Annotated in this window: 54 protein-coding genes (1 of these 54 only partly in view); 29 read left to right on the top strand and 25 right to left on the bottom strand. The window is 68.2% G+C overall.

Annotation, left to right across the window (positions count from 1 at the left end; genetic code table 11):
• Positions 1-379, top strand: the end of a protein-coding gene (locus ACZ5PO_RS14570) for an AraC family transcriptional regulator (RefSeq protein WP_464194615.1). 656 nt of this gene lie to the left of the window's left edge; the window shows 379 of its 1,035 coding nt (coding positions 657-1,035); its start codon lies off the left edge, out of view; the stop codon is at positions 377-379.
• Positions 380-399: 20 nt separating this feature from the next.
• Here ACZ5PO_RS14570 and ACZ5PO_RS14565 read toward each other — a convergent pair whose 3' ends face one another.
• Positions 400-1,647 (bottom strand): aminotransferase class III-fold pyridoxal phosphate-dependent enzyme, encoded by a 1,248-nt coding sequence (locus ACZ5PO_RS14565; protein WP_464194613.1) that lies wholly within the window; start codon positions 1,645-1,647, stop codon positions 400-402.
• A gap of 222 nt (positions 1,648-1,869) precedes the next feature.
• Positions 1,870-2,676, bottom strand: a complete 807-nt coding sequence (locus tag ACZ5PO_RS14560) for a helix-turn-helix transcriptional regulator (RefSeq protein ID WP_464194611.1) — start codon at positions 2,674-2,676, stop codon at positions 1,870-1,872.
• A gap of 334 nt (positions 2,677-3,010) precedes the next feature.
• Here ACZ5PO_RS14560 and ACZ5PO_RS14555 point away from each other — a divergent pair, with 334 nt between their 5' ends.
• The 3 genes from ACZ5PO_RS14555 to ACZ5PO_RS14545 all read left to right on the top strand — a co-directional run bounded on the left by ACZ5PO_RS14555 (position 3,011) and on the right by ACZ5PO_RS14545 (position 6,073).
• The gene (locus tag ACZ5PO_RS14555) at positions 3,011-4,132 is read left to right on the top strand and encodes an alpha/beta hydrolase family protein (RefSeq protein WP_464194609.1); all 1,122 of its coding nucleotides are present in this window, start codon (positions 3,011-3,013) and stop codon (positions 4,130-4,132) included.
• A gap of 121 nt (positions 4,133-4,253) precedes the next feature.
• Positions 4,254-4,808, top strand: coding sequence for a VOC family protein (locus ACZ5PO_RS14550; protein WP_464194607.1), 555 nt, complete (start codon positions 4,254-4,256; stop codon positions 4,806-4,808).
• Positions 4,809-4,873: 65 nt separating this feature from the next.
• The gene (locus tag ACZ5PO_RS14545) at positions 4,874-6,073 is read left to right on the top strand and encodes an ABC transporter substrate-binding protein (protein WP_464194605.1); all 1,200 of its coding nucleotides are present in this window, start codon (positions 4,874-4,876) and stop codon (positions 6,071-6,073) included.
• Between the two features lie 34 nt (positions 6,074-6,107).
• Here ACZ5PO_RS14545 and ACZ5PO_RS14540 read toward each other — a convergent pair whose 3' ends face one another.
• Positions 6,108-6,848 carry an SDR family oxidoreductase gene (locus ACZ5PO_RS14540; RefSeq protein WP_464194603.1) on the bottom strand — a complete coding sequence of 247 codons (741 nt, stop codon included), beginning with the start codon at positions 6,846-6,848 and terminating at the stop codon, positions 6,108-6,110.
• 156 nt (positions 6,849-7,004) lie between these two features.
• Here ACZ5PO_RS14540 and ACZ5PO_RS14535 point away from each other — a divergent pair, with 156 nt between their 5' ends.
• From ACZ5PO_RS14535 to ACZ5PO_RS14500, 8 genes are all read left to right on the top strand, one after another.
• A complete protein-coding gene (locus tag ACZ5PO_RS14535; protein WP_464194601.1) occupies positions 7,005-7,679 on the top strand; it encodes a Crp/Fnr family transcriptional regulator in 675 nt (224 codons plus the stop codon).
• 171 nt (positions 7,680-7,850) lie between these two features.
• Positions 7,851-9,824, top strand: a complete 1,974-nt coding sequence (locus tag ACZ5PO_RS14530; RefSeq protein WP_464194599.1) for an AMP-dependent synthetase/ligase — start codon at positions 7,851-7,853, stop codon at positions 9,822-9,824.
• Between the two features lie 44 nt (positions 9,825-9,868).
• A complete protein-coding gene (locus tag ACZ5PO_RS14525; RefSeq protein WP_464196836.1) occupies positions 9,869-10,669 on the top strand; it encodes an ABC transporter ATP-binding protein in 801 nt (266 codons plus the stop codon).
• 10 nt (positions 10,670-10,679) lie between these two features.
• The gene (locus ACZ5PO_RS14520; protein WP_464194597.1) at positions 10,680-11,636 is read left to right on the top strand and encodes a branched-chain amino acid ABC transporter permease; all 957 of its coding nucleotides are present in this window, start codon (positions 10,680-10,682) and stop codon (positions 11,634-11,636) included.
• 13 nt (positions 11,637-11,649) lie between these two features.
• Entirely contained in the window at positions 11,650-12,723 is a 1,074-nt protein-coding gene (locus ACZ5PO_RS14515) for a branched-chain amino acid ABC transporter permease (RefSeq protein ID WP_464194595.1), read from the top strand.
• A 127-nt stretch (positions 12,724-12,850) separates the two neighbouring features.
• Positions 12,851-14,182: an ABC transporter substrate-binding protein gene (locus ACZ5PO_RS14510; protein ID WP_464194593.1), complete on the top strand. Its 1,332-nt coding sequence runs from the start codon at positions 12,851-12,853 to the stop codon at positions 14,180-14,182.
• A gap of 193 nt (positions 14,183-14,375) precedes the next feature.
• Positions 14,376-15,206, top strand: a complete 831-nt coding sequence (locus ACZ5PO_RS14505; RefSeq protein WP_464194591.1) for an ABC transporter ATP-binding protein — start codon at positions 14,376-14,378, stop codon at positions 15,204-15,206.
• A gap of 249 nt (positions 15,207-15,455) precedes the next feature.
• Entirely contained in the window at positions 15,456-16,691 is a 1,236-nt protein-coding gene (locus ACZ5PO_RS14500; protein ID WP_464194589.1) for a phenylacetate--CoA ligase family protein, read from the top strand.
• Between the two features lie 19 nt (positions 16,692-16,710).
• Here the strand turns inward: ACZ5PO_RS14500 and ACZ5PO_RS14495 are convergent, their stop codons facing one another.
• Genes ACZ5PO_RS14495 through ACZ5PO_RS14485 form a run of 3 tightly spaced genes read right to left on the bottom strand, consistent with a single transcriptional unit; the run spans position 16,711 to position 20,148 of the window.
• The gene (locus ACZ5PO_RS14495; RefSeq protein ID WP_464194587.1) at positions 16,711-17,931 is read right to left on the bottom strand and encodes an ABC transporter substrate-binding protein; all 1,221 of its coding nucleotides are present in this window, start codon (positions 17,929-17,931) and stop codon (positions 16,711-16,713) included.
• Positions 17,928-19,457 (bottom strand): hybrid sensor histidine kinase/response regulator, encoded by a 1,530-nt coding sequence (locus tag ACZ5PO_RS14490; RefSeq protein ID WP_464194585.1) that lies wholly within the window; start codon positions 19,455-19,457, stop codon positions 17,928-17,930. Before ACZ5PO_RS14490 ends, ACZ5PO_RS14495 begins: the two co-directional genes overlap by 4 nt.
• A gap of 19 nt (positions 19,458-19,476) precedes the next feature.
• Positions 19,477-20,148: a response regulator gene (locus tag ACZ5PO_RS14485; RefSeq protein ID WP_464194583.1), complete on the bottom strand. Its 672-nt coding sequence runs from the start codon at positions 20,146-20,148 to the stop codon at positions 19,477-19,479.
• 281 nt (positions 20,149-20,429) lie between these two features.
• Here ACZ5PO_RS14485 and ACZ5PO_RS14480 point away from each other — a divergent pair, with 281 nt between their 5' ends.
• The 6 genes from ACZ5PO_RS14480 to ACZ5PO_RS14455 are packed head-to-tail and all read left to right on the top strand — an operon-like array spanning position 20,430 to position 26,185.
• Positions 20,430-21,698: an ABC transporter substrate-binding protein gene (locus ACZ5PO_RS14480; RefSeq protein ID WP_464194581.1), complete on the top strand. Its 1,269-nt coding sequence runs from the start codon at positions 20,430-20,432 to the stop codon at positions 21,696-21,698.
• Between the two features lie 31 nt (positions 21,699-21,729).
• Positions 21,730-22,623 carry an ABC transporter permease subunit gene (locus ACZ5PO_RS14475; RefSeq protein WP_464194579.1) on the top strand — a complete coding sequence of 298 codons (894 nt, stop codon included), beginning with the start codon at positions 21,730-21,732 and terminating at the stop codon, positions 22,621-22,623.
• 1 nt (position 22,624) lies between these two features.
• A complete protein-coding gene (locus ACZ5PO_RS14470; protein WP_464194577.1) occupies positions 22,625-23,725 on the top strand; it encodes a branched-chain amino acid ABC transporter permease in 1,101 nt (366 codons plus the stop codon).
• Positions 23,725-24,453, top strand: coding sequence for an ATP-binding cassette domain-containing protein (locus tag ACZ5PO_RS14465; protein WP_464194575.1), 729 nt, complete (start codon positions 23,725-23,727; stop codon positions 24,451-24,453). Before ACZ5PO_RS14470 ends, ACZ5PO_RS14465 begins: the two co-directional genes overlap by 1 nt.
• A gap of 43 nt (positions 24,454-24,496) precedes the next feature.
• Positions 24,497-25,483: an acetamidase/formamidase family protein gene (locus ACZ5PO_RS14460; protein WP_464194573.1), complete on the top strand. Its 987-nt coding sequence runs from the start codon at positions 24,497-24,499 to the stop codon at positions 25,481-25,483.
• 9 nt (positions 25,484-25,492) lie between these two features.
• On the top strand, positions 25,493-26,185 hold the full coding sequence (locus ACZ5PO_RS14455; protein ID WP_464194571.1) for an ABC transporter ATP-binding protein: 693 nt from the start codon (positions 25,493-25,495) through the stop codon (positions 26,183-26,185).
• Between the two features lie 36 nt (positions 26,186-26,221).
• Here ACZ5PO_RS14455 and ACZ5PO_RS14450 read toward each other — a convergent pair whose 3' ends face one another.
• The 5 genes from ACZ5PO_RS14450 to ACZ5PO_RS14430 are packed head-to-tail and all read right to left on the bottom strand — an operon-like array spanning position 26,222 to position 32,065.
• Positions 26,222-26,902, bottom strand: coding sequence for a helix-turn-helix domain-containing protein (locus ACZ5PO_RS14450; RefSeq protein WP_464194569.1), 681 nt, complete (start codon positions 26,900-26,902; stop codon positions 26,222-26,224).
• A gap of 14 nt (positions 26,903-26,916) precedes the next feature.
• Positions 26,917-27,600: a hypothetical protein gene (locus ACZ5PO_RS14445; RefSeq protein WP_464194567.1), complete on the bottom strand. Its 684-nt coding sequence runs from the start codon at positions 27,598-27,600 to the stop codon at positions 26,917-26,919.
• A gap of 4 nt (positions 27,601-27,604) precedes the next feature.
• Positions 27,605-30,499, bottom strand: a complete 2,895-nt coding sequence (locus ACZ5PO_RS14440) for a glycine cleavage T C-terminal barrel domain-containing protein (protein WP_464194565.1) — start codon at positions 30,497-30,499, stop codon at positions 27,605-27,607.
• Positions 30,496-30,819, bottom strand: coding sequence for a sarcosine oxidase subunit delta (locus ACZ5PO_RS14435; RefSeq protein ID WP_464194563.1), 324 nt, complete (start codon positions 30,817-30,819; stop codon positions 30,496-30,498). Before ACZ5PO_RS14435 ends, ACZ5PO_RS14440 begins: the two co-directional genes overlap by 4 nt.
• Before the next feature lie 4 nt (positions 30,820-30,823).
• Positions 30,824-32,065: an FAD-dependent oxidoreductase gene (locus ACZ5PO_RS14430; RefSeq protein ID WP_464194561.1), complete on the bottom strand. Its 1,242-nt coding sequence runs from the start codon at positions 32,063-32,065 to the stop codon at positions 30,824-30,826.
• 242 nt (positions 32,066-32,307) lie between these two features.
• Here ACZ5PO_RS14430 and ACZ5PO_RS14425 point away from each other — a divergent pair, with 242 nt between their 5' ends.
• The 5 genes from ACZ5PO_RS14425 (at position 32,308) to purU (ending at position 37,584) form a co-directional block, all read left to right on the top strand.
• A complete protein-coding gene (locus ACZ5PO_RS14425) occupies positions 32,308-33,204 on the top strand; it encodes a class II glutamine amidotransferase (RefSeq protein ID WP_464194559.1) in 897 nt (298 codons plus the stop codon).
• Between the two features lie 3 nt (positions 33,205-33,207).
• Positions 33,208-33,897, top strand: a complete 690-nt coding sequence (locus ACZ5PO_RS14420; protein ID WP_464194557.1) for a protein GlxC — start codon at positions 33,208-33,210, stop codon at positions 33,895-33,897.
• A 54-nt stretch (positions 33,898-33,951) separates the two neighbouring features.
• Complete coding sequence (locus ACZ5PO_RS14415) at positions 33,952-35,280, top strand: FMN-binding glutamate synthase family protein (RefSeq protein WP_464194553.1); 1,329 nt, start codon at positions 33,952-33,954, stop codon at positions 35,278-35,280.
• 50 nt (positions 35,281-35,330) lie between these two features.
• Complete coding sequence (gene glnT / locus ACZ5PO_RS14410; RefSeq protein WP_464194551.1) at positions 35,331-36,638, top strand: type III glutamate--ammonia ligase; 1,308 nt, start codon at positions 35,331-35,333, stop codon at positions 36,636-36,638.
• A gap of 94 nt (positions 36,639-36,732) precedes the next feature.
• The gene (purU, locus tag ACZ5PO_RS14405) at positions 36,733-37,584 is read left to right on the top strand and encodes a formyltetrahydrofolate deformylase (protein WP_464194549.1); all 852 of its coding nucleotides are present in this window, start codon (positions 36,733-36,735) and stop codon (positions 37,582-37,584) included.
• Positions 37,585-37,745: 161 nt separating this feature from the next.
• On the opposite strand, the gene ACZ5PO_RS14400 is transcribed toward purU, so the two are convergent.
• Both ACZ5PO_RS14400 and ACZ5PO_RS14395 read right to left on the bottom strand, forming a co-directional pair.
• Positions 37,746-38,009 carry a hypothetical protein gene (locus ACZ5PO_RS14400; protein ID WP_464194547.1) on the bottom strand — a complete coding sequence of 88 codons (264 nt, stop codon included), beginning with the start codon at positions 38,007-38,009 and terminating at the stop codon, positions 37,746-37,748.
• A 283-nt stretch (positions 38,010-38,292) separates the two neighbouring features.
• Entirely contained in the window at positions 38,293-39,165 is an 873-nt protein-coding gene (locus ACZ5PO_RS14395) for an undecaprenyl-diphosphate phosphatase (RefSeq protein ID WP_464194545.1), read from the bottom strand.
• A gap of 372 nt (positions 39,166-39,537) precedes the next feature.
• On the opposite strand from ACZ5PO_RS14395, the gene ACZ5PO_RS14390 reads away from it, so the two are divergent.
• Positions 39,538-41,049, top strand: coding sequence for a DNA-3-methyladenine glycosylase 2 family protein (locus ACZ5PO_RS14390; protein WP_464194543.1), 1,512 nt, complete (start codon positions 39,538-39,540; stop codon positions 41,047-41,049).
• Between the two features lie 25 nt (positions 41,050-41,074).
• Entirely contained in the window at positions 41,075-41,587 is a 513-nt protein-coding gene (locus tag ACZ5PO_RS14385; protein WP_464196834.1) for a methylated-DNA--[protein]-cysteine S-methyltransferase, read from the top strand.
• Here ACZ5PO_RS14385 and ACZ5PO_RS14380 read toward each other — a convergent pair.
• On the bottom strand, positions 41,577-42,704 hold the full coding sequence (locus tag ACZ5PO_RS14380; protein WP_464194541.1) for a hypothetical protein: 1,128 nt from the start codon (positions 42,702-42,704) through the stop codon (positions 41,577-41,579). The two genes, ACZ5PO_RS14385 and ACZ5PO_RS14380, sit on opposite strands and share 11 nt — an antisense overlap.
• 118 nt (positions 42,705-42,822) lie before the next feature.
• Between ACZ5PO_RS14380 and ACZ5PO_RS14375 the strand changes: the two genes are divergently transcribed.
• Positions 42,823-43,407 carry an NUDIX hydrolase gene (locus ACZ5PO_RS14375; RefSeq protein ID WP_464194539.1) on the top strand — a complete coding sequence of 195 codons (585 nt, stop codon included), beginning with the start codon at positions 42,823-42,825 and terminating at the stop codon, positions 43,405-43,407.
• A 149-nt stretch (positions 43,408-43,556) separates the two neighbouring features.
• On the opposite strand, the gene ACZ5PO_RS14370 is transcribed toward ACZ5PO_RS14375, so the two are convergent.
• The 5 genes from ACZ5PO_RS14370 to ACZ5PO_RS14350 all read right to left on the bottom strand — a co-directional run bounded on the left by ACZ5PO_RS14370 (position 43,557) and on the right by ACZ5PO_RS14350 (position 48,784).
• Positions 43,557-44,324 carry a glucose 1-dehydrogenase gene (locus ACZ5PO_RS14370; protein ID WP_464194537.1) on the bottom strand — a complete coding sequence of 256 codons (768 nt, stop codon included), beginning with the start codon at positions 44,322-44,324 and terminating at the stop codon, positions 43,557-43,559.
• A gap of 16 nt (positions 44,325-44,340) precedes the next feature.
• Positions 44,341-45,171, bottom strand: a complete 831-nt coding sequence (locus ACZ5PO_RS14365) for an SDR family NAD(P)-dependent oxidoreductase (RefSeq protein ID WP_464194535.1) — start codon at positions 45,169-45,171, stop codon at positions 44,341-44,343.
• Positions 45,164-45,514: an NIPSNAP family protein gene (locus ACZ5PO_RS14360; RefSeq protein WP_464194533.1), complete on the bottom strand. Its 351-nt coding sequence runs from the start codon at positions 45,512-45,514 to the stop codon at positions 45,164-45,166. Before ACZ5PO_RS14360 ends, ACZ5PO_RS14365 begins: the two co-directional genes overlap by 8 nt.
• Before the next feature lie 181 nt (positions 45,515-45,695).
• Entirely contained in the window at positions 45,696-46,934 is a 1,239-nt protein-coding gene (locus tag ACZ5PO_RS14355) for an ABC transporter substrate-binding protein (RefSeq protein WP_464194531.1), read from the bottom strand.
• Positions 46,935-47,074: 140 nt separating this feature from the next.
• Complete coding sequence (locus ACZ5PO_RS14350; protein WP_464194529.1) at positions 47,075-48,784, bottom strand: FAD-dependent oxidoreductase; 1,710 nt, start codon at positions 48,782-48,784, stop codon at positions 47,075-47,077.
• A 201-nt stretch (positions 48,785-48,985) separates the two neighbouring features.
• Here ACZ5PO_RS14350 and ACZ5PO_RS14345 point away from each other — a divergent pair, with 201 nt between their 5' ends.
• Entirely contained in the window at positions 48,986-49,894 is a 909-nt protein-coding gene (locus ACZ5PO_RS14345; protein ID WP_464194527.1) for a helix-turn-helix domain-containing protein, read from the top strand.
• A 286-nt stretch (positions 49,895-50,180) separates the two neighbouring features.
• Here the strand turns inward: ACZ5PO_RS14345 and ACZ5PO_RS14340 are convergent, their stop codons facing one another.
• Entirely contained in the window at positions 50,181-50,819 is a 639-nt protein-coding gene (locus ACZ5PO_RS14340) for a TetR/AcrR family transcriptional regulator (protein ID WP_464194525.1), read from the bottom strand.
• Here ACZ5PO_RS14340 and ACZ5PO_RS14335 point away from each other — a divergent pair.
• Positions 50,800-51,804 (top strand): crotonase/enoyl-CoA hydratase family protein, encoded by a 1,005-nt coding sequence (locus tag ACZ5PO_RS14335; RefSeq protein WP_464194523.1) that lies wholly within the window; start codon positions 50,800-50,802, stop codon positions 51,802-51,804. The two genes, ACZ5PO_RS14340 and ACZ5PO_RS14335, sit on opposite strands and share 20 nt — an antisense overlap.
• Before the next feature lie 116 nt (positions 51,805-51,920).
• On the opposite strand, the gene ACZ5PO_RS14330 is transcribed toward ACZ5PO_RS14335, so the two are convergent.
• The 4 genes from ACZ5PO_RS14330 to ACZ5PO_RS14315 all read right to left on the bottom strand — a co-directional run bounded on the left by ACZ5PO_RS14330 (position 51,921) and on the right by ACZ5PO_RS14315 (position 54,374).
• Positions 51,921-52,211 (bottom strand): hypothetical protein, encoded by a 291-nt coding sequence (locus ACZ5PO_RS14330; protein WP_464194521.1) that lies wholly within the window; start codon positions 52,209-52,211, stop codon positions 51,921-51,923.
• Positions 52,212-52,516: 305 nt separating this feature from the next.
• Positions 52,517-52,873 (bottom strand): hypothetical protein, encoded by a 357-nt coding sequence (locus ACZ5PO_RS14325; RefSeq protein WP_464194519.1) that lies wholly within the window; start codon positions 52,871-52,873, stop codon positions 52,517-52,519.
• A gap of 212 nt (positions 52,874-53,085) precedes the next feature.
• The gene (locus tag ACZ5PO_RS14320; protein ID WP_464194517.1) at positions 53,086-53,754 is read right to left on the bottom strand and encodes a nitroreductase; all 669 of its coding nucleotides are present in this window, start codon (positions 53,752-53,754) and stop codon (positions 53,086-53,088) included.
• A gap of 107 nt (positions 53,755-53,861) precedes the next feature.
• The gene (locus ACZ5PO_RS14315) at positions 53,862-54,374 is read right to left on the bottom strand and encodes a DUF2244 domain-containing protein (protein ID WP_464194515.1); all 513 of its coding nucleotides are present in this window, start codon (positions 54,372-54,374) and stop codon (positions 53,862-53,864) included.
• Between the two features lie 45 nt (positions 54,375-54,419).
• On the opposite strand from ACZ5PO_RS14315, the gene nth reads away from it, so the two are divergent.
• Positions 54,420-55,208, top strand: coding sequence for an endonuclease III (gene nth, locus ACZ5PO_RS14310; RefSeq protein WP_464194513.1), 789 nt, complete (start codon positions 54,420-54,422; stop codon positions 55,206-55,208).
• A 46-nt stretch (positions 55,209-55,254) separates the two neighbouring features.
• On the opposite strand, the gene ACZ5PO_RS14305 is transcribed toward nth, so the two are convergent.
• On the bottom strand, positions 55,255-56,058 hold the full coding sequence (locus ACZ5PO_RS14305; protein WP_464194511.1) for an undecaprenyl-diphosphate phosphatase: 804 nt from the start codon (positions 56,056-56,058) through the stop codon (positions 55,255-55,257).
• Between the last annotated feature and the right edge of the window lie 153 nt (positions 56,059-56,211).

The following is a 56,211-nucleotide window of genomic DNA, read 5'->3' as shown; positions in this document are numbered from 1 at the left end:
GGAGGAGACCTACCAGTCCCTGTGCAGCAGGCTGATCGGCGCGTCCGGCGCCGGCGACGCGTTCCTCGGCAGGCTCTATCAGGTGATGGTGCGGTCCGGGCGAGGCTTTCCCTCAGCTGCCGCCGCAGCCGGGCTGCTGTCGATGTCCGAGCGAACCCTGCACCGACGGCTGGCGGATCGTCGGTTGAGCTTCGGCGCGGTGCTCGCCAAGGTCCAAAATCAGCGCGCGACCGAGCTCCTGGAGAAATCCACGCTGTCCATCGAACAGATCGCCGATATGCTCGGCTTCGCCGAGACCGCGAGCTTCTCCCGCGCCTTCAAGCGTTGGACCGGCTGTTCGCCTCTGAAATATCGAAGAAGGGGAGCGAGCGCGTCGTAGCCAGGGCGCAGCGCTCCGGTTCACGATCGGTCGCCGCCCCGCATCTGTTCCGCTACGGCGGCGAGGCCCGCGTCGGCGGCGGCCAGCGCCTCCTCGATCTCCGCCTCGCCGTGGGCGGCGCAGAGGAACATGTTGTGACGCGGGTTGAAGTAGACGCCCTTGGCCAGCGCCGTCCGGCAGAAGAGCTCGCCCTTGCGCACCTCGGGATCATCGTCGAACAGCACCATCGGCATCTGGACCGGGCCGGTCTGACGCACACCGACCCCGTGGCGCCGGGCGAGCCCGTCGATGCCGTCGCGCAGCTTCTGACCCATGGCGGCCATGTGCTCGATCACCCCGTCCCGGCGCAGCACCGTCAGCGTCGCGACCGCAGCCACCATCGGCACGGCGCCGCACCAGAACGAGCCGGTGACGAACACCTGCGCCGCGGCGGCCCGGAGCCAGTCCCGGCCGGTGACCGCGGCAATCGGGTAGCCGTTGGCGAGCGCCTTGCTCCAGGCAGCGAGATCGGGCCGGACGCCAAGGTGCTCCCAGCTGCCGGCGAGGTTCAGGCGGAAGCCGGCGCGCACCTCGTCGATGATCAGCGCCGCGCCCTTCGCGTCGCAGACGGCGCGGGCGGCCTCGGCGAAGGCGCGCGTGGGCAGCTCCTGGTCCCGCGACAGGTCGTGCCGGAAGGCGGAGACGATGACGCCGGCGAGGTCGTCGCCCGCCTCATCGGCCGCTTCGCGCAGGCTGTCGGGATCGTTGAAGTCGTAGAGCAGGATATGCGCCCGGTCCTCGGCGGTGACACCGAGGACGGACGGCGAGCACCACGGCACCGCCCCGTGATAGGCGCCACGCGCCGCGAGCAGCTTGCGCCGCCCGGTGGCGGCGCGCGCGACGGTGACGCAGGTCGTGGTCGCATCCGTGCCGTTCTTCTGGAACTGCGTCCAGTCGGCATGCGCCACCGTGTCAACCACGAGCTCCGCCAGCGTCACCATCGCCTCGGCCGGCCCGTTCATGCAGTCGCCGAGGCGGGCCTGGCGCTCCACCGCCGCCTCCACCTCGGCGTGATGGTGGCCCAGCAGGTTCGGCCCCCAGCTGCACATGAAGTCGAGATAGGAGCGGCCGTCGACGTCCCACAGCCGGCAACCCTCGGCCCGGGCGAAGAACTGCGGATAGCCCTCCGGCAATTTGTTGGCGTGCAGATGCCCCCACATGCCGCCCGGCACGACGCGGCTGGCGCGCTCCCGCAGCATCGCATCGAACGAATTCGCAAGCCCGGCCATCGCGCCCCACTTCGAATATATCATATAACCGTATGAATATATCATATAATGTGGCGGGGTTGGCAAGCGATGAAGTTGCGCCCGCAGGCCGCCGCGGCGGCTCTTCCGAAACCAGGCGCATGTGCGCCGGGACGATCAGCTGGCCGGCAAGCCACCGCCCCGGACAGAACAGGAGGAGGCCGGGCTCGGCCGTGCCGGGAAGCGGCGGTCCCGCCTCGTGTCTCATCTGATCGGGATGCTTCCGGCAGGGAGCTTCGGCAGCGCCCGAAAGCAATGGGCGAACAGTTCGGCCTGCGTCGTGATCCCGAGCTTCGCATAGGCGCGCTTGCGGAAGGTGACGATGCTCGCCGGCTTCAGGCGCAGATCGAGCGCGATGCCTTCAGTCTGCATGCCCATCAGGATGCGAACCAGCACCGCCCGCTCCCGGGGCGTCAGACGCTCGTCGAGGAGGCAGACGATCCGGTGGACGAGATCGCCGACGTCGCCGGAGGCGAGCGCCGTCTCTATTCGTTTGCGGCCGGCATGCATGCGCACCAGACTTGCAAACAAACGGGCCAGCTCGGTCAGCCGAAGTTGCTCCTCTTGACTGTAACGGCCCGACCGCAGCGTTCGGTACAGGTTCACATAGAACGCGGAATCGCCGGTGCGCCACAGGTAGGAGACCTTATCGATGATCCTGACGGTCGTGTAGAAGCGCTGCTGATAGGCCTTCGTGCGCAGCCGGGAAGGATCGTGCCGACGAACGATGATCCGCCGGCTCCGGCTGTTGCGCGTGACATCGGGAAAGTTCGGATCGAACACGTGGTGGTGCGCCACGTATTCGCGCGTCAGGGAGCGCGCCTGCGAGAGGTCGGTCCGGCTCGCGACGCTCAGGGTGCGCAGGCCCTCGTTCGCTTCGTAGGTGAGCACGGTCAGATGGTCGACGAGCGCGACGGCGTTCACGGCGGCCAGCAGGCAGTCGTCGAAGCGCCGGGTTCCAATCGCGCCGACGGCCTCGGCGAAAGCGTCCAGCGCGTCTGACGTGGCCATGGCGCGAGCGCTCCCCATGGGCGTCGGCTGTCCCCTTTCAGGGGGATATATCGGGCGGCGGAAGCAAGTCAATTTGATGCGCACAGAAGGCGCTCGGCGCTCCGCTTCTCGTCTGGCCCAGGAGGAAACCGTTGGAGGATCTCGCCCAGTTCATCGGGGCCGGCCCCGCGCGCCGTATCGGCACCGCACGCGCTTCGGCGGCCGGCGAGCCTGCCGGCCCCGCGGTCAGGAGGCCGGCGGAAACGCCTCCGGCCGATGACTGCCGCGCGGCCGCGACGGGCAGCGCTTCGGACCGTCGCGAGGCCCAGGGCGCCCGTCTCGGATCGGACATCCCATGCCGACGGTAGAGCTCGTCTCGATCGACGTCCGCCCCGGAGCGGCCATGGAGAGCCAATCCGGCCTCGCCATGCTGCGACCACGCATTTGGGGCGCCTTCTCGCGGCCGGCCGGCGCGAAGGTTGCTGCGATCGTCATTCACCCGACCAGCAACTTCATGGGCCATTACCTGATCGGCCCGCTCGCCGAGCGCGGCGTCGCGACGCTCGGTCTCAACACCCGCTATCTCGGCAACGACGCGGTCCTGATCCTGGAGCGGGCGATCCAGGATCTGGGCGCCGGCGTGCAGTGGCTCCGTCGGCAGGGCTTCGAGCGCGTTCTCCTCGTCGGCAACTCGGGCGGCGGGGCGCTGGTGAGCTTCTATCAGGCCCAGGCCGAGAATCTCACGATCCAGGACACGCCGGCGGGCGACCCGATGGATCTCGTGCCCGAGGATCTGCCCCCGGCCGACGCGATCTCGCTCAACGCGGCCCACCTCGGCCGCGCGCGCCTCATGGACACCTGGATCGATCCGGCGGTGATCGACGAGCACGATCCGCTGAGCTCGGATCCGGCCTTCGACATGTTTTCCCCCGACCACGGCCCTCCCTACACGGCCACCTTCATGGCGCGCTACCGTGCGGCACAGAAGGCGCGCAATGCGCGCATCGAGGCGTGGGCCCGGCGCAAGCTGCGCCAGCTCAGGGCCAGGTCCGACGGGCCGCAGGACATGGCCTTCATCGTTCATCGCACGCTGGCCGATCCGCGCTGCCTCGATCCGGCGCTGGACCCGAACGACCGCGTGCCCGGCACGACCGTATGGGGCCCGCCGCGGGCGCAGAACGACGCCGCCAACAGCATGGGTCGATACACGACCTTGACCGGCTACCTGAGCCAATGGTCGCACTCGAGCCGCGGCGACGGCCCGGCCAACCTCGCGCGGACCTCGGTGCCGACGCTCCTGCTCGAGCACACGGCCGATGCCTCCGTGTTCCCGTCCGACAACGAGGCGTGGGCGCTCGCAGCGGCGGGCCGCGTCGAGCGGCACGCCCTACGCGGCGGCAATCACTATCTGGCCGGCCAGCCGGAGCTCGTCCGCGAGGCCGCCGACAGGATCGCAGCCTTTGCCGCGCGCCTCTGATCCGCCTCGCTGGTCAGGGTGAGGCGGAGCCGGACGTGCACAGGCCCCCGTCGCCGCGGTTGCCGACGGCGGCGAAGCGGACATCGACCTTCCCATCGAACATGCGCCGGAGGAAACCCCCATGAGCTTCAAAGTCCAGAAACTCAACCATTTCGCCTATCGCTGCCGGGACGCGGAGGAAACGAGGGCATTCTACGAGGACGTTCTCGGTATGCCGCTGGCCCACATCGTCCGGTCCGACCATGTGCCGAGCACCGGCGAATACAATCCTTACTGCCATCTGTTCTTCCGCATGGGCGACGGTTCCTATGTCGCGTTCTTCGATCTCGGCGATGACGTGAAGCCACAGCCCTCGCCCAACACGCCGGCCTGGGTGAACCATCTCGCGCTCGAAGTATCGTCCCTGGATGAGCTCCTCGCTGCCAAGACGCGGCTGGAGAGCGCGGGCATCCCGGTGCTCGGGGTCACCGATCACCACATCATCAACTCGATCTATTTTTTCGATCCGAACGATCTGCGCGTCGAGCTGACCTGCTGGTCGGTGGACGAGGAGTTCATGGCCGAGGAAAGCAAATCGGCCCACGAACGCCTCGCCGAATGGACCCGCGACAAGCGACGCCGGCTGGCCGCCGGCGCCGCCACGCAGCCCGGCGACGGCACCTTGCACCGGCCGTAGCGCGGTCGGCTCAAGATCGTCGGACGAACGCATTCCGTACAACACAATATAGAGGGGAGGAATACGTGAGGAGCCTTGGTATTTGTCTGTGCGGCGTGCTGATGCACCTGATGCCGCTGCCGGCGCTGGCCCAGATTTCGGACGACGTGGTCCGCATCGGCATACTGAACGATCAGTCCGGCCAGTTCGCCGAAATGGCGGGTCAGGGCTCCGTGGTCGCCGCGCGCATGGCGGTCGCCGATTTCGGCGGCAAGGTCAAGGGCAAGCCGATCGAAATCGTCGCCGCCGATCATCAGAACAAGCCTGACGTCGGGGCTGCGATTGCACGCCAATGGTTCGATACGAAAGGGGTCGACGCGATCGCCGACATACCGGGCTCGGCCATCGCCCTGGCCGTCCAGGAGATCGCCCGCAGCAAGAACCGCACGCTGTTGCTGTCGGGCGCGGCCTCGTCGGACCTCACCGGCAAGGCATGCTCGCCGCTCAGCAGCCAGTGGTCCGACGACAGCTATGCCATGTCGGTCGGCATTGCCAATGCCATCCTGCGCGCCGGTGGTGACAGCTGGTTCTTCATCACCGCGGACTATGCCTTCGGCCGCTCGCTGGAGAAGGACGCAAGCGACGTCATCCTGAAGAACGGCGGCAAGGTCCTGGGCAGCGTCCGCCACCCGTTCGCCGCGCTCGACTTCTCCTCCTTTCTGCTGCAGGCGCAGAGCTCGAAGGCGAAGGTCGTGGCGCTGGCCAACACCGCCGGCGACACCATGAACGCCCTCAAGCAGGCGAGCGAATTCGGGCTGGCGCAGGGCGGCCAGCGCGTCGTCGCCATGGTTCTGTTCGTCACCGATGTTCACAACATCGGCCTCGCGTTGGCGCAAGGCACCTACCTGATGACGTCGTTCTATTGGGACCAGAACGATGCGGCGCGCAGCTTCGGACAGCGCTTTCTCGCGGCGCACGGCACGATGCCGACCAAGGAACACGCGGCGACCTACGCGTCGATCCTGCACTACCTCAAGGCGATCGACAGCGCCGGCACCGACGAAGCCGGCGCCGTCAACAAGCGCATGCGAGAGCTTCCCGTCGATTATTTCGGGCACCCGGGAACCATCCAGCCCAACGGACGCGCGGTTTACGATGTCACGCTCTATCGGGTGAAGGCGCCCGGCGAGTCCAAATATCCCTGGGACTACTTCGAGCCGGTACAGGTCATGCCGCGGGATCTCGTCTATCGCAGTTCCGCCGAGGCCGGCTGCCGAACGGATTGAGGCGCGGGCTGGCGCGGATGCCCGCGCCAGCCCCTCAGCGCACGACGGCTTCCGCCCGCTCGTCCCAGAGGCTCTGGAGCCCCGCGGCGAACTCCTCCGGCGCGAACCGCGTATCGCGCCTGACCTGCTCGGCGCGCTCGTCCGCCAGCACGTGGTCCTGCCCGGTCCGGATGCCCTCAAGGGTGCGCTCGGCGACCTGGCGCGGCGACGTCTTCGGCCGGTCGATGGAGGCGGCCATGTCGGTGTCGATGAAGCCGGCATAGACCCCCACCACCTGCGTGCCCTGCGCCTTGAGCTCCATCCTGACCGCATCGGTCACCGCAAGCGCGGCGTGCTTGGAGGCGCAGTAGGTGGCGTTCAGCGGCGAGGTGAACCAGCTGACGACGGAGAGCATGTTGGCGATGGCGCCGCCGCCGTTGCGGGCCAGGATCGGCGCGAAGGCCCGCACCATGGCGAGCACGCCGTAGACGTTGACCTCCATCTCCTGCCGCATGGCCTGCTCGGAGCGCCTGGCCAGCATCGGGCTCGCCAGCATGATGCCCGCGTTGTTGATCAGGATCGTCGTGTCGCCGCAGATCTCGGCCGCCGCCGCGACCGATTGCGGGCTCGTCACGTCGAGGCTGATCGGGGTGAGGCGAGGGTCGATGATGGCGGCCGGGTCGCGGGCGCCGGCGTAGACTTTCGCCGCCCCGGCTGCGACGAGCGCGTCCGCATAGGCCTTGCCGAGGCCCCGGTTGGCGCCGGTGACCAGCGCGATGCTGCCTTCGATCTTCATGTCGGCCTCCTCGTTCCGGATCGGGCTGCAAGCCGATCTCGCTCAGCCTATTGAGCCCCGGGCGGCTGCGAAAGCCGACAAAGCGGGGATTGGCAGCGGCCTTTCCGCGTATAAGGGTCTGCCGCGCTGGAGCGCTGCGGTGAGGAGCCTCGTGCCTTGATCTCGGCCGAACATCTCAAGGCGATTGCCCCCTGGGCCCGGGAGCTGGAGGCGGCCGAGCTCGAGCGGGCCGCCCGCGGCACGACCGTCCGCGTCTTCGACAAGGGCAGCTATATCGTGCACTCCGGCGACCGGCTCGACGCCTGGATCGGCGTTATCGCCGGGCTGGTGAAGATGAGCGCCGTCTCCGGCAGCGGCAAGGCGGTGAGCTTCACCGGTATCCCGGCGGGCGGCTGGCTGGGCGAAGGCACCTTGCTCAAGAACGAGGCGCGCCAGTACGATCTCGTCGCCATGCGCGACAGCCGGGTCGCCTTCATGGCGGGCACCAGCTTCCGCTGGCTCGCCGACAACAGCTTCGCCTTCAACCGCTTCCTCGTGCGCCAGCTCAACGAGCGCCTCGGCCAGTTCATCGCGCTGGTCGCCTCCGAACGCATGCTCGACGCCACGGCTCGGCTCGCGCGCTGCATCTCGTGGCTGTTCAACCCGGTGCTCTATCCCAACGACAGCGCCCATCTGGAGGTCAGCCAGGAGGAGCTCGGGCTGTTGTCGGGGCTGTCGCGCCAGGCCGCCAACAAGGCGCTGCAGGAGCTGGAGGACCGCAGGCTGCTGCGCATCGAGCGGCAGGGCATCAAGGTGCTCGATCTCGCCGGCCTCGCGCGGATGGGCGAGTAGCGCCTGGGCGAGGAGCGCCCGCGGCGCAAACAAGCCGGCACACTAGTCATAAAGTCATAAGCTTGTCTGTCAATGCCGGCCTTGCGCCGGCCCCTTGTCGCTCTACAAACTGAAACCATCAAGATCCGGCACCTGAGCCGGACGCCCGGTGGGGATGCATGGGAGGACGATGTGACGGCCGAGCCGCCGCCCGGAGACACCTTCGCCAAGCTGCTGCAGCATCATGCGGCCGTCCGCGGTGGGCGGCCGGCGTTCCGCCACAAGGATCGCGGCATCTGGCAGACGTGGACGTGGGCTGAAACCAACGACGCGGTGCGCGCCTACGCCGTCGGGCTGGCGCGGCTGGGCCTCAAGCGCGGCGACCGCATCGCCGTGGTCGGCAGCAACCGGCCGCGGCTCTATTGGGCCTTCCTCGCCGCCCAGTCGCTCGGCGCCGTGCCGGTGCCCGTCTACAGCGATGCCGTCGCCGACGAACTCGCCCACGTGCTCGCCCACGCCGAGGTGCGCTTCGCCGTCGCCCAGGACCAGGAGCAGGTCGACAAGATCCTGGCCGTGCAGGAGCGGCTGCCGCAGCTGGAGCAGCTCCTCTACGACGAGCCGCGCGGCCTGCGTGACTACGACCACAGCCGTCTTCATGCCATCGACGACGTCATCGCCGCCGGGCGGCGCGCGCTGGCCGAGGAGGCCGGGACCGCGGCCTGGCTCGACCGGGAAATCGCCGCCGGATCGGGCAGCGATACCTCCGTCATCCTCTACACCTCGGGCACCACCGGCCGTTCCAAGGGCGTCGTGCTGGCGGCCGGCCGCTGCATCGCCGCCGCCGTCGACACGGTGGCCTTCGACCGGCTGAGCGATCGGGACGAGACGCTGGCCTACCTGCCGCTCGCCTGGGCCGGCGACCACTACCTCAATTTCGCGCAGGCGCTGGTCGCCGGCTTCTGCCTCGCCTGCCCGGAATCGCCGGAGACCGTCGAGCAGGACCTCAAGGAGATCGGCCCCACCTTCTACTTCGCGCCGCCGCGCGTGTTCGAGAACCTGCTGACCCGGGTCATGATCCGCATGGAGGACGCGGGCGCACTCAAGCGGCGCATGTTCCACTACTTCATCGGCGTGGCGAAGCGTTACGGCGAGGCGATCCTCGACGGCCGGCCGGTGCCGGCCGGCGCGCGCCTGCTCTACGGCGCCGGCGCCGTCCTGGTCTACGCCCCGCTCAAGAACATGCTGGGCTTCTCGCGCGTGCGCGCCGCCTATACCGCCGGCGAGGCGGTGGGACCGGACCTGTTCTCGTTCTACCGCTCGCTCGGCCTCAACCTGAAGCAGCTCTACGGCCAGACCGAGGCCTTCCTCTATGTCACGGCGCAGGCGGACGGGCAGGTTCGGGCCGACACCGTCGGACCGCCGGTGCCGAACGTGACCATCCGCATCGCCGACAACGGCGAAGTGCTGTTCAAGTCCCCGGGCATGTTCGTCTCCTATTTCAAGGACGAGGAGAAGACGGCGGAGACGATGACGGCCGACGGCTTCATCCGGACCGGCGACGCCGGCGTCTTCGAGCCGGACGGCCAGCTCAAGATCATCGACCGGGCCAAGGACGTGGGCCGGCTCGCCGGCGGCGGCCTGTTCGCTCCCAAGTATCTTGAGAACAAGCTCAAGTTCTTTCCCAACATCAAGGAGGCCGTGACCTTCGGCGATGGCTGCGATTTCGTCGGCTGCTTCATCAATATCGACCTCACCGCCGTGGGCAACTGGGCCGAGCGCAACAACATCGTCTACGGCTCCTACCAGGAGCTCGCCGGCCACCCGCTGGTCTACGACATGATCGGCGAGCACATCGCCGAGGCCAACCGGGCGCTGGCCCGGGAGCCGACGATGGCGGCCGCGCAGATCCGGCGCTTCCTCATCCTGCACAAGGAGCTCGATGCCGACGACGGCGAGCTGACGCGCACCCAGAAGGTGCGCCGCAACGTCGTCGCCGAGCGCTACCAGCCGCTGATCACGGCCCTGTTCGCCGGCGCCACCGCGGCCGACATCTCGACCGAGGTCACCTTCGAGGACGGGCGCAAGGGCGTGCTCTCGGCGCATCTCGCCATCCGCGACGCAGTGGCCACACCTGCCGCCGCGCCGGTGCTGGAGGCCGCCGCATGAACGGGCCCGGTCCGACCGATACCGCCGTGCGCGCGGCAGGCACCATGACCATGGCGCCGGCCCCGGGCCGCTCCACCGGCGAGGTGCTGCTCGCGGTGGAGAACGTCTCGCTGCGCTTCGGCGGCGTCAAGGCGATCAGCGACGTGTCCTTCGACATCCGCAAGGGCGAGGTGCGCGCCATCATCGGCCCCAACGGCGCCGGCAAGACGTCGATGCTCAACGTCATCAACGGCTTCTATCATCCGCAGGACGGCCGCATCACCTTCAAGGGTGAGACCCGCAGCAAGATGCGCCCCTCCGTGGCGGCGGCCCAGGGCATCGCCCGCACCTTCCAGAATGTGGCGCTGTTCAAGGGCATGAGCACGCTCGACAACATCATGACCGGGCGGGCGCTGAAGATGCGGCGCGGCTTCTTCTGGCAGCTGTGGCGCCACGGCCCGGCCATGGCCGAAGAGGTGGAGCATCGCAAGTTCGTCGAGGAGATCATCGACTTCCTCGAGATCGAGGCGATCCGCAAGGTGCCGGTGGGCAAGCTGCCCTACGGCCTCCAGAAGCGTGTCGAGCTCGGCCGGGCACTCGCGATGGAGCCGGAGCTCCTGCTGCTCGACGAGCCCATGGCCGGCATGAACCTGGAGGAGAAGGAGGACATGTGCCGCTTCATCCTCGACGTGAACAACCAGTTCGGCACCACGGTGGCGCTGATCGAGCACGACATGGGCGTCGTCATGGACCTGTCCGACCGCGTGGTGGTGCTGGAGTACGGCCGCAAGATCGCCGACGGCACGCCGGACGAGGTGAAGCGCGACCAGAAGGTGATCGACGCCTACCTCGGCGTGGCGCATTGAGGGCCGGGCGATGAACATCCTCTACGGCATCTTCGTCGACCCCTTCGTGCAGATGGCCGGGGCGCCGGACCTGCTGGTGCAGGCGCTGTGGGACGGGCTGGTCTCAGGCGTGCTCTACGCGCTCATCGCACTCGGCTTCGTGCTGATCTTCAAGGCCTCGGGCGTGTTCAACTTCGCCCAGGGCATCATGGTGGTGTTCGCGGCGCTGACGCTCGTCGGGCTGCACGAGAAGGGGGTGCCGGCATTCCTGGCGCTGGCGCTCACCATCGCCGTCATGTTCGTGCTCGCCGTCGGCGTCGAGCGGGTGGTGCTGAGGCCGCTGGTCAACCAGCCCGACATCATCCTGTTCATCGCCACCTTCGGCCTCACCTACTTCCTCATCGGCCTGGGCGAGCTGATCTTCGGCGGCAATCCCAAGGCGATGATCACCGATCAGCTGTTCCTGCCGCGCGGCGTCGTCGACGTGCCGATGCTCGGGGGCATGGTGTCATTGCAGAAGATCGACATCGCCGCCGCCGTCATCGCCTCGCTGATGGTGGCGGGGCTCGCCGTCTTCTTCCAGAACACGCGCATCGGCCGGGCGCTCAGGGCAGTGGCCGACAGCCACAAGGCGGCGCTCTCCGTGGGCATCTCGCTGAACCAGATCTGGGTCATCGTCTGGTTCGCCGCGGGCCTCGTGGCGCTCGCCGCCGGCATCATGTGGGGGGCGCGCTCGGAAGTGTCGTTCGCGCTGGAGATCATCGCGCTGAAGGCGCTGCCGGTGCTGGTGCTGGGCGGGCTCACGTCGGTGCCCGGCGCCATCGTCGGCGGGCTCATCATCGGTATCGGCGAGAAGCTCGGCGAGTTCTACTGGGGCCCACTGGTCGGCGGCGGCATCGAGAGCTGGCTCGCCTATTTCATCGCGCTCGCCGTGCTGCTGATCCGGCCCCAGGGGCTGTTCGGCGAAAAGATCATCGAACGAATCTGAGGCTGCCCGCACCATGCTCTACCGCGAGACCGGCCAGTTCAAGACGACCTACGCCGCCGACATGGCGGTGTTCCCGATCCGCCAGGACCGGATCGGGCTGGCCATCATCCTCACAGCGGCGCTGGCGCTGCCGCTCGTTGCCGGCGAGTTCCTGCTGAGCGCGGTGATGATCCCACTGCTCATCTTTGCGCTCGCCACCATCGGCCTCAACCTGCTCACCGGCTACACCGGGCTGCTGTCGCTGGGCACGGCGGGCTTCATGGGCGTCGGCGCCTATGCCTGCTACAAGCTGACGACCTATTTCCCCGGCGTGAACGTCGTCGTCTGGATTCTCGTCTCCGGCTTCTTCTCGGCCGGGGTCGGCGCCCTCTTCGGGCTGCCGTCGCTGCGCATCAAGGGCTTCTACCTGGCGGTGGCGACGCTCGCCGCGCAGTTCTTCCTGCAATGGTGCTTCACCCGCATCCCCTGGCTCTACAACAACAACGTCTCGGGTGCGATCGAAGTGCCGGGGCGGACGTTGTTCGGCCAGTTCGTGACCGGGCCTAACGCCTCGGCGGAGATGCGCTACCTCGTCGTGCTCGCCGTGGTGGCGCTGCTCACCTGGATCGCCTCGAACCTGGTGCACGGCCGCATCGGCCGCAACTGGATGGCGGTGCGCGATATGGACATCGCCGCCGAGCTGATCGGCATCCGGCTGCTGCCCACCAAGCTCCTCGCCTTCGCCGTGTCGTCCTACTACTGCGGCGTCGCCGGCGCGCTGATGGTGTTCCTCTGGTACGGCTCGGCCGAGCCCGACGTGTTCTCCATCAACCAGTCGTTCCTGATCCTGTTCATGGTGATCATCGGCGGGCTGGGCAGCCTCATCGGCTCGTTCTTCGGCGCGGCGCTGATCTACGGCCTGCCCATCGTGCTCAAATCGGTGCCGCCGCTGTTCGGCCTCAACCTGGCTGCCGCCACCGTCGAGCACGTGACGTTCATGATCGTCGGCGCCCTGATCATCGCCTTCCTGATCGCCGAGCCGCACGGGCTCGCCAGGCTCTGGCAGACGGGCAAGCAGAAGCTGAGGACGTGGCCCTTCCCCTATTGAGAGGGCTCAGCAGAAGGTCGGGGATCACCCGGCGGCACGGATCGCCGAAGATTGGACCAACGGTGATCGGCACCAGACCGATCGAGCGAACGAAAGGGCCGCAAGGCCCGCTGAACGGAGGAAGACCATGGGACGCACACGATACCGGTATCTTGCCGCAGCCTTGGCCGGCTGCATCGCCGCGGCCGGTGCGGCGGCGCCGGCCGCGGCCGAGGACAGCAACTTCGTGCCGCTGTTCACCTACCGCACCGGCCCGTTCTCCGGCTCCGGCATCCCGATCGCCAACGGCATGCGCGACTATCTGGAGATGCTGAACCAGCGCGACGGCGGCATCGGCGGCGCCAAGATCGCCTTCGAGGAGTGCGAGACGGGCTACGACACCAAGAAGGGCCTGGAGTGCTACGAGGCGGTGAAGGGCAAGAACCCGGTGATGGTCAACCCGTGGTCGACCGGGATCACGCTGCCGCTGATCCCCAAGGCCAAGGTCGATCAGATCCCGGTGCTGTCCATGGCCTACGGCCTCTCGGCCTCGGCGCTCGGCGATACTTTCCCCTGGGTCTTCAACCCGCCCAACACCTATTGGGACGGCCTGTCGATGATCATCCGCTACATCGGCGAGCAGGAGGGCGGCCTCGACAAGCTCAAGGGCAAGAAGCTCGGCTACATCTACCTGGACGCGGGCTTCGGCAAGGAGCCGATCCCGATGTTCGAGCAGTTCGCCAAGGACCTGGGCTTCGAGCTGAAGCTCTATCCGGTGGCGGCGACCGACATGCAGAACCAGTCGTCGCAATGGCTCGGCGTGCGCCGCGACAAGCCCGATTACATGGTGCTCTACGGCTGGGGGGCGCTCAACCCGACAGCGATCAAGGAAGCGGTGCGCATCAACTACCCGATGTCGAAGCTCATCTCGATCTGGTGGCCGAGCGAGGATGACCCGAAGTCGGCCGGCGAGGGCTCCAAGGGGTTCAAGGAGTTGAACTGGCACGGCGTAGGCACCGACTTCCCGGTCATCAAGGACATCCAGAAGCTCGTCGTCGACAAGGGCTTGAGCCAGGCGCCCAAGGACAAGGTCGGCGAGGTGCTCTACAACCGCGGCGTCTACAACTCCATGCTGATCGCCGAGGCGATCCGCAACGCCCAGAAGCTCACCGGCAAGAAGGCGGTCTCGGGCGAGGACGTGCGGCGCGGGCTGGAGACCATCGATCTGACGCCCGCGCGGCTGAAGGAGCTCGGCATGGAGGGCTTCACCGATCCGCTCAAGCTCACCTGCAGCGACCACAACGGCCACGGCGCCACCTTCATGCAGGAATGGAACGGCGAGAAGTATGTAAAAGTCTCCGGCCCGCTGAAGCCCATGACCGACAAGGTGGAGCCGTTGCTGGAGTCCGCCGCCAAGGACTACGCCGAGAAGAACACCGGCTGGCCCAAGCGCACCGAGGTCTGCGACAAGGCCTCGTAAGCGACTGCGGGAGGCGGCCGGACCCCTTGCGGCCGCTTCCCTCCCAAACGCGTCATGGTCGGGCTTGACCCGACCATTCATCACCAACGCAACTTCAGCCCGACAGGGCTGGCCGCCTGTCGTGTTCTCCAAGTGGATGGATGGCCGGGTCAAGCCCGGCCATGACGCGGCAGAGGTCCGACGACGGACGACCATGGACACCGCTCAGGCCCAGGCCACCTCCGATCCCGTCCTCGCCGTCAACAACATCGAGGTCATCTACGACCACGTGGTGCTGGTGCTGAAGGGCGTCTCGCTCACGGTGTCGCAGGGCGGCATCGTCGCTTTGCTCGGCGCCAACGGCGCCGGCAAGACCACGACGCTGAAAGCCATCTCCAACCTGCTCCACGCCGAGCGCGGCGAGGTGACCAAGGGCTCGATCCTCTTCGACGGCGAGCGGATCGACCGCTCCAGCCCCAACGACCTGGTGCGCCGCGGCTGCATCCAGGTGATGGAAGGCCGGCACTGCTTCGGCCATCTGACGATCGAGGAGAACCTGCTCACCGGCGCCTTCACCCGCCGCGACGGCCGCGCCGCCGTCCGCGCAGACATGGAGAAGGTCTACGCCTATTTCCCGCGGCTGCGCGAGCGGCGCCGATCCATGGCCGGCTACACGTCCGGCGGCGAGCAGCAGATGTGCGCCATCGGCCGCGCGCTGATGTCGCGGCCCAAGATGATCCTGCTCGACGAGCCCTCCATGGGCCTGGCGCCGCAGATCGTCGAAGAAATCTTCGAGATCGTGAAGGATCTCAACGCCAAGGAAGGCGTGTCGTTCCTGCTCGCCGAGCAGAACACCAACATGGCGCTGAAATACGCGACGTACGGCTATATCCTGGAGACCGGACGGGTGGTGATGGACGGTGACGCCGCCATGCTGCGCACCAACGAGGACGTGAAGGAGTTCTACCTCGGGGTCACCGAGGGCGAGCGCAAGTCCTTCCGCGAGGTGAAGAGCTACAAACGCCGCAAGCGCTGGCTGACGTGAGGGCGTCGCACATTTATCTTGAAGTACGGACGGCGCTGCCGCCTCGACGTCATGGCCGGGCTTGACCCGGCCATCCATCCACTCAGGACGCGCCATTCGCGCAAGCCCTGCCGGGCTGACGTTCGTCACGTCGATGGATGGCCGGGTCAAGCCCGGCCATGACGCGAAGAGGCTCGATGGTCTAGCGAGGTACCCCGTGAAAGAGCGAGCGCTCAGCTTGTCGCACGGGGCGGTGAGACGGAGGAGCACGTGAGCGAATTCTTCGACGAACGGGAAACGCGCGATCCACAGGCGCGGGAGGCCGACCTTTTCGCCCGCCTGCCGGCTGCTCTGGCGCGTGCCCTCACCTTCCCGGGCTGGGCCGAGCACCTGGGCGCCATCGATCCCAAAGCGATCACCAGCCGCCAGGCGCTCGCGGCGCTGCCTGTCGTGCGCAAGTCGGAGCTGCCGGCGCTGCATGCGGCCGCCCCGCCCTTCGGCGGCTTCGGCCCGAGCGACCTCACGCACTTCGGCCGCCTGTTCACCTCGCCGGGCCCGATCTTCGAAGGCGAAGGCACCGGCCGTGACCCGTGGCGCTCCGCCCGCGCGCTGTTCGCCGCCGGCTTCCGCAAGAGCGACATCGTCCTCAACACCTTCGCCTACCACCTCACCCCGGGCGGCTTCATGATGGACCATGCGGCGCGCGCCGTCGGCTGCGCCGTCATCCCCGCTGGGCCCGGCAACACCGAGCAGCAGTTCGAGGTGATTCGCGCCTTCCGCCCGACCGCCTATGCCGGCACCCCCGACTTCCTGAAGATCCTGCTCGACCAAGCGGACGCGGCGGGCCGCGACGTCGCGTCGATCACCAAGGCGTCGGTGGGCGGGGCGGCGTTCCCCCGCTCGCTGCAGGAGGCCTTCGCCGCGCGCGGCATCGAGGGCTACCAGTCCTACGGCACCGCCGACGTGGGCACGATCGCCTACGAGACGCCGGCGCGCGAGGGCATGGTGATCAACGAGGACATCATCGTCGAGATCGTGCGGCCCGGCACCGGCGACCCGGTGGACGAGGGCGAGATCGGCGAGGTGGTGGTCACCACCCTCGATCCCGAGCACCCGGTGATCCGCATCGCGCTGGGCGACCTCTCCGCCATCCTGCCGGGGATGAGCCCCTGCGGCCGCACCGGCCACCGGATCAAGGGCTGGCTCGGCCGCGCCGACCAGACCGCCAAGGTCAAGGGCATGTTCGTGCGGCCGGACCAGATCGCCGAGATCGGCAAGCGCCACCCGGAGCTGCGCCGGCTGCGCCTGGTCGTGCGCCGTGCCAACGAGCTCGACGTGATGGAGCTCAAGGCCGAAACCACCATGAGCCACGACGACGGCTTCGTGAAGGCCGTGCTGCAGACGCTGCAAGCGGTGACCAAGCTCAAGGGCACGGTCGAGCTCGTGCCGCTCGGCTCGCTGCCCAACGACGGCAAGGTCATCGCCGACGAGCGCACGTATACCTGAGCAGCCGATTGCGCCGCTCTCACCTGCACCAGGGCGGCAGCCTGAAGCTGTCGGCGTTGTAGGGAGCCGGCGCGATGAGGGCCAGGTCGCGATCCATGGCCTGCACCTGGTAGAACAGGTGGGGCAGGCCGAGCGACGGATCGTGAACCTGGTCGGGATAGGGAATCGCGGCCTGCCATTCCGGGTGATAGCTCACGGCGCCGGCCACGCTGCGGTAGACAGTCTCTCGCAAGGCCTCGGCGATGCGCCGGTTCTTCGCGAAGGCGCCGGGACCGCCCGTTCCCCCCGCAATGGAAGCCGCGATCGCGTAGTGGCGCACCGCGTTGTAGCACTGGCAACCGATCTGCGGCGTCGATCCTGGGCCGAAGCGGGCCTTATAGCGATGGGCGAAGCGGGCGCCCGCGGCATCGCGCAACAGGCCGGTCACCGCGCTGACGATGACGCCGACGGCGGCCTCGCCCGCGAGCTCGACGAAGTGACGATGCATCGCGCCGTATTGCAGGTAGACGATGCTGTTGGAGGGCGTCTCCATGAACTGGCGCTGGAAGTGGGCGAGGTCCACTGCGTAGAAGTGGGTGTTGGCGATCACGGCCGGCTGGCTTGCGGTTGCTCTGGCGATCACCTCGCGCCAGTCGGTGCGCGGGGTCGACACGATTTCGGGACCGAACGTGACGTCCCATCCAAACTGGGCCGCAGCGCCGGCCATCGCGTTGGCGATGACGATGCTGTAGGGCGTCGAGCCCGAGATGACGGCCACGGTGTTGGTGGGAGGCACCCATCGACCCGTGTTCCTGAGCCAGGACAGGAACTTCATGAACCCCTGCCCGTACCAGTATTCTGCTGGATTGGCCATGAAGCAGCCGAAGTATCTGTCGGGGTCGCTGAGCACCGTGTCGTGGTGCTGCAGCAGCGTGTTGTGATGGATATAGATGATTCCGGCATCCGCGATCGGCTCGTACTCGGAGTTCTGCGGGCCTATGTTGTAGCCATTGATGATCGCATGCACGCCGTGCTGATCGATCAGGCGAGCGGCTGCCGCTACGACCTCCTGAGCGCTCTGTCGGCCGGTGTCCATGAACACGGGCTCGATGCGCTTGCCGAGGATGCCGCCGCGGGCGTTGAGATCCTCGCACGCGAACGTCACGCCGTTGCGGAACTCGGCGCCATCGACGGCGGAGGGGCCGGTCAACGGCACGAGGCTGCCCAGCGGAATCAGATCCGGTGGTTGGCGATGGGTCATCGTATGGGGGCCTCCGCGGAGAGCGCCTGCGAGCCAGGTTCGAACAGCAGACTGTGCATCATCACGCGGAGCCGTGGCGGGCTGACGGGCTTGATGAGAAGGGAGAATCCCTCCGCCGCAATGCGGTCAGTCACCGCTGGATCGACGTCGGCCGTCACCACGATCGCCGGGACGTCGCGTGTCAATGCGGCACGCACGGCGCGGATCGCCTCCGTGCCGAACTGGCCCCGCAGGCTATAGTCCGCAATGATCAGTCGCGGCGGCACGCCGCCGGCCTCGACCAGCCCGCAGGCCTCGGCCTCCGACGATGCCGCACTGACCTTCACCCCCCAGCGCGTCAGCAGTTCCTCCGTCGCCCGGCGCAGCACGTCATCGTCCTCGATGAGGAGAATCGGGATCCCGGCGAACTCGCCCCCGATCATCTCGCTGATCTCGGGCTCGCCCAGATCGCTTTGCCAGACGTCGCCGCACGGCAGCTCCAGCTCGAACACCGAACCGCGGCCCGGCACGGAGCGGACCGAGACCGGATGGTGCAGCAGCGCGGCAAGCCGTTTGACGATGTTCAGCCCGAGGCCGAGCCCCTGCCGGCGGGACTGCCGAACATCCGGCGCCTGGTAGAATTCGTCGAAGATGCGGTCGATATGCGCCGCCTCGATGCCGCGGCCGCTGTCCCACACCTGGATCGCGAGCCGGTCGCCGCGACGGCGGCAGCCGACGAGCACGCCGCCGACGCCGGTGTAGCGGATCGCGTTGGCGAGCAGATTGGAGAGGATCCGCTCGAGCAGGGCCTTGTCGGACACCACGGCGTCGCGGCAAGGGGCGAAGCGCAGGCTGAGCCCCTTCTCCGAGGCCTGGTGCCCGAACTGCACCTTCAGCCGCTCGAACAGCTGTGCCAGCTGGAAGGTGGTCACGCGCGCGGCCACCTGGCCCGCGTCGAGCTGGCCGATCTGGAGGAGAGCGCCGAGCAGGTCCTCCATGATGGAGACGGAGAGATCCATCGCATGGAGCAGGTCCTTGCGGTCGTCCGCCGAGGTTTCGTTCATGCAGCTGAAGATGAGGATGCGCAGCGTCGCCAGGGGCTGGCGCAGGTCGTGGTTGGCAGCGCGCAGGAAGCGCGACTTGGCTTCGCCGGAGTCAGCCGCCTCCTGCGCCGCCTGTCGCAAGACGAACTCGACGCGCTTCATGACGGACACGTCGTGCACGGTCGTCGTCATGCCCCCCGCGCCGGAGGGCTTCTGGATCACCTCGAGAGTCCGCCCGTCCGCCATGGCGAGCTCGAAGTGCTGCTCGCGGCCGAAACGCGCCTCCTGCATGGCCATCCACGCCTGCGGATCCTGAGGCAGAACGAGCTCGTTCGAGCCCGCGACGAGCGCGAGAAACCGGCGAAACGTGAGCTCCTCCCGCGCCTGCCCGCCCAACGGAAAGCTGTTGAGGAATGCGCGGGTGACGAAAGCGAGCGCGCCGTCCGCGTTCCAGACGGCAATGCCTGCGGTCGTCTCGTCCAAGGCGTCGGCGGAAAGGCTCACGCGAGTCTCCTCGGCTCGCTCACGCCCCGCCCGGCTGCGGCCGGGCGTTGGCGAAATTGATGGCGAAGTGAATGGCCGCCGATCGGTCGGGCAGCCCCAGCTTGCGCATCAAGTTGGCCAGATGGACGCGCGCCGTGTGGTCGCTCAAGCCGAGCTCCTTGGCAATGCGCTGAACGGAGAAACCGCGCCCCAGAAAACTGAGAACTTCGCGCTCCCGCTCCGTGAGCGATTTCAGGCTCTCGTCATCCACCCCGGCCGCGACCGGTGGAGCGGGCGCGAAGGGGTCGCTCGCCGTCCGCTCGATCAGCCGCCGGGGCAGATACACCTCGCCGGCCAGGACACGGCTGAACGCGACCTCGATCTCAGATCCGCTCGCGGATTTCGGAATATAGCCGATCACCCCGAGATCCAGCGCACGCAGGACGTGCTGACGATCCTCGTGGACCGAAACGACAACCACAGGCACATGCGGGAAGGCGGCGCGCAGCCGCTCGAGCCCTTCGAACTCGTTGAACCCCGGCATCACGAGATCGGCAAGCACCAGGTCCATGGTCCGCTCGGCACGCAGGATGCCGAGGCACTCCTCGAAATCGGACGCTTCGTAGGTCGTAATGGCTTCCGCCATCCTGGCGATCACTTCCTTGAGCGACTTGCGCATCAGCCAGTGATCGTCGGCGATCAATATCTTCATTCCGCAATCTCAATCCGTTCCGTCAACCCCGGGCCGTGCGCCCCTGTCTTCCGCTCGCCCGACTCTAGCCGTCAATCGGACGAAACGTCTAGTGAGGCGGGCAACCGAGATCCACAAGCAATCGGCACGGGCGTTGACCGAATCTGATGCAGGCATGTCCAAACAAGAAGCTTGACGACACGTCCAACGTATCGAAGATTAGTCTAATCATCTCGGCCATAAATGTCCGATGAGATATTGACGTTTTGTCCGATCAACATCAAATGGCGAGGGGGAGAACGATGACAGCCACGCGACGCGGCATTCTCAAAGCATCGGTGGCGCTCGCCACTCTCGGAGCCTCCGCGACCCCCTGGAGGAGCGGCGCACGGGCGGCCGGAGGACCGATCAAGATCGGCATCATCGATGATGCGTCCGGCGACTTCGCGGCGGCCGTGATCCCGAAGACGCAGGGCGCGCGGCTCGCTGCCGACCAGATCAACGCCGCAGGCGGCGTGCTCGGGCGGAAGCTCGAGCTCGTCGTCTACGACGGCCAGTCGGACGTGCGCCGCCATCAGGAGTTCGCCCAGCGCGCCATCCTCGAGGACGAGGTCAACTGCCTCATGGCGGGCTATACGAGCTCAGAGCGCGAGGCCGCCAGGGCCCTAGCGGTCAAGAACAAGACGATTTTCTGGCACAACAATCAGGGCGAAGGCGGCATCGCCGACAAGTACAGCTTCTTCACGGGCCCGATCCCCGAGCAGCAGATCCTGCCCGGCACCGAATACATGGTGAAGACCTACGGCAAGAAGATCTATGTGCTCGCGGCGGACTACGGCTTCGGCCAGGTCAGCGCCCAGTGGGTGAAGGCGAGTGCCGGCATGAACGGCGCAGACATCGTCGGCATGGAGTTCATTCCGCTCGGCAACTCCGAGTTCTCCTCCTCCATCGCCAACATCCAGAAGGCCAAGCCCGACTTCCTGTTCCTGCTGCTGGTCGGCTCGAACCAGTCCCAGTTCTTTCCGCAGGCCCGCGCCGCCGGACTGAACGTGCCGGCGGTCTCGTCCGTGAACCTCCAGCAAGGCTACGAGCACAAGCTGTTCGCTCCTCCGACGCTGGAGAACCTCTATGTCCCCGCGCCTTTCCTGGAGGAGCTCTCGGAGGTCTCGCCCAGCGCCAAGACGTTCGTCAGCGCGATCCGGGCGAAGTACCCGGACATGAAGTACGTCAACGAGTGCGCCCGCTGCGCCTATATCGCCGTCAACCTGATGGCGCTGGCCTGGGCGAAGGCGGGAACCACCGACACCGAACCCGTGCTGAAGGCCCTTCAGTCCGGCCTGACCTTCGAGGCGCCGGAAGGCAAGGTCACCCTCGACCCGGCGACCCACCACCTCGCCATGGCTATCCGGATGGCGCAGGTGCAGGCTGATCACGGCATCAAGTTCGTGGCCGACCTCGGAACTGTCGAGCCATGGTGGCTCAAGAGCCTCGGTGTCGACTTGTCAAAGAAGTCCGAGTCAAGACAGTACCTGCCTAGCGACGATCCAAAGTTCAAGGAATACCTGAAGTAGACAGGCCTTAGAATCGGCGAGGATCGGACCGTTGGCCGTCACCCAGTTTCTCTATCAGTACGCCGACGCCTTCGCCCTGCTGGCCCTGTCGGCGGCCGGGCTGGCGATCATCTTTGGCATGATGGGCGTCATCAACATGGCGCATGGCGAACTGATGATGGCAGGCGCCTTTGGCGCCGCCTATTCCTATCACGCCGGGCTGCCCACCCTGGCTGCGATCGTCGCGGGCGGCATGGCCGCGACCCTGCTCGGCCTCGTTCTGGAGCGGCTGGTCATCCGTTTCCTCTACGGCCGGCTGCTCTACTCGCTCGTCGCGACCTGGGGCCTGAGCCTCATGCTCAGCCAGGGCGCGCTGGTCGTCCTCGGCCCGTCGGCACCGGGCATTCCCGCGCCGTTCGGCGCCGTGACGGTGGGGGACGCCTCGTTCTCGATCTATCGCATCGTTCTGTTCCTTGTCGCCGTATCGGTCATCGTCGCGCTTTGGGCGCTGTTACGCTTCACGCCGTTCGGTCTGCATGCGCGCGCCACCATGGCCGATGCCGAGGTGGCGCAGGCGATGGGCGTGGATACGCGCGGCATGTACATGCTCACCTTCGCGCTGGGCTCGTTCCTGGCGGGCATAGCGGGTGCGCTATTCTCGCTGATGGCGCCCGTGCAGCCGAGTTTCGGTGCCAGCTACACGCCGGTCGCCTTCATCGTCGTGGTCGTCGCCGGCAGTCGCAACGTGGTCGTCGGGCTCACGCTGTCGGTGCTGCTGCTCGCCTTCGTCAAGACCACCTTCACCATGAACTTCAATATTCTGACCGGCTACGTCGGAATGCTGATCGCCGCCTTGCTGGTGATCCGGGCCGCGCCGAACGGGATCGTGGAAGCGATCGGCTGGGCGCAGCGACGGTTCGCGTCGGCGCCAGTGCGGGCCCGCTGACATGCGAGCGGTCTGGTCCCTCCTCAACGGCCGCCTCGAGCCCGGGCGCTCGTGGCCATTCTGGCTCGGCTTCCTCCTGGTCGTCGCGACGGCCGTCGCATTGCCCGGCTTTCTCGGCCGCTATGCGCTCCTCAACGCCAACTCCTTCCTGCTGATGACATTACTGGCGGCCGGGCTGTCGCTGCTGTGGGGCTTCGGCGGCATCCTGAGCCTCGGCCAGTCCGCCTTCTTCGGCATCGGCGCCTACGCCTACGGCATCGTCGCGATCAATCTCGCCGGGCACGGCGCGGCCTCGCTCGTCGGCAGCGCCGGCGCCATCGCAGCCGCGGTCGCCGTCGCCGCGGCGCTCGGCTGGATCGTCTTCTACGGCCGGCTGCGCGGCGTCTATGTCTCGATCATCACCCTGGTCGTCACGCTCGTCATCGAGACCTTTCTCAACCAGACGGCCGGCCCGCAGTGGACCGTCGGCGCCGCCCACCTCGGCGGCAACAACGGCCTCGGCCGCTTCTCCGGCTCCATCCAGGAGCTGCCGAGCCTTTCGCTTCCCATCGGCGACGAGCCGTTCGAATTCGCGGGATCATCGAGCGCCTTCTACTACCTCGTCCTCGGCCTGGTGGTCGCCAGCTATCTCGGGCTGCGGGCGCTGGTGAACTCGCCTTTCGGCGTCGCGCTGACGGCCGTCCGCGAGGATGCGGATCGGACCGAGACACTGGGCTACGATGTCCGCCTGCTCCAGAGCGTCGCCTTCTGCGTCGCCGCGGCCCTCGCCGCGCTGTCCGGCATTCTCTACGTGTCGTGGGGCAACTTCGTCACGCCGTCGGTGTTCGGCGTCGCCCCGAACATCCTGCCGGTGATCTGGGTCGCGGTCGCTGGCCGCAAGAGCATTGCTGCGTCGATCCTCGGCGCCGTCGTCCTCCAATGGGGCTCGCAGATGCTGGCCCTGCAGGGCGAATACGCGCTGGTCGTGCAGGGCGCCCTGCTGGTGCTCGCCGTGCTGCTGGTGCCCGAGGGATTGATCTCGGCAGGGGGCGCGCTCCAGCGGATGCGCAAGCGGGTTGCGGGCTTCAGGGCCATTGCCCCCGAGGTGGAGGGCGCCGGCTGATGCTGCTCGAAGTCCGTGACCTGTCCAAGCGCTTCGGGGGCGTTCGCGCCGTCGACCGCGTGTCGTGGTCGATCGCCGCCGGCGAGACGAGCTGCATCATCGGGCCCAATGGGGCGGGCAAGAGCACCTTCTTCCAGATCCTCGTCGGCCGCATCAGGCCCGACGCGGGCACCATCCGGTTCAACGACCGCGATATCACGCGCTGCCATCCCTTCGAGCGGGCGCGTCTCGGTATCGCGGTGAAGCCGCAATCGCTCGGCGTGTTCGCGGAGCTCACGGTGGAACACAATCTGCGGCTCTGCCTGCAGCGCGCCTCGAGCGGCGCCTCGCTCGATGCGCGCCTCGACGACTCGCTGGCCACCCTCGACCTTCGTGGCAAGCGCGACTTCCCGACGCGCGCCCTGTCGCACGGCGAGAAGCAGTGGCTCGGGCTCGGCATGGCCCTGGCTTCAGCGCCCCGGCTGCTGCTGCTGGACGAGCCGACCGCCGGCATGTCCCCCGCCGAGACGGAGAAGACCGTCGCGATCATCCGCGCCGCAGCCGCGGAAGGCGTCTCCGTGCTGGTCATCGAGCACGACATGGCCTTCGTGCGCGCGCTCTCGGCCGAGACCACCGTGTTCGATGCCGGCCGCGTCTTCGTCACCGGCGCCATCGCCGACATCGAGAGCAACGAGGACGTCCAGCAACTGTATCTGGGGCGGCGCGGCGCGCAGCGCCTCCGTCACTAGAGGACATGCTCGAACATCTTGAAGCACCCAAGGAGACTGTACGATGCAGACGATCAAGATCGACGAGGTGCAGAAGTACCTGTTCGATGCCCGTGACGAGCCGGTCCTCAGGGTCAAGCCGGGAGAGAGCTTTCGCATCGAGACCGACGATGCGCTGACCGGCCTGGTGCAGGATCTGAGCGACACTCCCAAGATTCGCGACATGATCAACGACCCCGTCAGCCAGAGGATCCTGGGCCGCACGCCGCCCACCCTCAACCCGGTGGTCGGACCGATCTACGTCGAAGGCGTCGAGCGGGGCGACGTGGTGGCGATCGAGATCGAGACCATCGAGCCGTGGCGCTGGGGCTATGTGGGCATCGTCCCCGGCAACGGGGCGCTACGCGACTCGTTCAAATGGGGCGCCGCGTGCCGCGAGGCGCACATCCAGCTCATCGAGCACATCACCGGCCCGAGCGGCACCACGGCCGACGGCACGGCGAAGTACGGTGCCATCGAGTGGAAGCTCGATCCCTTCCTGGGCACCCTCGCGGTGGCGCCCGACCGCGAGGTGCACAGCTCGCTCACCGGCCAGGGCGAGTTCTGCGGCAACATCGACTGTCGCGACATCCGCGCCGGCCATACCATCCTGATCAACAGCTATCACGACGGGGGGCTGATCTATCTGGGCGACGCCCACGGCAGCCAGGGCGACACCGAGTTCACGGTGCTGGCCGACGAGACGCGCGCCACCGTGCAGCTCAAGGTCAACGTCATCAAGAACAAGCGGATCCCCGGCGTGCGCATCATCAAGCCGGAGACGATCGTCGCCGTCGGGATGGATCTGCCCCTCGATCAGGCCGTCTACAACGCGGCCGACAACCTCATGCAGTGGATGCAGGAGGACTATGACATCAAGCCGCAAGACAGCTACATGCGCTTTTCGGCCGACCCCGACTTCCGCGTGCGCGTCTACCAGATGGTCCGCGCCAACATCAACCATGTGGTCGGCGCCGAATACCCGAAGAGCCGCCTCAAGCCCGCCTTCTGAGGACGCGCCATGCTGAGCCTGGCCCAGGTCTCGGCGGGCTACGACGGCGCGCTGGTCAACCGCGCCGTCACCTTCGATGTAGCCGACCGGGAAATCGTCGCCCTCATCGGCCGCAACGGCGTCGGCAAGACGACGCTCGCCCGCACCATCATGGGCCTCCAGCGCGCCTCCGGCGGGTCGATCGGCTTTGCCGGCCGGGACGTCACACGCCTCGACGCCCGCGACCGCGCTCGGCTCGGGATCGGTTATGTGCCGCAGGGACGTGGGATCTTCGCCGCCATGACGGTGGAGGAGAACCTCCGCATGGGCCGGGGAATCGGCGGCGGCAACCGGTCCATCGACTACGCCTACGACCTCTTCCCGATCCTCCGGGAACGCCGCCGCCAGCTCGGCGGCACGTTGAGCGGCGGCCAGCAGCAGATGCTCGCGATCGGTCGCGTGCTGAGCGGTGCGCCACGCCTGCTGCTGCTCGACGAGCCCTCCGACGGCATCCAGCCCAACATCGTCGAGCAGATCGGCGAGCTCTGTGTGCGCCTCAATGCCGAGCAGGGGCTGCCCATCCTGCTCATCGAGCAGAACCTCGACCTCATCACCGCCTGCGCCGGGCGCTGCCTGGTGATGGAGAAAGGCTCGGTCACAGGCACCATCGCCCCGGCCGAACTCGACGATCCCGCCGTCGCCAGGCGGGTGCTCGCCATCTGACAGCCAGCGCCCGCGCTCGGCAGCGTGCCGGGCCCCCTACTCGTCCGTGCGCGGATAGGAGATCACCGACAGGAAGCGGATCGGCAGCTTGCGCATCTCCTCCGGGCCGTGGGGCGCGTCGGCGTCGAAGAACAGGCTGTCGCCGGGCTGCATGGTGTAGAGCTTGTCGGCGTGGCGGTACACCACCTCCCCTTCCAGCATGTAGAGGAACTCGAGGCCCGAGTGCTGGAACAGCGGGAAGACGTCGGATTCTTCCGTCAGCGTGATCATGTAGGGCTCCACCACCACGCGGGAGGTGCGGTCGCCGGTATGGCCGAGCAGATGGTACTGGTGGCCGTTGCGCGTGCCGCGCCGCTCGATCGACAGCCCCGTCCCGGCCTTGACGAATACGGCGCCACGCCGCTCCTCGTAGCGGCGGAAGAAGGCGGTGACCGGCACGCCGAGCGCCCGCGACAGTGCCTGCAGCGTGGTCAGAGAGGGCGAGGTGCCGCCGTTCTCGATCTTGGAGAGCATGCCGAGCGACAGCCCGGTGGCGGCGGCGAGATCGGCCACCGTGAGCCCTAGCTTGGTGCGGAAGGCGCGGACCTCGCGGCCGATGGCCACCTCCAGCAGATTGTCGCGGGCGCCCGCGAGCGCGTGCGGATCCTGGTCGGGGCCCACCGACACGCTCGACGGCTCGCCTCTCACCTCATCCGTAAGCCGTGCGGATTTTCTCATCGATGACCCCCGGTTCAACTCGTGCGGAGCACCTCGCGACCGGCGACTCGGCCGCCGAACTCCTGGGCCGCATCGACGAGGCAGTCTAGCAGGTAGACCGCCGACGCGCTGTCGGCGAGCAGGTGGAACACCGGCGCGCCCCCTTCGTCGGCCCGTACCACGACGGCGTTGAGCCGCGCCACCGAGGTTTGCGCAATCGTGAGATCGGGACAATGCGTGAGCCTGAGGTCGACGCCGCACAGCTTGGCGAACAGGGCCGACGTGGCCGATCCCGCGACGGCGAACCAGGCATGGCTGTCGCGCCGCGGCACGGGATAGCTGCGCACGCCCGCATCGATGCGCCACTCGGCCTCGAGTGTCGCGAGCCGTGTCCCATCGCCCGACAGTGGCCCGAGCAGCATCACCTCGGTCGACGCCAGCACCAGGCAGAGCCCGCCGTCCGGCTGCCGGAAGGCACGGTTGGGCCGGTTCTCGACGGCGATTCCCTGCGCCTGCATCGCGGCAATCGTCTCCCGGCCCTTGAAGCCCAGGCGCGGCAGCGGCGACAGGTCGACGATGGCGAGCGCGCCGGCGCCGGCCGCGCCGATGCGCTCGGCCACGGCACCGCCGGCGAGCTCCGCCCAGGCGACGGGGCCGTGCGCGGGCAGCGCGCGGTAGACCGGCGACCGTTGCAGCGCATTCTGGGGTTCGACGGTCACGGGATCACAGCTCCTGGCGCGTGTTGTCCGGGTCGTAGAACGGCGTCGGCACCACCTCCGCCTCGACCATGGCGCCCTTGTCGACGCGGATGGAGAACCGCGTGCCGACAGCGCTCTTCGACGGCGGCACGTAGGCGAGCCCGATGACGCGGCCGACGGCGGCCGAGCGCACGGCCGAGGTGACGCGCCCGACGATGGTGCCGTCCTCGATCACCAGATGGCATTCCAGCGGGCACGGGGCCGCCGGATCGCGCACGGTGAAGCCGACGAGCTGGCGGGCGAGGCCCTTGGCGAGCTGCATGTCGACGGCACGCTTGCCGACATAGAACGGCTTGGTCTTGGCCAGCGCCCAGCCCATCCCGGCTTCCACCGGGTGGGTGAGGCCGTCAGTGTCCTGGCCGATGATGATGTGCCCCTTCTCCAGCCGCAGCACCCGCTGCGCCTCGACGCCGAAGGGCCGGATGCCCGCGGCCTGGCCCGCCGCGAAGAGCGCGTCCCAGAGGGCCTCGCCATAGCTCGACGGGCAGTGGATCTCGAAGCCGAGCTCGCCGACGAAGCCGACGCGCAGCATCCGCACGGGGATGCCGGCGAGGCGGCCCGTGCGCACGCCCATGTAGGGGAACGCCTCGGCGGACAGGTCGATGTCGCAGGCAAGCGTCGCCAGCGCCTCGCGCGAGCGCGGGCCGGCGATGTTTACGGCCGCGTAGGTGGCGGTGACGTTGGCCACGTCCACGTCCATCCGCCACTGCTGGTTCCACCAGGTCATCTGCCGGTAGACCGCATCGACGCCGCTGGTCGTCGCGGTGACGTAGAAGTGCTGCTCGTGCAGGCGGCAGGCGACGCCGTCGTCGATCACCACGCCGGTCTGGTCGGTCATCAGCGCATAGCGCGCCCGGCCGACCGGTTGCTTGGCGTAGGCCCAGGTGTACATGCGGTCGACGAACGCCGCCGCATCGAGCCCACGGATGTCGAGGCCGCCCAGCGTCGACACGTCGATCAGGCCGACGCCCTCGCGCACCGCCCTGACCTCGGCTGCAATCGCCTCGGCAGCCCGGGCCTTGGCGCCGTAGTAGGCCGGCCGCATCCACAGCCCGGCCGGCATCATCTGGGCGCCAAGCTCCACGTGACGGCCATGCATGGCGGTGAGCCGCCGCGGCTCGAAGCTGCGGCCGGCGAGATGGCCGAACTTTTCCGGCACCAATGGCGGCCGGAACGTCGTCGTGCCGACCCGCTCGAGGCTGCGCCCGGTCTCGCGGGCGACGATGCGGATGGTGTTGACGTTGGCGTGCCGGCCCTGGCTGGGCCCGAGCCCTGCGGTCGAATAGCGCTTCACCAGCTGGATATCGTCGTAGCCGTCGCCCACCGACTGGACGATGTCGTGGCTGACCAGATCCTCGTCGAAATCGATGAAATCCTTGCCGCCGGCGGCCGGCGCCATCGGCCAGGGGTGGGTGATACGCGCAGCGGTGGGATCGCGCGGCCGCGCCGGGCCATCGGCGGGCGCGCCGGCCGCGGCCTGCGCTGCCTGGCGACCGACGCTCGCGGCGTCGTCGGCGACCACATCGTCCGACCACAGCCCGCCGGCCGAACCGGCGAGCACCAGCCACGGCGGCAAATCGCTCGCCCGGTGCATGGCGACGGCATCGTCATAGGTGACCTTGGCACCGACATAGCTCGCCAGGTTGAGCGCCGGCGTGTAGCCGACGGCCATGGCGACGAGGTCGCATTCGATCCATTCGGGCGCTGCACCGCCGGACGTGGGCGCCACCGCGACCGCCGAGACGCGGTCGCGCCCGCGGGCATCGACCAGCGTCGCGGCCGGGATGACGCGGATGCCGCGGGCTCGCACCGGCTCGGCCGCAGTGGGCTCCGGCGCCGCCGTCAGGTCCACCACGGCGGCGACCTCGACGCCGGCGTCGGCCAGATCGAGCGCGGTGTCGTAGCCGAAGCGGTTGGCGGTGGCGATCACCGCCCGACGCCCGGGCTTCACCGCATAGAGGCGCAGCAGACGCTGCACGGCATCACTGAACAGGATGCCGGGGCGATCGTTGTTGGCGAACACCAGCGCCTGATCATAGGCGCCGGTGGCGAGCACCGTCTGCTTGGCGCGGATCTTGAGCAGGCGATTGACGGTGAGCGCCGCCAGCCAGTTGTCGGCGAACAAGCCGCTGACCGCCGTGTTGCTCAGGATGCGCAGGTTGGGCAGCGTCCGGGTGCGGGCGACGAGCGCGGCGCGGGCCTCCTCGGCCGCCGTCCGGCTGCCGCCGAGCCGGCCGAACAGCAGCGAGCCGCCGAGCTCGGGCCATTCGTCGATCAGCAGCGTGTCGGCCCCGCTTTCGGCTGCGGCGATGGCGGCCGACAGGCCGGCCGGGCCGCCGCCGACGACGGCAACGTCGCAGAACAGATAGGCCTTGTCGAAGTACCCGTGGTGCGCCTTGGCATCGAGGGTGCCCAGCCCGGCGAGCCGGCGGATCGGCTTCTCGAAGAAGGCCCAGGCGCCGCGCGGCCGGAAGAAGCTCTTGTAGTAGAAGCCGACCGGCAGGAAGCGCGAGAACAGGCCAATCGCCGCGAGCGCATCGCGCTCGAGCGGGCCCAGCCGGTTGACCGAGGTGACGGCGAGGCCGGCGGCAATCGGGTAGCGGTCGCCGCGCACGTTGGGCTCGGCGCCGACCTGGACCAGGCTGTTGACGTCGTGGCCGGCCATGGTGAGCGGGCCGCGCGGCCGGTGGTACTTGAACGATCGCGACAGGATCGACTGGCCGCCGGCCAGCATGGCGCTGGCGATGACGTCGCCGGCGAGCCCCCGCTGCGGGCGGCCGTCGAAGCTGAAGTCGACGGGCTTCGACCGGTCGATCAGCAGGCCCCAGGCGGGCCCGTCGAGACGCGCGGCGACGCTCATGCCCGGCCTCCGGCGCTGCCGGCGGCCCGAGGCGCCGAGGTGTCGGCGCCGGACGGCTTGCCGTCGAAATAGTCGGCGACCGTCATGGTGGCCAGGATTTCGTCGGTCAGCGTGTTGCGCCGGGCGATGAACCAGCTGTTGCTCGGCGTATGAAGCCACCATTCGTCGACCACGCCGGCGACGTTGTCCTCGATGAAGAGGTAGTCGGTCCACGCGGCGTCGCTGCAGGTAGCCGGATCGGGCATGCTCCGGACGTCTCCGCCGCAGGCGAACTCGGTGATGTTGCGCGGCCCGTTGAGCGGGCAGATCATGATCTTCATTGCCTCAATGTCCGACGGACGCCGCGCCCTTCTCCCCCACCAGATCGAAGGTGCGGAAGCGGTCGAGCGTGAAGGGCTTCAACAGGTCGGGCTGGCGGCCGGTGGCGACGCACTCGGCCATGCGGAAGCCGCACACCGGGGTGGCCTTGAAGCCCCAGGTGCCCCAGCCGGAATCGATGAAGTAGTTGTCGATGGGCGTGAGGCCCATCACCGGCGAGAAGTCCGGCGTCATGTCGGCGGTGCCGGCCCACTGCCTGAGCACGCGCAGGTCGGCCATGAAGGGGAACAGCTCGAGCATGTGCGCCATCAGCCCCTCCTTGAAGTCGAGGGTGGAGCGCGTCTGGTAGAGGCCGTAGGGATCGGTGACGCCGCCCATGACCATCTCGCCGCGGGCCGATTGCGAGATGTAGACGTGCAGCGAGCCGGACACGACAATCTGGTCGAGGATGGGCTTCACCGGCTCCGAGACGCACGCCTGCAAAGGGATGCTCTTGATCGGCAGGCGCAGGCCGGCGAGCTTCGCCACGCGACTGGAGGAGCCGGCGACGGCCTGCACCACCTTGTCGGCGTAGATCGTGCCACGGCTGGTCTCGACGCCCTTCGCCCGTCCGCCCTCGACGAGAATACCGGTGACCTCGGTGGCCGGATGCACCTCGACGCCGCGCCGCATCGCCTCCTTGGCGTAGCCCCAGGCGACCGCGTCGTGGCGGGCGATGGCGCCGGGCGGGTGGTAGAGCGCTCCCAGGATCGGATAGCGCACATCCTCCGACGTGTTCAGCACCGGGCATATGCGCGCCACCTCGGCCGCGTCGATGAGCTCGGAATCGACGCCCATGTGCTTGTTGACCTCGGCGCGCCAGCGCGCCGTGCGGATCGCCGCATCGGTGTGGGCGAGGGTGAAGTGCCCGCGCTCGGAGTACATGATGTTGATGTCGAGCTCGGTCGACAGGCCGCGGAACAGCTCCACCGATTCCTTGTAGAAGGCCACGCCGTCGGGGGTGAGGTAGTTGGCGCGCACGATCGTGGTGTTGCGGGCGGTGTTGCCGCCGGCGAGCCAGGCGCGGTCGAGCACGGCGATGTTGCTGATGCCGTGGCGCGCCGCCAGGTAATAGGCCGTGGCGAGGCCGTGGCCGCCGGCGCCGATGACGACGACGTCATAGCTGCGCTTGAGGTCGGGCTGCCAGCGGAAATGCGGCGGCTCCACGCGGCCGGACGACAGACCATGTTTCAGCAGAGCAAGCGGCACGACGGGTCTCCCGCGAACGGTGGCGATTCATAAGGGCGCCACCCCCTATAGGCAAGTTTTTTTCCTCGAGTTAAAGAGAGCGAGGTGCCCTCGGACAGCGCGCCCGCGTCGGCGTCCCCGGCAGGGTCCGACGCCGCCCTCCACGCCATCTGCCGATTTTCTTTGCATGAAAATTTAATTCTTGCCAGTTGATTTCACGGAAACGCGCTGCTAGCGTCCGGTCACTCATCGAGGTCGATGCCATGTGCGGAATTGTTGGGCTATTTCTGAAGGATAAGGCGCTCGAGCCACAGCTCGGCGCGCTGCTCGCGCAGATGCTGGGCACCATGTGCGATCGCGGCCCCGACAGCGCGGGCTTCGCCGTCTACGGTGCCCCGCGCGCGGGCTTCGCCAAGGTCACGGTGCAGTCGCCGACACCGGACGAGGCCTTCACTGGCCTCGCCGCCTCCGTCGGCCAGGCTATCGGCGCCGAGGTGGCGTTGGACCAGCGTGGCTCGCACGCCGTGCTCACGCTTCCCGCCGACCGGCTCGAGGCGGCTCGCGGCCATATCCGCGACCACCATGGCGCGGTGCGCATCATGGGCGCCGGCGACGCCATCGAGATCTACAAGGAGGTGGGCTACCCGACCGATGTGGCCGAGGCGTTCGGCCTGGCGCAGATGGCCGGCACCCATGCCATCGGCCACACCCGCATGGCGACGGAATCGGCAGTGACGACGCTCGGCGCCCACCCCTTCTCCACCGGTCCCGACCAGTGCCTGGTGCATAACGGCTCGCTGTCCAATCACAACAACCTGCGCCGGATGCTGCGGCGCGATGGCATCCGCTTCGAGACCGAGAACGACTCGGAGGTCGCCGCCGCCTACCTCACCGCGCAAATGGGCCAGGGCCACAGCCTGGGCGAGGCCCTGGAGAAGGGCCTCGATGATCTCGACGGCTTCTTCACCTTCGTCGTCGGCACCAAGAACGGCTTCGGCGTGCTGCGCGATCCGATCGCCTGCAAGCCGGCGGTGCTGGCCGAGACGGAGCAGTACGTGGCCTTCGGCTCCGAGTACCGGGCGCTGGCCGCCCTGCCGGGCATCGCGACGGCAAAGGTCTGGGAGCCCGAGCCCGCCACCGTCTACTTCTGGGAGCGCTGAGACATGCCGGTCGTCGACCTCGCTACGGCGGAGCTGCGGACGCTCAACCAAGCTCTGCATGACCACACGCCCGGCAGCAACGAGACCGCCTGGGAGGTGCTCAACCCGCACGGCGCGCACGCCGTCGCCGTCGGCCTCAACGCCCCGGTCACCGTCACCATCAAGGGCAGCGTCGGCTACTACTGCGGCGGCATGAACCGCGAGGCCCAGGTGGTCGTCGACGGCTCGGCCGGCCCCGGCGTGGCCGAGAACATGATGTCCGGCCAGGTGCGCGTGAAGGGCGACGCCAGCCAGTATGCCGGCGCCACCGGCCACGGCGGCCTGCTCGTCATCGAGGGCAACGCCTCCTCCCGCTGCGGCATCTCGATGAAGGGCATCGACATCGTCGTGCGCGGCAACGTCGGCCACATGTCGGCCTTCATGGCGCAGGCGGGCAGCCTCGTCGTCTGCGGCGACGCCGGCGACGCACTCGGCGATTCCATCTACGAAGCCAGGCTGTTCGTGCGCGGCGCGGTCAAGAGCCTGGGCGCCGACTGCGTCGAGAAGGAGATGCGCCCCGAGCACCTGACGCTGCTGCGCAAGCTGCTCGACAAGGCCGGCTTCGACGACATCGAGCCTGGAAGCTTCAAGCGCTACGGCTCGGCCCGCAAGCTCTACAACTTCAGCGTCGACCACGCCGAGAGCTACGGCTGACGCGCCTCGCGTCGTCCGGCCCCCGCGCACACCCTCCCCTCACATGGCAGCTCCATGACCTACAGCAATCCTCCGACGGTTCCGCGCAAGTCAGCGACGTTCGACGACTACACGCTGTCGGAGATCCGGCGGGCGGCGAGCACGGGCATCTACGACATCCGCGGTGCCGGGGCGAAGCGCAAGCTGCCGCATTTCGACGACCTGCTGTTCCTGGGCGCGTCCATGTCGCGCTATCCGCTCGAGGGCTACCGCGAGCGCTGCGGCACCGACGTGGTGCTCGGCTCCCGCTTCGCCAGAAAGCCGCTCGAGCTCAAGATCCCCATCACTATCGCCGGCATGAGCTTCGGCTCGCTCTCGGCCAACGCCAAGGACGCGCTCGGCCGCGGCGCCAGCGCCGCCGGCACCTCGACGACGACGGGCGACGGCGGCATGTCGCGCGAGGAGCGCAGCCAGTCCAAGATGCTGGTCTACCAATACCTGCCGTCGCGCTACGGCATGAACCCGGAGGACCTGCTCAAGGCCGACGCCATCGAGATCGTCGTCGGCCAGGGCGCCAAGCCCGGCGGCGGCGGCATGCTGCTCGGCCAGAAGATCACCGACCGGGTAGCCGAGATGCGCACCCTGCCCAAGGGCATCGACCAGCGCTCCGCCTGCCGGCACCCGGACTGGACCGGGCCGGATGATCTCGAGATCAAGATCATGGAGCTGCGCGAGATCACCGACTGGCAGAAGCCGATCTTCGTCAAGGTCGGCGGTTCGCGCCCCTACTACGACGTCGCCCTGGCGGTGAAATCCGGCGCCGACGTGGTGGTCATCGACGGCATGCAGGGCGGCACCGCCGCCACGCAGGAAGTGTTCATCGAGAACGTCGGCATTCCCACCCTCGCCTGCATCCGCCCGGCGGTGCAGGCTTTGCAGGAGCTCGGCCTGCATCGCAAGGTGCAGCTCATCATCTCCGGCGGCATCCGCAACGGCGCCGACGTGGCCAAGGCGCTGGCGCTGGGCGCCGACGCCGTCTCCATCGGCACCGCCGCCCTGGTGGCACTGGGCGACAACGACCCGGCGCACGAGGACGAGTACCAGGCGCTGGGCACCACGGCGGGTGCCTATGACGATTGGCACGAGGGCAGGGACCCGGCCGGCATCACCACGCAGGATCCCGAGCTGATGCGCCGGCTCGACCCGGAGCTCGCCGGCCGCCGGCTCGCCAACTACCTCAAGGTGATGACGCTCGAGGCGCAGACGATCGCGCGCGCCTGCGGCAAGAACCACGTGCACAATCTCGAGCCCGAAGACCTCTGCGCCCTGACGGTCGAGGCGGCCGCCATGGCGCGGGTGCCGCTCGCCGGCACGAGCTGGATCCCTGGCAGCGGCGGCTTCTGAGCAGCTGCATCCCGCATCGACGACGCAACGAACACGACGGAGACAGAGCAGTGTCCCAGGATTTGGCCAGCCTCGCGCGGGAAAAAGGGATCCGCTATTTCATGATCTCCTACACCGACCTGTTCGGCGCCCAGCGCGCCAAGCTGGTGCCGGCGGCGGCGATCGCGGACATGCAACGGGACGGAGCGGGCTTTGCCGGCTTCGCAACCTGGGTCGACATGACGCCGGCGCATCCCGACATGTTCGCCATTCCCGATGCCAAGTCGGTGGTGCAGCTGCCGTGGCGTCGCGACGTCGCCTGGGTCCCGGCCGACCTGGCGATGGAGGATGAAGCAGTCACTCAGGCCCCCCGCTTCGTCCTGAAGCAGCTCGTCGCCAAGGCGGCCGATCAAGGGCTCCACGTCAAGACCGGCGTGGAGCCCGAATTCTTTCTGATCGAGCCCGACGGCTCGGCCATCTCGGACAGCAAGGACAACGCCGTCAAGCCTTGCTACGACCAGCAGGCGCTGATGCGCCGCTACGACATCATCGCCGAGATCTGCGACTGCATGCTTGAGCTCGGCTGGCAGCCCTACCAGAACGACCATGAGGACGCCAACGGCCAGTTCGAGATGAACTGGGCCTTCGACGACGCGCTGGTCACCGCCGACCGGCACTCGTTCTTCAAGTTCATGGTCAAGTCGATCGCCGAGAAGCACGGCCTGCGCGCGACCTTCATGCCCAAGCCGTTCGCCAATCTGACCGGCTCGGGCTGCCACGCCCACATCTCGGTCTGGGACGACACCGGTACCGCCAACAGGTTCCACGACGACGGCGACGAGATGGGCCTGTCGCCCCAGGGCTACCATTTCCTCGGCGGCATCATGAAGCACGCCGAGGCGCTCGCCGCCATCACCAATCCGACGGTCAACAGCTACAAGCGTATCAACGCGCCCCGCACCACATCGGGAGCCACCTGGTCGCCCAATTCGGTGACGTGGACGGGCAACAACCGCACGCACATGGTGCGCGTGCCCGGCAAGGGCCGCTTCGAGCTGCGCCTGCCGGACGGCGCGGCCAACCCCTACCTGCTGCAGGCGGTGATCATCGCCGCCGGCCTCGACGGCATCGCCACCAAGGCGGACCCCGGCAAGCGCCACGACATCGACATGTACGCGCTCGGCCACACGGTCCTGGATGCGCCCAAGCTGCCGCTCAACCTGCTCGACGCCCTGCGCGCCTTCGACAAGGACGCCACCCTCAAGCAGACGCTCGGCGAAGCGTTCTCCAGCGCGTATGTGAGGCTCAAGGAGCAGGAGTGGACGAGCTATGCGTCCCACTTCACGCAATGGGAGCGTGACAACAGCCTCGATATCTGACTGATCACGCAAAAAGGCGCGCCCGACCGCCCCGGACCGGGCCCTCCGCGACAACATGACGGGCCTTTGCCCGATAACGCAGCTGGACCGATTGATGACCCGTCGTACCTGGATCCTGACGTTGTCCTGTCAGGATCGGCCCCGCATCGTGGCCACCATCACCACCGCCATCGCCAACGTCGGCGCCAACATCTCCGAGAGCGCCCAGTTCGGCGATCCCTCGCAGAACCGCTTCTTCATGCGCATCGCCTTCGATACGCCCGAGGCGGTGGAGGAGCGGACGTTGCGCGGCGTGCTGGCGCCTGCGGTCGCGGAGTTCGACCTGACGCTGACGCTGAACGCGGCCGATGACGTGCCGCGCATCGTCATCATGGTCTCGAAATTCGACCATTGCCTCGAGCATCTGCTCTATCAGATCCGCGTCGGCTGGCTGAAGGCGCGGGTGGTCGCCATCGTGTCCAACCACGAGACGAGCCGCCGTACGGCGGAGGCGATGGGGATCCCCTTCGAGCTCTGGCCGGTGACCAAGGACAACAAGGCGGAGCAGGAGGCCAAGCTGCTCGAGCTCTTCCGCGACAGCGGCGCCGAGCTGGTCGTCCTGGCGCGCTACATGCAGATCCTGTCCAACGAGCTCTCGACCGAGCTGTTCGGCCACGTGATCAACATCCACCACTCGTTCCTGCCCAGCTTCAAGGGCGCCAAGCCCTACCACCAGGCCTACGAGCGCGGCGTGAAGATCATCGGCGCCTCGAGCCACTATGTGACACCGGACCTGGACGAGGGGCCGATCATCGAGCAGGAGACGGAGCGGGTGACGCACGCGCTCTCCACCGATGATCTGGTGGCCGTCGGCCGCGATGTCGAATCCCGCGTCCTGGCGCGCGCGGTGAAGCTGCACCTGGAGCGGCGCGTGCTGATCAATGGCCGCAAGACGGTGGTGTTCTAAGCGCTTGCCGCTTCTGCAATGGGCTGAGTCTGCCCGCTCTCGGAGAGCTCTTGAGCGTTTCGCCATTGGATGAACACATCCAATGGCCGAGACATGCTCACAACCTTTTGAATCTGGAGCGCTTCTTGAGATTGGGTGAGTCCACCCGGCCGCCGAGCGCTCTAGGCCCGCGATGACGTCTCGTGATCGTCGGCGCCATCGTGTGACGGTGCTCCGGGCTCGCGCGGCCGGTCCAGAGCATCCATGCGATCGAGCAACGCACGCCACTCCTCCGGCAACGGCTCGCGCGTGGTCGGCGACAGGTCGGCCGCGATGGCGCGGCCCAAGGCGACGGCTAGCAGCGTGTCGGCAAAATCGTGTGTCATCGCGTCTGACCCTCGAAAGGGGCGGCCTTCCACGTCCGGCTCGACCGGCACGTTGCGCATGGATGGCGGGTTCGCGCACGGCTCCCCGTCCGTCTTTTGGATAACGGACCGGGGACGTTCGCCGTGTGCGCGGTCGCACAGGAGCGCCTCGGATGGGCAACAAAAAGGCCGGCTGGAGCCCGCCCAGCGTTTTTTTGTTGCCTACGACATGCCTGCAACACTCGAGCGCGTCCCCGTCGGGCGGCGCCACCCGATCGGAAAAGCATTCAAATTCAAAGGCGTGGAGCGTTGCGACGCGGCCAGAGGAGGCCGGCCGCCGCCGCCAGGCGGCGGGATGCGCCCCTCAAGCCCATCCGAGCCCGAAGACGCCGGCGAGGATGACGAGGCCGAGCACCGCCCGATAGATCACGAACGGCCATGTGGAAAACCTCTCCAGGAACCGCATCAGCCCCCAGATGGCGGCAAAGGCCGAGATGCTGGCCACGACGAGGCCGAGGAGGAGGATGGACCAGGCGTGGCCGTCGAGGCCGGCATGCAGCAGCGCAGCGACCTCCCGGAGACCGGCAAGGGCGATAGCCGGCAGGCCGAGCAGGAAGGAGAAGCGGGCGGCCTCCTCGCGCTTCAGATCCAGGAAGAGCGCCGCGGTCAAGGTCGAGCCCGAACGCGAGACGCCCGGGATCAAGGCGCCGACCTGCGCCAGGCCGACGATCAACGCGTCCTTCAAGCCCATATCCTCGACCCGGCGGCGGTGCCGGCACCAGAGCTCGGCGGCTGCGAGCAGCAGCGCCATGACCACGCAGGAGAGGCCGATCACCCAGAGCTGGCGCAGCGGACTGCCGCAGGCGTTGAGGACGGGCGCGAGCAGGACGCCGGCGATGACGATTGGAACCGTGGCCAGGACGATGCCGACGCCGAGCCGCAGCGCCGGCGACTGCCAGTCCTTCCGGCCGAGGGCGTCAATCGAGCCGAAGAGCGCGAAGCGGATGTCCCTCCAAAAATAGCTCACGACGCCGGCGAGCGCGGCGAGCTGCATGACGGCGGAAAAGGCCGAGCCGGGGTCCTGCCAGCCGAGCAGCGCCGGGACGAGGCGCATATGGGCCGTCGAGGAGATGGGCAGCAGCTCCGTAATCCCCTGGACGATGCCGAGAAACGCAACCTTGGCATGGCCAAGAGCAACGAACCCGGTATCGAGACCGCCCGTGCACGCGTTCGCCATCAAGCCCCCTGTGTGAGCTCGGCCAGGGGGCGCGGATGCCGAGTAATGCCCCTCGGTCGCTGATCTACCCGGGATTTAGGCGTGGCCGAATCGCAGATGCAAGCTTCAAAATTTGTAGGTGTCCGCACTTTCAATGCTACCGCAGCGACACCGATCATATATTAAATAAAGCTATCACATTCACTACCTTATAGCATACATAATACTTTTTATACTGCATGAGAGCGGGATACATTAAGCTATCGCGTGAATATTTCGCCGACAATAGATTGTCGTGATGGCGGTAGCCGCCATTCGGCGCAAGCGGCCGCCGCGACTCCATCAGGTCCGAAAACCGCCAGACTTTTGCGCCCCGACGGCTAAACTCCGGCCATGGATCTCGACCTCATGGATCTCGACCCGGCCGCCTGCTACCGCGCCCTGCTGGCGCGCGACAAGCGCTTCGATGGACGCTTTTTCACCTGCGTGTCCTCGACGGGCATCTACTGCCGCCCGATCTGTCCGGCGCGGCCGCCCAAGCGTGCGAACTGCACCTTCGTCGCGACGGCCGCCGCCGCTCAGGAGGCCGGCTTCCGGCCCTGCCTCCGGTGCCGGCCGGAAAGCTCGCCCGACCTCGGCATCTGGCTCGGCACCTCGACCACCGTCTCACGCGCCTTGAAGCTGATCGAAGCGGGCGCCCTCGACGGCGGCTCGGTCGATGCGCTCGCCGCACGCCTGGGCGTCGGCGAGCGGCACCTGCGCCGCCTGTTCCGCCATCATCTAGGTGCCTCGCCGCTCACCGTGGCGCAAACCCGGCGGGTGCTGCTGGCCAAGCAGTTGCTGCACCAGACCAGGCTGCCGATGACGGATGTGGCGCTGGCGAGCGGCTTCGGCAGCATCCGCCGCTTCAACGAGACCTTCCAGCAATTGTTCGCCCGCAGCCCCGGCGAGCTCCGGCGGCGGACCGAGGCGGACGGCCCCGTGGCCGGCGCCGTCGAGCTGCTGCTCGCCTATCGCGAGCCCTACGACTGGCAGGGCGTGCTCGCGGCCCTCGCCGCCCGCGCCGTGCCCGGTGTCGAGCACGTCGGCGACGGCGGCTATCGGCGCAGCGTCGAGGTCGCCGGATCGATCGGCACCATCGCCGTGAGCGACGCGCCCGATCGTGCCGCCGTGCGCGTCGTGCTGCGCCTTCCCGGCCTGGGCGGCCTGCCGGCGCTGATCGCGGCCATCCGCCGCGTCTTCGATCTGGCGACGGATCCCGCCGTCATCGCGGCCGAGCTGGGCCGCGACCGCCAGCTCGCCCCATTGCTGGCGGCGCGGCCGGGCTTGCGCGTTCCCGGCGCCTGGTGCGGCTTCGAGGCGGCGGTCGCGTGGCTGCTCCAGCGGTCGTGCGGCACGGAGGCACGGCAGGCCGCCGGGCGGCTGGCCGCGGCCCTTGGCACGCCGCTGCCCGATGATCTCGACGGTGGCCTGGGCTACGCCTTCCCGCAGCCGAAGCGGCTCGCGACCGCGTCCCTCGACGGCCTGGGGCTGCCGACGGCGGCCGCGCGCGCGCTCACGGACCTGGCGCACATGGTGGCTGGCGACCCCGACCTGCTCGGCCCACACGGCGCCGTCGACCGTGCTGCGGTGCGCCTGGGACAGCTTCACGGGGTCGATGCGGAAGCGGCCCACGCCATGGCCGTCCGTTGCGTCAGCGAATGCGACGCCCTGCCGATGGCCGACGCTGCGTTCCGGCAAGCGGCGTCGCGCCACGGCCTGGCGACCGACGCAACCGCCCTGCGGGCGCGCGCCGAGGCCTGGCGGCCGTGGCGCGCCTACGCATCGCTTCACCTGCTGTCGGCAGACCGGCCATGCCGCGTGGCGCGGCGACAAGAGGAGCCTGCCCTTGCATTTACGACTTGAACGGCGCGCGTCCCCCATCGGCGAGATGCTGGTCGTCACCGACGCTGGCGGCGCTCTGCGCGCGCTCGACTTCTTCGATTACGAAGCGCGCATGCACCGCCTGCTGCGGCTGCACTACGGCGACTACGAGCTATCGGCCGCCGCTGCGCCCGCCGGCGTCGGACAGGCGCTCGATGCCTATTTCGCGGGCCAGGTCGAGGCGCTCGCCGGCCTCGGCGTGGCCACCGGCGGGACCGACTTCCAGCGCGGCGTCTGGGCGGCGTTGCGCGAGATCCCCCCCGGGGCCGCGATCAGCTACGGCGAGCTGGCGACGCGCCTCGGCCGCGCCGGCGCATCCCGCGCCGTCGGCCACGCCAACGGCAGCAACCCGGTCGCCATCGCCGTGCCCTGCCACCGCGTGGTCGGCGCCGACGGCTCGCTCACCGGCTACGGCGGCGGCCTCGAGCGCAAGCGCTGGCTGCTCGACCATGAGCGCCGCTGGCTGGTGGAGCGCTTCACGAGCGGATCGGGACCTGCTCCGGAGCGGATCAACACCTGAATGCGTCGCCGGTCCCATGCAGCAGCGCGGTGTTGGCGCTGGCGAGCAACGCTCCCAGCGACAACCCGGTCTCGGTGGAGCACGCAAGGCCCACGCGCATGACGATGCCGGGCGGGGCTGAAGATGAGCCACCTCTCAGCGTGAGGTAGGCGCGGCACATGTCCTCGGCCAGCCGGCGGACCGACGCCTGATCCGTGCCCGGCAGCAGCCAGGCGATGGAGGCGTCGCCGGAGAGGCCGACGATGCCGTTCCGCTCGGCGCGCTCCGCGAGCCATCCGCCCAGCCGCTGCACCAGGCGGTAATCGCTGTGGCCGTCGCGCAGGCCGCTCAGCGACCCGCGCCGGTCGAGGCGCATCACCAGCATGCTCGCGGGGTGGCCCTCGCCCGCGGCGGCGCTCAGCAGGCGAGCGGCCGAGGCCTCGAAGTCATGGGCGGGCGACAGCGCTCCGATCGAAGCGGCCAGGGCGCTCCGCAGCCGCCGCGCCGCCTCGCGCTCGTAGGCCAGAGCGACGGCGAGCAGGGACGCGCCGTTCAAGACGATCAGCGAGAGCAGGACCAGGTACCAGAGCGGATGGGAGGTCGACTGCTCCGCGATGTCCGCCGGAAAGCTGAAGTAGTGGCTGAAGACGGCCCGTGTCAGCGACGCTGCGGCGAAGACGGCCGCGACGACGAGAGCCAGACGGCGTGACGGCAGCGGCTCGCGTCGCCCGATCCAGGCTTGCCTGGCCGTCAGGACCGCATAGCCCGCCCCGAGCCACGAGACGAGCGTGACCCGCGCCTGCAGGGACGCCAGGAACATCTCGTTGGTGCAGGCCGCCAGCCAGATCGCAGGCCCGACCAGCGTCGGCCACACGGCGGCCTGGCCGGAATCGAAGCATCGCAGGGCTTGCCAAACGCAGGCGAACGACCAGATCAGGACGGCGTTCGAAACGACGATGGTGACAATCGGGGGCGCCCCGGAGGCACGCGCCAGCGAGAGGACGAGCGCGGCCGCGCATGCCAGATAGGCCAAGCCGAACCATCGCAAGCCCGGCTCGGCGATCCGCAGCGACAGCAGCAGGCCGCCCTGCAGGGCGCACGTCGCGCTGAGAAACGCCAGGAGCGAGGCGATGTCCATGACCAGTCCAGGTTACGCTACACCGTCACATGATCGCGCTACGCTGGATTTTTCAACTCAACCCGGCATTCGCCTGTCGCCGTCGTTCTCCGGCGGAAGCCCTGGAGAATAGCGGATCATGGCGAAAAGCAAAGCGGTGCGCATTCAGTACGGCGCGCTGCCCTACCGCTCGGGCCCGGACGCCGCGCTGGCGTTTCTACTGGTCACGAGCCGCGACACCAAGCGCTGGATCATCCCCAAGGGCTGGCCGATGAAGGGACTGACCCCGGCCAAGACCGCCGCCCGCGAGGCCTTCGAGGAAGCCGGCGTGAGAGGGCACCTGGACCCCAAGCCGATCGGGCGCTTCATCTACGACAAGCGGCTCTCGGAGAGCGGGCTCACGGTTCCATGCGAGGTGACCGTGTTTGGCCTGGCGGTGCTGCGCCAGCTCGACACCTGGCCCGAGGCGGCCGAGCGCGAGGCCCGATGGGTCGAGCCGGCACAGGCGCTGGAGCTGCTCGACGACGAGGGGCTGAAGGAGCTGGTTGTCCGCTTTGTCCACCGCCACGCCCGCCGCAACGGGGCCAAGAAGACGGGGGCCAAGAAGACGGGGACAAAGACCGAGGCAAAGACCGGCGCGGCCCAGCCGGCGCCCGACAGCGTCACGAGCTTGCCCACCGAGCCGCCGGGAGGTCGTGCGGCGACGCCGGCCGAGGGTGCCTGAGCGCTGCGCCATTCGCCCGACACGGGCGTCGTCGAGCGAAGGGCGGACGTCGATCGGCAGCCTCGCCGCCGGCCCGCGGCCGCCCGTAACGCCCCTTGCGCGCCGCGCCCGGAAGCGCCCGGCTTGAGGACGAGGCGCCGGAGGCGCCGCTATCCCGCGGCCGATGCGTCCCCCGCGTCGCCGAAGGCGCTCCAGCCGCCATCGACGCTGAGCACCGAGCCGGTCACGTAGGACGCAGCCGGTGAGCACAGGAACCAGGCGGCTTCCGCGATCTCGGCAGGCTCGGCGAGGCGCCCCAACGGAATGCGCCGCTCGAGCTTGCCCCGATCGACCCGCCCCGCCGCCTCGAGCTTGCGGACCAGGGCGGTGCCGACGAAGCCCGGCGCCACGGCGTTGACGCGAATGCCGAGCCTCGCCCACTCGCAAGCCATGTTCCTGGTCATGGCGATGATGCCGGCCTTGGCAGCGCCATAGGCGTTGCGCCGCGGCAGGCCGGTGAGGCCGGCGATCGAGCTGAGGTTCAGGATCGCACCACCGCCGGCGGCGGCCATGACGCGCGCCGCTTCGCGGGAGGCGACGAAAGTGCCGTTCAGATGCACCTTGAGGATGCGGTCGAAGCTGTCGACGCCCTGTTCCAAGGTCGGCAGATGGCTGTCGCCGATGCCGGCGTTGTTGACGAGGATGTCGAGCCGGCCCGCCCGGGCCGCGGCATCGGCGATCAGCTCGACGACGGCGGCCTCGTCCGCGACGTCGGCGCCGAAGGCGAAGTGGCCGGAGCCCAGTTGCTGCGCACGCTCCTGCGCCCGCGCCAGGTCGATATCGGCGAGCCCGACGGTGCAGCCTGCGGCGGCGAACCGCTCTGCGATGGCCCAGCCGATGCCGTCGGCTGCGCCAGTGATCAAGGCGACTTGGCTCATGGGCCCTCCCGCTGGTTCAGACGGATGATGCGGCGCTACCCGCGTCGAAGCCCGGCCGTGGGATCAGGTTCATCAGGGCGCGCGTGAAGCCGCCGTCGACGGTGATCTCGTCACCGCTGACATAGCTCGACCAGTCGCTGGCCAGGAACAGGACGGCGTTGCAGATGTCGTCCGGCATGCCGATGCGGCCGAGCGGCACCACCACCTCGCGCCGTTCCCGCACGCCGGGCGCATCGTAGAAGGGCTGGCTCAGCGGCGTGACCACCAGGCCCGGGCTCACCACGTTGCTGCGGATGCCGGCCGGCCCCCATTCGGTGGCGAGCTGCCGCGACAGCATGACGATGCCGGCCTTGGTGACGCTATAGGCGCCGCTGAAGCCCTGGGCGTGGCTGCCGGCGATGGACGCCACGTGGACGATGCTGCCGCCGCCGCGCTGCCGCATCTGGGGCCCGAACGCCTGGGCGCAGAGGAAATAGCCGGTCAGATTGACGGCAAGAAGCGTGTTCCACTCGGCGAGCGGCAAGGTGGCGAGCGGCCCGGGCCGCAGCAGCGCGGCGTTGTTGACCAGAACTGCGCAGGGCCCAAGCACCTGCTCGCTCGCGGCGGCCGCGGCGGCCACGCTCGCGGCATCGGACACGTCGCAGGGAATCGTGACCGGCTCGATATCGGCTGGCCCGATCGCCGCGCGGGTGGCGGCGAGGGCCTCCGGATCGCGGTCCAGCAGCGCCACGCGGGCACCGGCAGCGGTGAGCCCGGTCGCGATGGCGCGGCCAAGGCCGCCGCCGGCCCCGGTCACCGCGCAGACGCGTCCCTTCAGGTTCAGACGATCCGCATCGGTGTCAGCCATGCTGCGTCCGCTCCGCGGCCAAGGACGGCAGAACGACGCGCCGGATCAGCCTGTTCTCCTGCGCCGTGATCAGGTGCGCGGAGGCCTGCAAGTAGGCCGGCCAGTCCGGGTCCCTGTCGCGGGCCGCGTGGCGGGCCTCGAACTCGCCCATGTCGTCGAAGCCCCAGAGATGGACGACCTGGTTGAGCGGCCCGACGGCGCTGGTGAACATACCGAGCGGCGCGCCCAGGTACCTGAGCTGCACCGGCATCGCCAGCCTGTCGAAGACGTCGAGAAACTCGGCCATGCCGCGCAGGCGGATGGTGTAGGTGCGCAGGTCGACGATCGCCTTGTCAAAGGGCATGGGACCTCCTGTATTCGGTTAAGCTGAATCGGAGCGTTGCCTGTTGTCTTGAGAGGATGGATGGCCGGATCAAGTCCGGCCATGACGGCATCAATGCAAGGCGCAAGCCTTCCCGCGTCATGGCCGGGCTTGACCCGGCCATCCATCCACTAGGAACTTCAAAGTTCTCTGCTCGCTGTCCTCAAGTCTTGACCAGCGCGCAACCGCCCTCCGTGATCGGGCGGAACGCCTCGTCCGCGGGCAACGTCGAGACGAGGTTGTAGACATCGCCTGGCCCCTTGCTGTCTGCCGGCGCCTTGACCTGGAACAGGTAGGCCGGATGAATCTTGCGGCCGTCGGCCCGGATGCTGCCGACACCGAAGCAGTCGTCGTCGGTGGGCATCTTCTTCATCACGTCGATGACATCGCGGCCGGACGCCTTGGCGCGCTCGACGCCGAGCTCCTTGACCGCCTTGAGGTAGTGCAGAACGCCGGCGTAATCGCCTGCCTGGCTCATGTTCGGGAACACGCCGGCGGGCAGCTTCGGCCTGATCCGCGCCATGAAGGCGCGGGTGCGGTCGTTGAGATCCCAGTAGAACGTCTCGGTGAGCGACAAGCCCTTGGCCACCGGCAGCCCCATGCCGACGACGTCGGTGATGTAGCCCACCATCGCGGCGAGGCGGATCCCGCCGCTCTCCAGCCCGAACTCCTGCGCCTGCTTCAGGCACGAGATCAGCTCGCTGCCGGAGTTGGCGAAGGCGAGCACGTTGGCGCCGCTGCTCTGCGCCTGCAGCAGGAAGGAGGAGAAATCCGTCGTCGTTCCCAGTGGATACTTCACCGAGCCGACGACCTTGCCGCCGGCCGCGAGCACGAACTTGGACGCGTCCGCCTGGGCCGCGTGGCCGAAGGCGTAGTCGGCCGTGATGAAGAACCATTTGTCGCCGCCGGTCCTGACCAGGGACGTCGCGGTGGAATGCGCCAGGCACCAGGAGTCCCAGGACCAGTGCACCCAGTTGGCGCTGCAGCTCTTGCCCGTCAGATCCGAGCTGCCCGCGGTGGTGATGACGGCAGCCTTCTTCTTCTCTTCGAGGATGCCGCGGCTGCCCAGCGCGATGGCGCTGTTGCCGACATTCTCGATCATGTCGACGTCGCCCTGGTCGAACCACTGCCTGATGACGGCAAGCCCGATGTCCGGCTTGTTCTGGTGGTCGGCGACGATGAGCTCGACCTTGATGTCCGGGTTCTGGGCGGAGAACTCGTCGACCGCCTGGCGGGCGCAGGCGACCGTGGTCGGGCCCGAGACGTCCCGGTACACGCCCGACATGTCGGTGATGACGCCGATGCGGATGGTCTTGGCCGCCTGGGCGCGGGTCAGCGTGGCAGGGGTCGCGGCGGCGGCCGCCAGGGCGCCCGTCACGAACGTACGGCGATCAATCGTCAATTCAGCATCCTCCCGGGGGTTGTTTCGTCTCGTTGTCCTGGGGCACCGCCTCGCTCACGGCGGCGCAACGCTCGTCGGTTCGCTCAAGAGCGCCGTGTGCCTGACGACGGCTCCATCCACGGCGGAGGCTGCGCCGGCCCTCATGGATCCACCCCGGCCAGGTGCCGGCCGGTGATGTAGCCGAACGTCATGATCGGGCCGAGGGTGATGCCGGCGCCGGGATAGTTGCCGCCCATGATGCTCGCCCGGTCGTTGCCGACGGCGTAGAGCCCGGGGATGGGGCGACGATCGTGGCCGAGGACGCGTCCGACCGTGTCGGTCAGCAGCCCGTCGAAGGTGCCGAGATCGCCCATGAGCAGCGGCAGCGCATAGTACGGGCCCTTGCCGATCGGCCCGACGTTGGGGTTGGGCCGGTGATCGGGGTCGCCCAGGAAGCGGTTGAAAGCCGTCGAGCCGCGGCCGAATTGCGGATCGTCGCCTCGCTCGGCGCCGGCATTGTAGCGGCGCACCGTCTCCTCCAGCCCCGCCGCATCGATGCCGGCGGCCCGGGCGAGATCGGCCAGGGTCGCCCCCGTCTTCAGGTAGCCGTTGCGTGTGTAGAGCTGGATCGGGACAGGCGACGGCTTGGCGTAGCCGAGGCCGTACTTGCGGATGGTCGCGTGGTCGCAGACGAGCCACGCGGCGGCATCGCCCTGGCCCTCGCCGTCGCGGATCATGGCCGCCCCCACGTCGTGGTAGGAATTGGCTTCGTTGGTGAAGCGCAGGCCGCGCCGATTGACGGCGATGATGCCCGGCTTGTAGCGGTCGACGAGGTGGGGGAAGACGCCGGTGCGGCCGTTGCCCAGTGGCACCTTGGAGACCGGCATCCACGCCGCCGCCGCCGGATAGCGCTCCTCGAACGCCGCGCCGACCTGTTCGGCCATGCGGATGCCGTCCCCGGTGTTGCTCGCCGGCGTCGGCGACAGGTGGCTGCCGCCGCGAGCCAGGTGCGGATAGAGTCGCGCCACCCGCGCCTCGTCGTGGGGAAAGCCGCCACTGGCGAGGACGACGGCCCGGCGCGCCGCGATGCGATGCTCCCCGCCGGCGTCGCGGACGACGACGCCCTTGATCTCGCCGCCCTCGCGCCACAGCTCGCGGGCCTCGGTCTCGGTCCGGATGGGAATGCCGAGATCGAACACCGTCTTGGCCAGCCGCGCCACCAGGGCGTTGCCGCTGGTGATCTGGACGCCGCGGCCGTGGAGGGCGAGGTCCTTCATGTGGCTGGCGAGCCGCCTGCCGACGTAGGCGGCGGACGTGAGCGAACGGGTGGCCTTGAAGAAGTGCTTCAAGTCTTCGTTCGACGAGTTGAACATCATGCCGATGAAAGTGATGGTTTCCAGCGGCGGACGCAGCCGCTTGATCTCCGGCCCCAGCTCGCGCGCATTGAACGGCGCGGCGGTGACCGAGCGGCCGATCTGGGCGCCGCCGTCCACCTCCGGATGGTAGTCGGGATAGCCCGAGAGGACGAACTTGACGGCGGTCTCGCGCTCGAAGAAGTCGAGCGCCTCCGGCCCCTTGTCGAGGAAAGCCTCGACGGCGTCGGGCTGGAAGAAATTGCCGGTTTCGTTCTTCAGGTAGGTGCGCGCCGCCTCGCGCGTATCCGTCACGCCGGCAGCTGCGGCATGGGCGTTGCCGGGCACCCAGAGCACGCCGCCGGAGAAGGCGGTGGTGCCGCCGAAGAACTTGTCCTTCTCGATGACGATGACGTCGAGGCCGTGCTTGGCAGCGGTGATCGCCGTCGACAAGCCCCCTGCCCCCGAGCCGATGATCAGCACGTCGCAGCTCGACGCGCCGGCGTCCTGGCGTTCCATCCCTGTTCCCATGAGTGGCCGCACGATGAGTGGCCGCACGATGCGGCTGTCGGGCGGTCTCGACCGCGTCCGCGCCGGGGCGCGGCGATCTGCTGGTGAAGCTATCGGCTGGCGGGCCGGACGCAATGGACGCAAGCCGAAAAAAATTGCACTTTTCCCGTGCTGCCTCCTTGGCGGACCAGTTATCGAATGGTCAGTTCTATGAACCAGCAGATCCCGATCGAGCGCCACTTTCTCTATGGCGAGCCTACGCGTGAGGTCGAGCCACGGTTCATGCACGTGGAGCCGATCCGCCTTCGGAGCGGTCAGCATGACTGGACGATCGCTCCCCACGCGCACGCGGACTTGCACCAAATCCTGTTCGTCACGGCTGGCGGCGGCACCATGCGCGTCGAGGGGACGCCCTTCGCGATCGAACCTCCGGCGCTGCTGTTCGTGCCCTCGCACGCCATCCACGCCTTCGACTTCGCGCCGACCACCGACGGCTGGGTGATCACCGTCGCAGCCGCCCTCGTCGCCGAGATCTCGCGCGGCGAGACGCTCATCGGCATGCTGCTGAAGCGCGCGCACTGCCGGAACGCGCTGGACCGCAGCGCCTGCGAGACGCTGGCGCAGGCCTTCACGGCGCTGTCCCAGGAGTTCGTCTGGTCGGCGCCGGCGCGCATGCTGGCGATCGAAGCCGAGCTGATCCGCATTCTGGTGGCGGCCGGCCGGCTCGTCGACCACGGCAGCCGCGACGCCGCCGCGCCCTCGGCCGACACCGAGCTCATGGAGCGCTTCAGGCATCTGATCGAGCTGGATTTTCGCCGGCCCCAGGCGGTGGCGTCCTATGCCCGCAAGCTGTTCGTGACCGAGGACCGGCTGCTGGCCGCCTGCCGGCGACGGTTCGGCGAGCCGCCGCAGAAGCTGATCCATCGCCGCATCATGGTCGAGGCGCAACGCTGGCTGATCTACACCCACATGCCGGTGGGCGAGATCGGCAAGGAGCTCGGCTTCCGCGATGCGGCCTACTTCTCACGCTTCTTCAAGGCGAGAACCGGCCAGACGCCGCGAGATTTCCGCGAGCGGCATCTCGGCATGCTGCGGGAGGACGAGGGCCGCGCGACTTGATCAAACCGACCCGCAAAGTATCAAAATAACTTGGCAACGTTACGAGTGGCCTGCTTCAGCCAGTTTGCAAGGAATGTGCAACAGTGATGCTGTACAGAGATGAACCGTTTGGGCCACGGCGACGGTTTGATTTTCAAGAGGATGGATGGCCGGGTCAAGCCCGGCCATGACGGCATCAAGGTCGGGCGCAAGGTTTCCAGCGTCATGGCCGGGCTTGACCCGGCCATCCATCCGCTCAAAGACACAAGACCTCGATGCAGACTAGAAAACGATCTGAATTGCCCAACTAGCTCTTTGCGCTTCTTTTACTTTCGCTCTGCTCGAGCATCAGCCGCATCGCCTCCGTCCAGGCGCCGATGAGGCGCTTGCGCCGCGCTGCCGAGCTGCCGAGGTTCTCCGAAATGGCCAATCCTCGCACGAAGTGCTGCGTCATGGTGACCACCTCGGTGTAGGCGTCGGCATCGGCCCACATCCCGAACAGGTCCGCAGAGACCCGTTCGATGTCGCGCCGCGCGGCGCGCTCGGCGGACACCAAGGTCTGCTTGAGCGCCGCGTCCGTCCTGGCCACCGCCCAGAGCTCGAGCTCGGCAAGATAGGCGGGCTGGCGCGCGGCGAAGGCCAGCGCATTCACGGCTGCTTCCAGCGGGTCCTTCGGCCTGGCCAGATTGGCAAGCGACCGCGCGACGGCCTGCTCGTTCCGCCGCACCAGCTCGGCGACGCTCGCGGCCAGCAGCAGCGCGTGGCTCGGAAAGTAATGCAGCAGCGCTCCCCTGCTCACCTGCGCGCGCCGCTGCACCGCGAGCGTCGTCGTTCCGGCGACGCCGACATCGATCAGGCAGTCGACCGCCGCCTCCAGAAGTCTTTCGCGGACGCCGATTTCACCGCCATCGTCTTTGCCTCGGGACGTGCTTTGCCTCGACTTCACCGCGCGCTCCCTTCGACAGTCAGCGTTGACTGTACCCTTCTGCATGTTACAGTCAACGCTGACTGCCAATCATCCAAGGGAGGAGCTTATGCCGCATTTTTCGAGCCTGACGATAGGCCCCGACAGCGCCAATGCGAGAGTGGCCCGGCTCACGCTGAACCGGCCCGAGCGCCTGAATGCCATCACGGACGTCATGCCGCGCGAGATCCGTGAGGCGGTCGAGTGGGCCCAGAACAACGACGATATCCATGTCATCATCGTCGAGGGAGCCGGCAAAGGATTCTGCGGCGGCTACGATCTCAATGCCTCCGCGGAGCAGACGATCGACCATCCGTGTCAGCAGGAGAGCTTCCCCTGGGACCCGCTCGTCGACTTTGCCACCATGAAGCGGAATACGGACGACTTCATGAGTTTATGGCGTTGCCCGAAGCCGACCATCGCCAAGATTCACGGCGCCGCCGTCGCGGGAGGCAGTGACATCGCCCTTTGCTGTGATCTCGTCGTCATGGCCGACGATGCGCGCATCGGCTACATGCCGACGCGCGTATGGGGGTGTCCGACGACCGCGATGTGGACCTTCAAGCTCGGGCCCGTGCGAGCCAAGCAGCTGATGTTCACCGGCGATGTGATCGACGGCCGGACCGCCGCCGAATGGGGGCTGGCAAACCTGTCCGTTCCCCTGAACGAGCTCGACGGCGCCGCCATGAAGCTTGCCGCGCGCATCGCCGGCGTGCCCAAGAGCCACCTGGCCATGCACAAGATGGTGGTCAACCAGGTCATGCAGACCATGGGATTGGAGCAGACGCAAACGCTCGCGACACTCTTCGACGGCATTACCCGCCATAACCCGGAGGGGCTCTGGTTCCGACGCTACGCGCAGAACCACGGCTTCAAGGCCGCGGTCGAGTGGCGTGACAGCGGGCGCCCGATCCCCGAGGGGGACGAGGCGCGCGCGGAGATCAGCCGGCTCGGCCAAACCGGATAGGCTCTGACGGCCGCGGGCTGGCGCATGTCCCGATCAGATGTACGCACCTGATCGGGACGGAATGCTCCAACTCCTTGAATTCGGATTGGATGAGCCGGCGCGAGCGCCAGACGCGGCTATGCGGCGTTGCCGAGCGCGATGACGACGCCCGTGAATTCAGGCCTGTGCGGCGCCAGGGCCGCTCGGGTTTCGTCGCTCCAACGCGCCACCTGGACGACCCGTCCCGTCTCTTCGCCTGGTTCGTCGTGCTCGTCGGGCTCCACGATGGCCAGGCCGCCCGCGCTGAGAAAGAACGTGTGCTCACCGAACACGTCACTCAGCTGCCGCATCAGCGGATGGTTGTCGGGCACCACCTGCGCGTCCAGCTGGCTCAAGGCTTGCTCGACACGTTCCGATGCAAGTTTCATGGTGTCCTCCTTCTCCGGATCGACGCGCGCGGTCCGCAACTCGTCCCCGCCGATCTCTTTCCGGTTTAGAGCGCGCCCTGATCGGGTGAAACCGCCCGACCAAAGAAAATCGCTCCGGCTTCAAAGATTTTTCGCGCGCCTATCCGATCGGATAAGTCCATTTTATCAGGACGTTAGCTTAGGAATTCTAGCTATTCGCGTCGGATGCAAAGAACTGATGGCACCTTGACCCGACCGGGTGACCTGACGTGATCGGGAATGCCGTCAGCGCGCGGCCCCTGCTGTCCGCTGCGCCGCGTGAGGGGTCAGGCCCCTGCCGTCTTGGTCACCAGCGTCAGGTTGCCATCGTCATCAAGCGCGGCGGCGATCACTTTCGACGTATCGAGCCCCTTTTCCTTCAGCGCCGACGAAGCCTGTGGGACGGCGTCGATCGTCCGACGCAACGTCTCCAGCTCTTGATCGCTCGTCTGCGCCAGCTCGGTGGCCACCTGTGATTGCAGCTTCGGCGACAGGTTGGCGACATCGATGATGGTGACGTTTCGGATGCGCTCGGCGAGCCGCTGGTTCGACTCCTGGCCGGTGCTGGGCGGCTCGGCGTAGGCGTAGACCGGAAGCGCGAGGGACAGCGCGGCGCTCGTGGCCAAGGTCGTCAGCATGCGCATGATCATTCCTCTCCGAGGCTGGTGGAGGATCATTTCTGAGCGAGCCGCCATGCTGCTGGGGAAATTCGATGATCGTCTGTCGCGAATGCGGTCGACCCGCGGAACCAGTGTGGTCACGGTGTGAAGGGAGGCTGCGCCGTAACCCCCTGATCCGGTCGACGGGCGCTCGGCTCGCGGCACGGCAGACCGCGAGTCCGTCGCCCGGCCACCCGTCAGTCGAAGCCGCGCAGCTCGCCCCAGACGTCGAAGGCGTCGCGCCGCGTGCGCAGCGCGTTGATCGGCGCGGTCTCGTCGCGATAGCCGAGGGCCATGCCGGCGAACACCATGTGATCGTCCGGCAGGCCGATCGCCGCCGCCACGGTCTTGGGATAGCGCGCCCAGTACTCCTGCGCGCAGGTGCCCAGCCCGCGCTCGATGGCGAGCAGCATCACCGTCTGCATGTACATGCCGACGTCGGCCCATTGCGGCGGGCCGACGCGCCGGTCGAGGCAGAAGAACAGGCCGACCGGCGCGCCGAACAGCTCGCCGTTGCGGGCGAGCTGGCGCAGCCGCGCCGGCTTGTCCTCGCGCGGAATGCCGATGGTGGCGTAGAGGTCCTCACCGCATTCGAAGCGCCGGGTGCGCAGCGGATCCCACAGGTCAGGGGGATACACGGCGTATTCCGGCTCCTCGCCGGCCGGGTTGGCCGTTGCCTGGCGCTTCAGCTCGGCCAGCGCCGCGCCGGCGAGCGCATAGACGCGCCAGGGCTGCAAATTGCCGCCGGAGGGGGCGTGGGACGCAGCCTCCAGGATCTGGCGAACGACGGCAGCCGGCACCGGCTCGGGCTTGAAGGCGCGCACGGAGATGCGGGCGGCGACGGCCGCCGACACGTTCATGGTCATGGTTTGGACTTGCTCCCATCATGATGCCGGCCGCTGGGCGCCTCCCCTGCCTGCGCCGGGGGGCGCGATCGGCAGCAACAGGCGCCGGCCAGCCGGCTGTGCAAGGGCTACTGAAACTCGCCGCGCCTGGCCCGGGCCAGCGCATGGGCAAGGGCGTCGGCGAAGGTCTCGCGCTCGGGCGCCGACAGCGCCTGGGCGATGGGCACCCGCTCGCCGCGCGACACGACGGCCAATCGCTGCAGGCCGAACTCGGGATCGTTGTCGCGGTCGAGGCGCGTCCACAGCGGGTTGAAGCGCCACTCGGCCGCCTCGCCCCGGTGCGACACCTTGCGCAGCAGCAGCTGCACGCGCGTCAGGATGACCTCTTCGAAGGCGCGCGAGCGATGGAAGCTCACGCGAAAAGCGATGTAGAGCGCCAGGAGGTCAAGGCCGAAGAAGCCGGCCACCGGCCACGCGCCCAGGATGACGAAGGGCAGGCTCGACACCACGCTGGCCAGCAGCACGAGGCCCATCACCAGCCGAAAGGCATTGGCTCCGAGCGACCGGTGCGGCGTGATGGTCGCGGCGAAGACGCGTTCGTCATCGCCCGGATCCTGCTTGCGGCTCGTCATGCCGTTCATCATAACGCTCCCATGACGGCAAAGAAGTCCCCCGGCGTGCGGAAAATGGCAGCAGCCCCGGCCTCCTCGGCGGGGAAGCCCGCTCCGGCCAAGGCGGCCGGACGCACGGGCAAGGCGGCTGCCAGCGGGCAGGCCGCCACCCCGGCCGGTCGCCCGCCCGGGCTCTCGCCGGAGGAGATCGACGAGGTGTTCCGGCGCTTCGCCGCCGCCGATCCCGAGCCGCTGGGCGAGCTCCACTACGTCGACCCGTACACGCTGCTGGTCGCGGTGGTGCTGTCGGCGCAGGCCACGGACGCCGGCGTCAACAAGGCCACGCCGGCGCTGTTCAAGCTGGCCGACACGCCCGCCAAGATGGTCGCCCTCGGCGAGGACCGGGTGCGCGACCTGATCAAGACGATCGGCCTGTACCGGGGCAAGGCGCGCAATCTGATCGCGCTCTCGCAGCTCCTGATCGCCGAGCACGGCGGCGAGGTGCCGCGGTCGCGCGAGGCCCTGGAGCAGTTGCCCGGCGTCGGCCGCAAGACCGCCAACGTGGTGCTGAACGTCGCCTTCGGCGAGCCGACCATCGCCGTCGACACCCATCTCTTCCGCGTGTCGAACCGGATCCCGCTGGCGCCCGGGCGCACGCCGCTGGCGGTGGAGCTGGGGCTCGAGGCCGCGGTGCCAGCGCGCTACAAGCTGCACGCCCACCACTGGCTCATCCTGCACGGGCGCTACATCTGCAAGGCGCGCAAGCCCGATTGCTGGCGCTGCCTGATCAACGACATCTGCCGCTTCACGCCGAAGACGCCGACGCCGGGCGAAGCCCGCGCCGGCGCGCGCATGCGCAGCTAGATCAGGGAGAAGCGCAGGACGCGCTTGTGCCGTGAAGAGGCGCCGCTCAGCCGAAGACGAGCAGGCCCGCGAGGCCGGCGGCGCCGACGATGATTCGCCACCAGGCGAAGACGCCGAAGCCGTGGCGGGAGATGAAGTCGAGCAGCGTGCGCACCACGATCAGGCCGGAGAAGAAGGCCATGACGAAGCCGATACCGATCAGCGCGCCGTCGTGGAGGCTCAGATCCTTGTAGCTCTTCAGCAGGTCGTAGGCGAAGGCGCCGGTCATCGTCGGCATGGCGAGCCAGAACGAGAACTCCGCCGCGGAGCGCTTGCTCGCGCCCATCAGCATGGCGCCGACGATGGTGGCGCCCGATCGAGACACGCCCGGGATCATGGCCAGGCACTGCACCAGGCCGATGCCCAGGTACATGGGCAAGGGGAAGCGCAGGGCGTCGTCGTGCTTCTTCTCGAGGTCGACGTTGTCGATGATCATCAGCACCAGGCCGCCGACGATCAGCGCCACGCAGACGACCCACGGGTTGAACAGCACGTTCTTGATGAAGCCGTGCAGCAGCGCCCCAAGGATGGCCGCCGGCAGGAAGGCGACGAGGACGCCGATGACGAATCGGCGGGCGCCGGGATCGTGCGGCAGCGCCGTCAGGATGGCGATGATCTTGCGGGCGTAGACCGACAGGATGGCGAGGATGGCGCCGAGCTGGATCAGCACCTCGAAGGTCTTGCCGTTCGACTCGAAGCCCATGAAGTGGCCGAGCAGCAGCAGGTGGCCGGTCGAGGAGACCGGCAGGAACTCGGTCAAGCCCTCGACCAGACCGAGGACCATGGCCTCGAATGCGTCGGACAGATTCATCGGGAAGCTCCGGAGCGCCTGCGCCTCGGTCGGGCCGCGTCGGCGGGGCTGTGCGCGCGTGCGGGGCTGCGCGCGCGTGTGGAATGGCCCACGCCTTCTACTCCTCCCCATGCAGAGATCAACGCATGGTTGGCGCCAAAGCGTCGAGGCGCG

Source organism: Chelatococcus sp. KU-N122 (genome assembly GCF_055391085.1).
This window is presented reverse-complemented; position numbering and strand designations above follow the sequence as displayed.

Coding starts and splice junctions, on each gene's coding strand:
- ACZ5PO_RS14350 (WP_464194529.1), bottom strand. CDS start 48,784: ATGGAACGCCAGGACGCCGGCGCGTCGAGCTGCGACGTGCTGATCATC.
- ACZ5PO_RS14315 (WP_464194515.1), bottom strand. CDS start 54,374: ATGAACGGCATGACGAGCCGCAAGCAGGATCCGGGCGATGACGAACGC.
- nth (WP_464194513.1), top strand. CDS start 54,420: ATGGCAGCAGCCCCGGCCTCCTCGGCGGGGAAGCCCGCTCCGGCCAAG.
- ACZ5PO_RS14550 (WP_464194607.1), top strand. CDS start 4,254: ATGAGCTTCAAAGTCCAGAAACTCAACCATTTCGCCTATCGCTGCCGG.
- ACZ5PO_RS14390 (WP_464194543.1), top strand. CDS start 39,538: ATGGATCTCGACCTCATGGATCTCGACCCGGCCGCCTGCTACCGCGCC.
- ACZ5PO_RS14420 (WP_464194557.1), top strand. CDS start 33,208: ATGCCGGTCGTCGACCTCGCTACGGCGGAGCTGCGGACGCTCAACCAA.
- ACZ5PO_RS14560 (WP_464194611.1), bottom strand. CDS start 2,676: ATGGCCACGTCAGACGCGCTGGACGCTTTCGCCGAGGCCGTCGGCGCG.
- ACZ5PO_RS14360 (WP_464194533.1), bottom strand. CDS start 45,514: ATGCCCTTTGACAAGGCGATCGTCGACCTGCGCACCTACACCATCCGC.
- ACZ5PO_RS14375 (WP_464194539.1), top strand. CDS start 42,823: ATGGCGAAAAGCAAAGCGGTGCGCATTCAGTACGGCGCGCTGCCCTAC.
- ACZ5PO_RS14540 (WP_464194603.1), bottom strand. CDS start 6,848: ATGAAGATCGAAGGCAGCATCGCGCTGGTCACCGGCGCCAACCGGGGC.
- ACZ5PO_RS14525 (WP_464196836.1), top strand. CDS start 9,869: ATGACCATGGCGCCGGCCCCGGGCCGCTCCACCGGCGAGGTGCTGCTC.
- ACZ5PO_RS14460 (WP_464194573.1), top strand. CDS start 24,497: ATGCAGACGATCAAGATCGACGAGGTGCAGAAGTACCTGTTCGATGCC.
- ACZ5PO_RS14305 (WP_464194511.1), bottom strand. CDS start 56,058: ATGAATCTGTCCGACGCATTCGAGGCCATGGTCCTCGGTCTGGTCGAG.
- ACZ5PO_RS14365 (WP_464194535.1), bottom strand. CDS start 45,171: ATGGCTGACACCGATGCGGATCGTCTGAACCTGAAGGGACGCGTCTGC.
- ACZ5PO_RS14385 (WP_464196834.1), top strand. CDS start 41,075: ATGCTGGTCGTCACCGACGCTGGCGGCGCTCTGCGCGCGCTCGACTTC.
- ACZ5PO_RS14325 (WP_464194519.1), bottom strand. CDS start 52,873: ATGCGCATGCTGACGACCTTGGCCACGAGCGCCGCGCTGTCCCTCGCG.
- ACZ5PO_RS14380 (WP_464194541.1), bottom strand. CDS start 42,704: ATGGACATCGCCTCGCTCCTGGCGTTTCTCAGCGCGACGTGCGCCCTG.
- ACZ5PO_RS14480 (WP_464194581.1), top strand. CDS start 20,430: ATGACAGCCACGCGACGCGGCATTCTCAAAGCATCGGTGGCGCTCGCC.
- ACZ5PO_RS14510 (WP_464194593.1), top strand. CDS start 12,851: ATGGGACGCACACGATACCGGTATCTTGCCGCAGCCTTGGCCGGCTGC.
- ACZ5PO_RS14465 (WP_464194575.1), top strand. CDS start 23,725: ATGCTGCTCGAAGTCCGTGACCTGTCCAAGCGCTTCGGGGGCGTTCGC.
- ACZ5PO_RS14520 (WP_464194597.1), top strand. CDS start 10,680: ATGAACATCCTCTACGGCATCTTCGTCGACCCCTTCGTGCAGATGGCC.
- ACZ5PO_RS14505 (WP_464194591.1), top strand. CDS start 14,376: ATGGACACCGCTCAGGCCCAGGCCACCTCCGATCCCGTCCTCGCCGTC.
- ACZ5PO_RS14470 (WP_464194577.1), top strand. CDS start 22,625: ATGCGAGCGGTCTGGTCCCTCCTCAACGGCCGCCTCGAGCCCGGGCGC.
- purU (WP_464194549.1), top strand. CDS start 36,733: ATGACCCGTCGTACCTGGATCCTGACGTTGTCCTGTCAGGATCGGCCC.
- ACZ5PO_RS14330 (WP_464194521.1), bottom strand. CDS start 52,211: ATGAAACTTGCATCGGAACGTGTCGAGCAAGCCTTGAGCCAGCTGGAC.
- ACZ5PO_RS14425 (WP_464194559.1), top strand. CDS start 32,308: ATGTGCGGAATTGTTGGGCTATTTCTGAAGGATAAGGCGCTCGAGCCA.
- ACZ5PO_RS14400 (WP_464194547.1), bottom strand. CDS start 38,009: ATGCGCAACGTGCCGGTCGAGCCGGACGTGGAAGGCCGCCCCTTTCGA.
- ACZ5PO_RS14515 (WP_464194595.1), top strand. CDS start 11,650: ATGCTCTACCGCGAGACCGGCCAGTTCAAGACGACCTACGCCGCCGAC.
- ACZ5PO_RS14455 (WP_464194571.1), top strand. CDS start 25,493: ATGCTGAGCCTGGCCCAGGTCTCGGCGGGCTACGACGGCGCGCTGGTC.
- ACZ5PO_RS14415 (WP_464194553.1), top strand. CDS start 33,952: ATGACCTACAGCAATCCTCCGACGGTTCCGCGCAAGTCAGCGACGTTC.
- ACZ5PO_RS14495 (WP_464194587.1), bottom strand. CDS start 17,931: ATGACCCATCGCCAACCACCGGATCTGATTCCGCTGGGCAGCCTCGTG.
- ACZ5PO_RS14555 (WP_464194609.1), top strand. CDS start 3,011: ATGCCGACGGTAGAGCTCGTCTCGATCGACGTCCGCCCCGGAGCGGCC.
- ACZ5PO_RS14320 (WP_464194517.1), bottom strand. CDS start 53,754: ATGACCATGAACGTGTCGGCGGCCGTCGCCGCCCGCATCTCCGTGCGC.
- ACZ5PO_RS14370 (WP_464194537.1), bottom strand. CDS start 44,324: ATGAGCCAAGTCGCCTTGATCACTGGCGCAGCCGACGGCATCGGCTGG.
- ACZ5PO_RS14565 (WP_464194613.1), bottom strand. CDS start 1,647: ATGGCCGGGCTTGCGAATTCGTTCGATGCGATGCTGCGGGAGCGCGCC.
- ACZ5PO_RS14440 (WP_464194565.1), bottom strand. CDS start 30,499: ATGAGCGTCGCCGCGCGTCTCGACGGGCCCGCCTGGGGCCTGCTGATC.
- ACZ5PO_RS14345 (WP_464194527.1), top strand. CDS start 48,986: ATGAACCAGCAGATCCCGATCGAGCGCCACTTTCTCTATGGCGAGCCT.
- ACZ5PO_RS14435 (WP_464194563.1), bottom strand. CDS start 30,819: ATGAAGATCATGATCTGCCCGCTCAACGGGCCGCGCAACATCACCGAG.
- ACZ5PO_RS14485 (WP_464194583.1), bottom strand. CDS start 20,148: ATGAAGATATTGATCGCCGACGATCACTGGCTGATGCGCAAGTCGCTC.
- ACZ5PO_RS14395 (WP_464194545.1), bottom strand. CDS start 39,165: ATGGCGAACGCGTGCACGGGCGGTCTCGATACCGGGTTCGTTGCTCTT.
- ACZ5PO_RS14450 (WP_464194569.1), bottom strand. CDS start 26,902: ATGAGAAAATCCGCACGGCTTACGGATGAGGTGAGAGGCGAGCCGTCG.